Annotated in this window: 52 protein-coding genes (1 of these 52 cut by a window edge); 27 read left to right on the top strand and 25 right to left on the bottom strand. The window is 67.2% G+C overall.

Annotated elements, in window-relative coordinates; all coding sequences use genetic code 11:
- Window positions 1–89 precede the first annotated feature (89 nt).
- Window positions 90–1,178: a threonine aldolase family protein gene (locus tag ACZ2IA_RS02885; protein ID WP_470291061.1), complete on the bottom strand. Its 1,089-nt coding sequence runs from the start codon at window positions 1,176–1,178 to the stop codon at window positions 90–92.
- A gap of 345 nt (window positions 1,179–1,523) precedes the next feature.
- Window positions 1,524–2,750: an MFS transporter gene (locus ACZ2IA_RS02890; protein ID WP_470291062.1), complete on the bottom strand. Its 1,227-nt coding sequence runs from the start codon at window positions 2,748–2,750 to the stop codon at window positions 1,524–1,526.
- 102 nt (window positions 2,751–2,852) lie between these two features.
- Here ACZ2IA_RS02890 and ACZ2IA_RS02895 point away from each other — a divergent pair, with 102 nt between their 5' ends.
- The 10 genes from ACZ2IA_RS02895 (at window position 2,853) to ACZ2IA_RS02940 (ending at window position 14,951) form a co-directional block, all read left to right on the top strand.
- The gene (locus tag ACZ2IA_RS02895; protein ID WP_470291063.1) at window positions 2,853–4,700 is read left to right on the top strand and encodes an IucA/IucC family protein; all 1,848 of its coding nucleotides are present in this window, start codon (window positions 2,853–2,855) and stop codon (window positions 4,698–4,700) included.
- Window positions 4,697–5,713 carry a GNAT family N-acetyltransferase gene (locus ACZ2IA_RS02900; RefSeq protein WP_470291064.1) on the top strand — a complete coding sequence of 339 codons (1,017 nt, stop codon included), beginning with the start codon at window positions 4,697–4,699 and terminating at the stop codon, window positions 5,711–5,713. Before ACZ2IA_RS02895 ends, ACZ2IA_RS02900 begins: the two co-directional genes overlap by 4 nt.
- A 7-nt stretch (window positions 5,714–5,720) precedes the next feature.
- Entirely contained in the window at window positions 5,721–7,514 is a 1,794-nt protein-coding gene (locus ACZ2IA_RS02905) for an IucA/IucC family protein (RefSeq protein WP_470291065.1), read from the top strand.
- Window positions 7,515–7,526: 12 nt separating this feature from the next.
- The gene (locus ACZ2IA_RS02910; protein ID WP_470291066.1) at window positions 7,527–8,837 is read left to right on the top strand and encodes a lysine N(6)-hydroxylase/L-ornithine N(5)-oxygenase family protein; all 1,311 of its coding nucleotides are present in this window, start codon (window positions 7,527–7,529) and stop codon (window positions 8,835–8,837) included.
- Between the two features lie 89 nt (window positions 8,838–8,926).
- Window positions 8,927–9,751, top strand: a complete 825-nt coding sequence (locus ACZ2IA_RS02915; protein ID WP_470291067.1) for an ABC transporter ATP-binding protein — start codon at window positions 8,927–8,929, stop codon at window positions 9,749–9,751.
- Window positions 9,733–11,706 (top strand): iron chelate uptake ABC transporter family permease subunit, encoded by a 1,974-nt coding sequence (locus ACZ2IA_RS02920; protein WP_470291068.1) that lies wholly within the window; start codon window positions 9,733–9,735, stop codon window positions 11,704–11,706. The genes ACZ2IA_RS02915 and ACZ2IA_RS02920 overlap by 19 nt, the downstream gene beginning before the upstream one ends.
- Window positions 11,703–12,467 (top strand): siderophore-iron reductase FhuF, encoded by a 765-nt coding sequence (gene fhuF, locus ACZ2IA_RS02925; protein ID WP_470291069.1) that lies wholly within the window; start codon window positions 11,703–11,705, stop codon window positions 12,465–12,467. Before ACZ2IA_RS02920 ends, fhuF begins: the two co-directional genes overlap by 4 nt.
- The gene (locus ACZ2IA_RS02930; RefSeq protein WP_470291070.1) at window positions 12,430–13,320 is read left to right on the top strand and encodes an ABC transporter substrate-binding protein; all 891 of its coding nucleotides are present in this window, start codon (window positions 12,430–12,432) and stop codon (window positions 13,318–13,320) included. Before fhuF ends, ACZ2IA_RS02930 begins: the two co-directional genes overlap by 38 nt.
- Window positions 13,321–13,425: 105 nt before the next feature.
- Complete coding sequence (locus ACZ2IA_RS02935; protein WP_470291071.1) at window positions 13,426–13,959, top strand: DedA family protein; 534 nt, start codon at window positions 13,426–13,428, stop codon at window positions 13,957–13,959.
- A 176-nt stretch (window positions 13,960–14,135) separates the two neighbouring features.
- The gene (locus ACZ2IA_RS02940) at window positions 14,136–14,951 is read left to right on the top strand and encodes a ChaN family lipoprotein (RefSeq protein WP_470291072.1); all 816 of its coding nucleotides are present in this window, start codon (window positions 14,136–14,138) and stop codon (window positions 14,949–14,951) included.
- Window positions 14,952–15,045: 94 nt separating this feature from the next.
- Here ACZ2IA_RS02940 and ACZ2IA_RS02945 read toward each other — a convergent pair whose 3' ends face one another.
- On the bottom strand, window positions 15,046–16,041 hold the full coding sequence (locus ACZ2IA_RS02945) for a bile acid:sodium symporter family protein (RefSeq protein WP_470291073.1): 996 nt from the start codon (window positions 16,039–16,041) through the stop codon (window positions 15,046–15,048).
- A gap of 116 nt (window positions 16,042–16,157) precedes the next feature.
- Between ACZ2IA_RS02945 and ACZ2IA_RS02950 the strand changes: the two genes are divergently transcribed.
- The 4 genes from ACZ2IA_RS02950 (at window position 16,158) to ACZ2IA_RS02965 (ending at window position 19,780) form a co-directional block, all read left to right on the top strand.
- The gene (locus ACZ2IA_RS02950) at window positions 16,158–17,078 is read left to right on the top strand and encodes a LysR family transcriptional regulator (RefSeq protein ID WP_470291074.1); all 921 of its coding nucleotides are present in this window, start codon (window positions 16,158–16,160) and stop codon (window positions 17,076–17,078) included.
- Window positions 17,079–17,283: 205 nt separating this feature from the next.
- Complete coding sequence (locus ACZ2IA_RS02955) at window positions 17,284–17,889, top strand: helix-turn-helix transcriptional regulator (protein ID WP_470291075.1); 606 nt, start codon at window positions 17,284–17,286, stop codon at window positions 17,887–17,889.
- The gene (locus ACZ2IA_RS02960) at window positions 17,886–18,842 is read left to right on the top strand and encodes a threonine/serine dehydratase (protein WP_470291076.1); all 957 of its coding nucleotides are present in this window, start codon (window positions 17,886–17,888) and stop codon (window positions 18,840–18,842) included. The genes ACZ2IA_RS02955 and ACZ2IA_RS02960 overlap by 4 nt, the downstream gene beginning before the upstream one ends.
- The gene (locus ACZ2IA_RS02965) at window positions 18,839–19,780 is read left to right on the top strand and encodes an ornithine cyclodeaminase family protein (protein WP_470291077.1); all 942 of its coding nucleotides are present in this window, start codon (window positions 18,839–18,841) and stop codon (window positions 19,778–19,780) included. The genes ACZ2IA_RS02960 and ACZ2IA_RS02965 overlap by 4 nt, the downstream gene beginning before the upstream one ends.
- A gap of 239 nt (window positions 19,781–20,019) precedes the next feature.
- On the opposite strand, the gene ACZ2IA_RS02970 is transcribed toward ACZ2IA_RS02965, so the two are convergent.
- The 12 genes from ACZ2IA_RS02970 to ACZ2IA_RS03025 form a co-directional block, all read right to left on the bottom strand.
- A complete protein-coding gene (locus ACZ2IA_RS02970) occupies window positions 20,020–20,562 on the bottom strand; it encodes a DinB family protein (protein ID WP_470291078.1) in 543 nt (180 codons plus the stop codon).
- Window positions 20,563–20,864: 302 nt separating this feature from the next.
- Complete coding sequence (locus tag ACZ2IA_RS02975; protein ID WP_470291079.1) at window positions 20,865–21,836, bottom strand: PLP-dependent cysteine synthase family protein; 972 nt, start codon at window positions 21,834–21,836, stop codon at window positions 20,865–20,867.
- Window positions 21,811–22,977 (bottom strand): molybdopterin-synthase adenylyltransferase MoeB, encoded by a 1,167-nt coding sequence (gene moeB, locus ACZ2IA_RS02980; protein WP_470291080.1) that lies wholly within the window; start codon window positions 22,975–22,977, stop codon window positions 21,811–21,813. Before moeB ends, ACZ2IA_RS02975 begins: the two co-directional genes overlap by 26 nt.
- The gene (locus tag ACZ2IA_RS02985) at window positions 22,961–23,260 is read right to left on the bottom strand and encodes a MoaD/ThiS family protein (RefSeq protein ID WP_470291081.1); all 300 of its coding nucleotides are present in this window, start codon (window positions 23,258–23,260) and stop codon (window positions 22,961–22,963) included. The genes moeB and ACZ2IA_RS02985 overlap by 17 nt, the downstream gene beginning before the upstream one ends.
- Window positions 23,257–23,676 carry a M67 family metallopeptidase gene (locus ACZ2IA_RS02990; RefSeq protein ID WP_470291082.1) on the bottom strand — a complete coding sequence of 140 codons (420 nt, stop codon included), beginning with the start codon at window positions 23,674–23,676 and terminating at the stop codon, window positions 23,257–23,259. Before ACZ2IA_RS02990 ends, ACZ2IA_RS02985 begins: the two co-directional genes overlap by 4 nt.
- A gap of 132 nt (window positions 23,677–23,808) precedes the next feature.
- Complete coding sequence (gene tauD / locus ACZ2IA_RS02995) at window positions 23,809–24,642, bottom strand: taurine dioxygenase (protein WP_470291083.1); 834 nt, start codon at window positions 24,640–24,642, stop codon at window positions 23,809–23,811.
- A gap of 17 nt (window positions 24,643–24,659) precedes the next feature.
- Entirely contained in the window at window positions 24,660–25,502 is an 843-nt protein-coding gene (gene tauC / locus ACZ2IA_RS03000) for a taurine ABC transporter permease TauC (RefSeq protein ID WP_470291084.1), read from the bottom strand.
- Window positions 25,489–26,148 (bottom strand): ATP-binding cassette domain-containing protein, encoded by a 660-nt coding sequence (locus ACZ2IA_RS03005; protein ID WP_470291085.1) that lies wholly within the window; start codon window positions 26,146–26,148, stop codon window positions 25,489–25,491. The genes tauC and ACZ2IA_RS03005 overlap by 14 nt, the downstream gene beginning before the upstream one ends.
- A 12-nt stretch (window positions 26,149–26,160) precedes the next feature.
- Window positions 26,161–27,174: a taurine ABC transporter substrate-binding protein gene (tauA, locus tag ACZ2IA_RS03010; RefSeq protein WP_470291086.1), complete on the bottom strand. Its 1,014-nt coding sequence runs from the start codon at window positions 27,172–27,174 to the stop codon at window positions 26,161–26,163.
- A gap of 261 nt (window positions 27,175–27,435) precedes the next feature.
- A complete protein-coding gene (gene tldD, locus ACZ2IA_RS03015; protein ID WP_470291087.1) occupies window positions 27,436–28,881 on the bottom strand; it encodes a metalloprotease TldD in 1,446 nt (481 codons plus the stop codon).
- A 55-nt stretch (window positions 28,882–28,936) separates the two neighbouring features.
- Window positions 28,937–29,743: a carbon-nitrogen hydrolase family protein gene (locus ACZ2IA_RS03020; protein WP_470291088.1), complete on the bottom strand. Its 807-nt coding sequence runs from the start codon at window positions 29,741–29,743 to the stop codon at window positions 28,937–28,939.
- Window positions 29,740–33,603 carry a YhdP family protein gene (locus ACZ2IA_RS03025; protein WP_470291089.1) on the bottom strand — a complete coding sequence of 1,288 codons (3,864 nt, stop codon included), beginning with the start codon at window positions 33,601–33,603 and terminating at the stop codon, window positions 29,740–29,742. Before ACZ2IA_RS03025 ends, ACZ2IA_RS03020 begins: the two co-directional genes overlap by 4 nt.
- Before the next feature lie 87 nt (window positions 33,604–33,690).
- Here ACZ2IA_RS03025 and glnE point away from each other — a divergent pair, with 87 nt between their 5' ends.
- The 10 genes from glnE (at window position 33,691) to ACZ2IA_RS03075 (ending at window position 44,100) form a co-directional block, all read left to right on the top strand.
- Window positions 33,691–36,375, top strand: coding sequence for a bifunctional [glutamate--ammonia ligase]-adenylyl-L-tyrosine phosphorylase/[glutamate--ammonia-ligase] adenylyltransferase (glnE, locus tag ACZ2IA_RS03030; protein WP_470291090.1), 2,685 nt, complete (start codon window positions 33,691–33,693; stop codon window positions 36,373–36,375).
- A gap of 97 nt (window positions 36,376–36,472) precedes the next feature.
- A complete protein-coding gene (locus ACZ2IA_RS03035) occupies window positions 36,473–37,399 on the top strand; it encodes a branched-chain amino acid transaminase (protein WP_470291091.1) in 927 nt (308 codons plus the stop codon).
- A gap of 51 nt (window positions 37,400–37,450) precedes the next feature.
- Window positions 37,451–37,654 (top strand): zinc-finger domain-containing protein, encoded by a 204-nt coding sequence (locus ACZ2IA_RS03040; RefSeq protein ID WP_470291092.1) that lies wholly within the window; start codon window positions 37,451–37,453, stop codon window positions 37,652–37,654.
- A 60-nt stretch (window positions 37,655–37,714) separates the two neighbouring features.
- On the top strand, window positions 37,715–38,764 hold the full coding sequence (gene waaF, locus ACZ2IA_RS03045; protein ID WP_470291093.1) for a lipopolysaccharide heptosyltransferase II: 1,050 nt from the start codon (window positions 37,715–37,717) through the stop codon (window positions 38,762–38,764).
- The gene (locus ACZ2IA_RS03050) at window positions 38,761–39,348 is read left to right on the top strand and encodes a TetR/AcrR family transcriptional regulator (RefSeq protein ID WP_470291094.1); all 588 of its coding nucleotides are present in this window, start codon (window positions 38,761–38,763) and stop codon (window positions 39,346–39,348) included. Before waaF ends, ACZ2IA_RS03050 begins: the two co-directional genes overlap by 4 nt.
- 253 nt (window positions 39,349–39,601) lie before the next feature.
- Window positions 39,602–40,552, top strand: coding sequence for a thioredoxin-disulfide reductase (gene trxB, locus ACZ2IA_RS03055; protein WP_470291095.1), 951 nt, complete (start codon window positions 39,602–39,604; stop codon window positions 40,550–40,552).
- Between the two features lie 2 nt (window positions 40,553–40,554).
- A complete protein-coding gene (locus ACZ2IA_RS03060; protein ID WP_470291096.1) occupies window positions 40,555–41,196 on the top strand; it encodes a Smr/MutS family protein in 642 nt (213 codons plus the stop codon).
- Window positions 41,197–41,320: 124 nt separating this feature from the next.
- Window positions 41,321–41,773, top strand: a complete 453-nt coding sequence (locus ACZ2IA_RS03065) for a peroxiredoxin (protein ID WP_470291097.1) — start codon at window positions 41,321–41,323, stop codon at window positions 41,771–41,773.
- Window positions 41,774–41,842: 69 nt separating this feature from the next.
- Window positions 41,843–43,246 carry a PhoH family protein gene (locus ACZ2IA_RS03070; protein WP_470291166.1) on the top strand — a complete coding sequence of 468 codons (1,404 nt, stop codon included), beginning with the start codon at window positions 41,843–41,845 and terminating at the stop codon, window positions 43,244–43,246.
- Complete coding sequence (locus tag ACZ2IA_RS03075; protein ID WP_470291098.1) at window positions 43,246–44,100, top strand: alpha/beta hydrolase; 855 nt, start codon at window positions 43,246–43,248, stop codon at window positions 44,098–44,100. Before ACZ2IA_RS03070 ends, ACZ2IA_RS03075 begins: the two co-directional genes overlap by 1 nt.
- Before the next feature lie 67 nt (window positions 44,101–44,167).
- Here ACZ2IA_RS03075 and ACZ2IA_RS03080 read toward each other — a convergent pair whose 3' ends face one another.
- The 5 genes from ACZ2IA_RS03080 to ACZ2IA_RS03100 all read right to left on the bottom strand — a co-directional run bounded on the left by ACZ2IA_RS03080 (window position 44,168) and on the right by ACZ2IA_RS03100 (window position 48,577).
- A complete protein-coding gene (locus ACZ2IA_RS03080) occupies window positions 44,168–44,737 on the bottom strand; it encodes a thermonuclease family protein (protein ID WP_470291099.1) in 570 nt (189 codons plus the stop codon).
- Between the two features lie 100 nt (window positions 44,738–44,837).
- Window positions 44,838–45,407, bottom strand: a complete 570-nt coding sequence (locus ACZ2IA_RS03085) for a cob(I)yrinic acid a,c-diamide adenosyltransferase (protein WP_470291100.1) — start codon at window positions 45,405–45,407, stop codon at window positions 44,838–44,840.
- Window positions 45,407–46,600: a hypothetical protein gene (locus ACZ2IA_RS03090; protein ID WP_470291101.1), complete on the bottom strand. Its 1,194-nt coding sequence runs from the start codon at window positions 46,598–46,600 to the stop codon at window positions 45,407–45,409. Before ACZ2IA_RS03090 ends, ACZ2IA_RS03085 begins: the two co-directional genes overlap by 1 nt.
- Entirely contained in the window at window positions 46,597–47,025 is a 429-nt protein-coding gene (locus ACZ2IA_RS03095) for a DNA polymerase III subunit chi (RefSeq protein ID WP_470291102.1), read from the bottom strand. Before ACZ2IA_RS03095 ends, ACZ2IA_RS03090 begins: the two co-directional genes overlap by 4 nt.
- Entirely contained in the window at window positions 47,012–48,577 is a 1,566-nt protein-coding gene (locus ACZ2IA_RS03100; RefSeq protein WP_470291103.1) for a leucyl aminopeptidase, read from the bottom strand. Before ACZ2IA_RS03100 ends, ACZ2IA_RS03095 begins: the two co-directional genes overlap by 14 nt.
- Before the next feature lie 200 nt (window positions 48,578–48,777).
- On the opposite strand from ACZ2IA_RS03100, the gene lptF reads away from it, so the two are divergent.
- From lptF to ACZ2IA_RS03115, 3 genes are read left to right on the top strand one after another with little or no spacing between them, the layout of a single operon-like run.
- On the top strand, window positions 48,778–49,887 hold the full coding sequence (lptF, locus tag ACZ2IA_RS03105; protein ID WP_470291104.1) for an LPS export ABC transporter permease LptF: 1,110 nt from the start codon (window positions 48,778–48,780) through the stop codon (window positions 49,885–49,887).
- Window positions 49,884–50,957 (top strand): LPS export ABC transporter permease LptG, encoded by a 1,074-nt coding sequence (gene lptG / locus ACZ2IA_RS03110; RefSeq protein WP_470291105.1) that lies wholly within the window; start codon window positions 49,884–49,886, stop codon window positions 50,955–50,957. The genes lptF and lptG overlap by 4 nt, the downstream gene beginning before the upstream one ends.
- 1 nt (window position 50,958) lies before the next feature.
- The gene (locus tag ACZ2IA_RS03115; protein WP_470291106.1) at window positions 50,959–53,529 is read left to right on the top strand and encodes a [protein-PII] uridylyltransferase; all 2,571 of its coding nucleotides are present in this window, start codon (window positions 50,959–50,961) and stop codon (window positions 53,527–53,529) included.
- Window positions 53,530–53,593: 64 nt separating this feature from the next.
- Here the strand turns inward: ACZ2IA_RS03115 and ACZ2IA_RS03120 are convergent, their stop codons facing one another.
- From ACZ2IA_RS03120 to dnaX, 5 genes are all read right to left on the bottom strand, one after another.
- Entirely contained in the window at window positions 53,594–53,782 is a 189-nt protein-coding gene (locus ACZ2IA_RS03120; protein ID WP_470291107.1) for a hypothetical protein, read from the bottom strand.
- A gap of 293 nt (window positions 53,783–54,075) precedes the next feature.
- On the bottom strand, window positions 54,076–54,678 hold the full coding sequence (gene recR, locus ACZ2IA_RS03125; protein WP_470291108.1) for a recombination mediator RecR: 603 nt from the start codon (window positions 54,676–54,678) through the stop codon (window positions 54,076–54,078).
- Window positions 54,675–55,142, bottom strand: coding sequence for an Rv1443c family protein (locus ACZ2IA_RS03130; protein ID WP_470291109.1), 468 nt, complete (start codon window positions 55,140–55,142; stop codon window positions 54,675–54,677). Before ACZ2IA_RS03130 ends, recR begins: the two co-directional genes overlap by 4 nt.
- Before the next feature lie 5 nt (window positions 55,143–55,147).
- Window positions 55,148–55,486, bottom strand: a complete 339-nt coding sequence (locus ACZ2IA_RS03135) for a YbaB/EbfC family nucleoid-associated protein (RefSeq protein WP_470291110.1) — start codon at window positions 55,484–55,486, stop codon at window positions 55,148–55,150.
- A 5-nt stretch (window positions 55,487–55,491) separates the two neighbouring features.
- On the bottom strand, window positions 55,492–55,935 hold the end of the coding sequence (gene dnaX, locus ACZ2IA_RS03140; protein ID WP_470291111.1) for a DNA polymerase III subunit gamma/tau. 1,488 nt of this gene lie beyond the right edge of the window; the window shows 444 of its 1,932 coding nt (coding positions 1,489–1,932); its start codon lies off the right edge, out of view; its stop codon occupies window positions 55,492–55,494.

Here is a 55,935-nt window from a genome sequence, read left to right on the forward strand (position 1 = left end):
TCCGGCTCCGGACGTCATTTGACCGGCAGGTAACCCAGCAACGACAAAGCCCGCATCTGCGGGCTTTGCTCATGGGCACACGAGACAGCTCAGCCGCGCGCCAGTTCGGCGATGAACATCATCAGGATTTCGCGCAGCTTGCCGTCGGACAGCGCCAAGAGATTGTCGCCGACGTACCACTCGAAGTAACTCGATTCGGCCAACAGGCCCGGCTGCACGCCGCCGAACAGCCAGACGCCGTAGTCGTGCGCCAGCCGGTCGCGCGCCGCGGTGGCCGCCGCCTCGCTGACCTTCAGGTGGACATGGAACAGATTGCACTGCGGCGTGGCCGGGTTCACGGTCAGCTCGGGGAATTCGCCGAGGATTCGTGCCACCTGACGCGCCCGCTCGACGTAGCGCGGCATCGCCGCCAGCCGTTCGTCGAACTGCCGCGCCGCGGCGATCACGTACGGCGAACGCTGCCAGACGTTGCCGCCGAGCCGCTTCGCCCAGCTAGCCGCGCGGGCGATGAAGTCGGCACTGCCGAGCAGCATCGCGCCGCCCATGCCGCCGATACCCTTGTAGAACGACACGTAGACCGAATCGAAACCGGCACACACCTCGTCGAGCGGCCGGCCGTAGCCGGCGGCGGCTTCCCACAGCCGCGCGCCATCGAGATGCAGGTGGATGCGCTCGGTGCTGCAGTATTCCTTAATCGCCTTCAGCTCCTGCCAGTCGGGCAGCACGCCGCCGATCTCGCGCATCGGCAACTCATACAGCGCCGCGCCGAGCTTTTCCGGCCAGGCCTTCAGGTCGTCGACCGTCCAAGCGCGGTGCGGCCGGCCGAGCGGCAGCGTGTCGAAGTGGTCAAGCAACTGGTAGTTGCTGCGTTCATGCAACACGATGTGCGCCGTCGGGTGCATCGCCGCCAGCCGGCTGCCGCGCACCTCGCACGCCAGACGCAGCGCGATGGTCTGCGCCATCGTGCCGCTGACCATGAACACGCCGGCCTCGAAGCCGAGCAGTTCGGCGACCTTGCGCTCGAAGCCGTTGATCAGCTCGCCCTCACCGTACTGGTCGTGCTGGACGCCGTTGGCTTCGCACCAGGCTGCCATCGCGGCGAAATCCTCGGCGGGAGTATGCGGGCGATGGCCCGGGACGACGGTGTGGCAGCGTTGGCGCAGTTCAAGCGGCGGCATGGCGACTCTCCATGAAAACGGGTAAGCGGAGCCCGCGCGACGGGTAGCCGGCGGGGTCGCGGCCGGCCGGGGTTTGGCCTGGCCGCAAGCCGCTCATGGTAACGCAGAGCGCTCAACGCCGCTTCTCGCCCCCAGCAGTTTTTGCGACTCAACTGATCGGCGGCAAGACCCATCCGATCCTGCGCGCCGTCCCCGCCACCCACTGACATCCGCTCGCGACACCTTGAGGGCGGGTTTTGAAGCTTGGCCGAAAGAAGAAACCTCCCGCCTTGCGAACAAGGATGGGAGGCAAAACGGCTGACTGCATCCTGGTAAGGGACGGTAGCGTCCCGTCGGGAGAATCGTTCAGCTGGCAGCCTGGCCGGCCGTGCCCGGCGTCGCCACCGGTCGCCGGCCGAGCAGCACCAGTTGGACAGCCGCCAGCACGGCGCTCGCCACCGCCAGCCACAGCGGTAAGTCCGGCCCCAGCTCGAACAGCCAGCCGGCCAGCGCCGCACTGACCGTGTAACCGACCGTGTGCGCGGCGGCGATCGAGCCGCTCACCCTGCCCTGCTGCGCCGGCGGCACCGCCTTCGCCGCCTGGTGGCTGTACGCCGGCACCATGATCGCCAGCGCGATCGACATGCCGACGAAGCCGAGCCACGGCGCCGCAAGGTGATGCCAGAGCGGCAGCAGCGCAATCGAGCCGACCAGCAGCCCCCCGGCCATCGGCACCAGTCGCGGCGACAGTCGATAGCGCGGCAGCAGCCACAACTGCACCACCAGCGCCGCCACCCCGGCGGCGGTCAGCATGCCGCCGAGCGTCGCCGCCGCGCGAGTCGGACTCCAGCCGAACCGAGCAGACAGCCACACCCCTGCCACGTATTGCACCAGGCCCAGCGCGCATTGCGTGGCGAACGCCAGCGGCCAGAAGCGCCACAGCAGGCCCAGCAATTCGCTAAACGGCAGGGGCCGGACGGCCGCCTGCGCCGGGTGTAGCGGCGGTTCGGCCAGGCGTGCGGTGGCGAACAGCGCCGGCCAGGCGATCAGCGCCACCAGCCAGAGCGGCCCCAAGGGGTCGAGCGCCAGCGTCGCCGACGCCAGCACCGGGCCGATCAGCCGCCCGGCGGTCAGGCCGGCCGATAGCCGCGACAAGGCGCCGAGGCGCTCGTCGGTCGCCACCGATGCCCCCACCCACGCCTGGCCGGACGACACCAGCCCTGACACAGTCAAGCCGTACAGAATCCGGCTCGCCGTCAGCCACCACCAGGTGGCATCCGCCTCGATCAGACCGCGCTGCGCCAGCAGCGTCAGCGCCAATAGCGCGACATGGCTGGCGGCAAAACCCAATAGCGCGATCACCAGCACCGGTCGCCGGCCGATCCTATCGCCGACCAGCGCCCACAGCGGCGCGCCGATCAGGAACAGTGCGCTGCCGATCGCGAAGGCGCTGTTGATGCGCGCCAGGCTCAGCCCGGTGGCGGCGATCAACAGCGGCTGGAAGGTGAACAGCGCGGCCTGGCCCAGGCCCATCACCGCGCAGCCGGCGGCCAGGATGACGACGAAGGAACGGGTAACGGTGGGTGAGCTCATGGGTGGACAACGATTGAATCAAGGCCGCCATTTTAGCTTGCCATTGTGTTATTGCAAACGATTCTTGTTTATGTTTAGTATAAAAAGCACCAACCACCACCGATGGATACCCCCATCATGCCGCTGCACCCCACTCCCCCGAGATCCGGGCGGACGCCCGGCGAGCTGGCTTCGGCCAACGCCTTCCTCAACGCGCTGCTGCGCGAATGGCCGCACTGGGCCCTCCACCGTCGCGAACAACTGCCTGACGACCTCGGCGCAGAACAGGCCGGTGCCGCTGGCGGCGTGCTGCTGCCGCTGCCCGGCCATAACCTGAGCGCCTGGCTGCCGCTGGCGCACTGGTCGCCGGCCGGCCGCCATGCCTTCGCCTTGCCGCTATGGTTCGCCCGCGACAACGGCGCCTGGCAACCGGGCAGCTTTGCCGAACTGGCCGCGCTGATCGCCACCGAGCCGGCCATCGCCGGGCGCAACGCAACGCCGCAGAAGGCCTGGCTGTTCATCAAGCGCGTCGCCGACAGCGCGCTGAACCTCGCCGACGCCGAGGCGGCCCGGTTGACCGAGCTTGCCGCGCTCGCCTGGCCGGACGCCGGCTACCTCGCCGCCGAACAGGGGCTGATCTACGGCCACGCGGTGCACCCGACGCCGAAGAGCCGCGACGAGTTTTCCGCCGAGGACGTGCGCGCCTACAGCCCGGAATTCGCCTCGCGCTTCGCGCTGGAATGGCTGGCGCTGGCGCCCGAGGCGCTGTGGAGCGTCGATTGCGACGGCCTGCCCGCCTCGGCGCGGCTGGCCGACCTGATCGCCGACGATGCAGCGCTGGCACGCGTCGTCGCGCAGAGCCAGCTGCCGGAAGACTGGCTGCTGCTGCCGGTGCACCCGTGGCAGGCACGGGTGCTGAAAAGCCACCCGAGCTACGAGCACTGGCGCCGCGCCGGCAAGTTGAAAGAGCTCGGCGCGCTCGGTGCCGACTGGTACCCGACCTCATCGCTGCGCACGCTGTACGCGCCAGGCCAGCGCTACATGCTCAAGCATTCGCTAAGCGTGCGGCTGACCAACTCCAAGCGCGTGCTGCAGCCGGCCGAGGTGGCGCGCGGTGCGCTAGTGCACGGCGCGTTCATGAGCCCGCTCGGCCAGCAACTGGGCGAGCGCTGCCCGACGCTGTCGATCATGCACGAGCGCGCTGCGTTCGCGATCGCCAACCCGGACGGTACGCCGCTGGCGGAAAGTTTCGTACTGCTACGCGACAACCCGTTCGCCGAGCACGACACCGCCTACGTGATGGCGACGCTGTGCCAGGACGGCCCGGACGGCACGCCCGGCATGCTCGGCAAGCTGGTGACCACGTTGGCCGAACAGTCCGGACAAGCGGTGGCCGACGTGGCCGAGCACTGGTTCGACAGCTTCCTCGAAGTGGCGCTGCGCCCCTTCCTGATCGCGATGGCCGACTTCGGCTTCCTGTTCAGCGCCCACCAGCAAAACATGGTGCTGGGCCTGACCGACGGCTACCCGTCGCGGGTGTACTTCCGCGACTGCCAGGGCACCACCTTCAGCCAGGCGACCATCGCGCAGCTCAAACCGCACGTACCCGGCATCGAGGCCGCGCTCGAGCTGCAATTCACCCAGGAAGAGACCAACCGTCTGTGCGGTTACTACCTGATCGTCAACAACGTGTTCAACGTGATCAGCACGCTGGGCGTCGCCGGTGTCGCCGACGAGCTGCGGCTGGCGCGCCGCCTGCGCCACTTCCTATTGGTACTCAAGAACGATGGGCTCAGTGACCCCGCCTTCGTCGAATACCTGCTGACCTCGCCCGAGATCGAAGCCAAGGGCAACTTCATGATCTGCCTGCGCAACGTCAACGAGACCACCGAGCCGGACGGCTCGTTCCGCTCCTACGTGCCGCTGGCCAACCCGATTTACCACTGCACCGATTCCGAGAGCCGTCCATGACCACCCTGCCCCCAATCGATCTGTCCGGCGGCCGCAGCGCCGCCTGCCTCGCCGAGGCCGACACGCTGACCCTGCTGCTCGACGGCCGCAGCGCCGCCCGTTTCAGCGCACAACGCGCCGAGCGCCACCTGACGCTGACGCTAGAAGGCGGCGTCGACGCCGCGCTGCCGCCGGCCGCGCTGTACGCGCTGTTGGCCGAAACCTTCCGCAGCGACCGCGACACCCGTCGCGTCACGCTGGCACTCGGCGCGGTGCCGGACTTCGCCGCCGCCGCGCACCGGCTAGGCCTGGTGCAGACGCTGAGCGACGCCGGCAACGCCGACGCCTACCGCGACGCGTTCTGGCAGCTGCCGGGGCCGTGGCTGACCGCGCCGTCGTCCGGGCTGTTCCCGCTGCGCCATAACATGACTGGCAATACCCAGCACCCGCTGCGCCCGCCCAAGCCGCGCGGCGAGGTGTACCGCCGCTACCTGCCGGAGATCGGCGAGACGCTGTCGTTCCGCACCGTCGACCCGGACCGCGACCTCGACGTGTTCCATCAGTGGATGAACCAGCAGCGCGTCGATCACTTCTGGGAGATGGCCGGCAATCGCGAGGCGCACGCCGAATACCTGGCCAAGCTGCTGGCCGACCCGCACAGCCACCCGCTGATCGGCTGCTTCGACGACGTGCCGTTCGGCTATTTCGAGACCTACTGGGCCAAGGAAGACCGTATCGCACCGTTCTACGACGCCGACGACTACGACCGCGGCTGCCATGTGCTGGTCGGCGACAGCCGCTTCCGCGGGCCGCGCCGCTTCCCGCTATGGATACGCGCGATCGCCCACTACCTGTTCATCGACGAGCCGCGCTGCCACCGCTTCGTCGGCGAACCGCGCGTCGACAACAGCCGCTTCATCCAGCACCTGCAGGACCACGGCTTCGTCAAGCGCAAGGAATTCGACTTCCCGCACAAGCGCGCCGCCCTGGTGGTGATGGAGCGCGACGTGTTCTTCGACCAGTTCGGACTGTGAGGCGGCGATGAACCACGCGCATCACCCGATCACCGCCCAGGCCGACCCGGCGCTGTGGCGGCTGGCCAATCGCCGGCTACTGACCAAGCTGCTGTCCGAGTTCGCCTACGAGGGGCTGATCGAGCCGCTCGAAACCGCCCCCGGCCAATTCCGCGCCCGCGCCGGCAAGGCGTACTACGGCTGGCACGGCCGCATCAACGCCTGGGGCATGCCGGTGATTGCCGCCGACACTGTCTACCGCGATGTCGACGGCCAACGGGAACCGGCCTGGGACGCGCTGCAGGCGCTCGCCGACCTGGCGAGCGAGCTGCCGACCCCGGCGCTGACGCTGGCGCAGTACGCGAGCGAAATGCAGCAGACGCTGCTCGCCGACCTGCAGTTGCTCGCCATGCGACGCGGCCTGAGCGCCGCCGAGCTGCTGGCCTTGCCGGCCGACCGGCTCAACAGCCTGCTCGACGGCCACCCGAAGGCCGTGCCGAGCAAGGGCCGGGTCGGCTGGGGCCTGGCCGAGCACCACGCCTACGGCACCGAGAGCGCCCGGCCGTTCGCGCTGCACTGGCTGGCGGTGTCGCGCGAGCTCGCCCCGCTGTTCCTCGCCGAGGGGCTCTCCGAGCAGCAACTGCTGGCCGCCTCCTGCGACGGCGTCGAGCAGGCCCGGCTGCTGGCCAAGTTGACCGAACACGGCGCCAGCCGTGCCAGCCACTGGCTGTTGCCGGTCCACCCCTGGCAGTGGCAGACCCATATCGCCGGCCAGTTCGCCGGGCTGTTGGCCAGCGGCGAGCTGATCCACCTGGGCGAATTCGGCGATAGCTACGTGCCGCAGCCGTCGCTGCGCACCCTGTCCAACCACGACCGCCCCGACGCCTTGCACCTGAAGCTGACGCTGACCGTGCTCAACACCTCGAGCTACCGCGGCCTACCGGGCAAGTACCTGGCGATCGGCCCGGCGCTGTCGCGCTGGCTCAGCGACACGGTGGCGGGTGACGCAACGTTGGCTGAAGGCCGGGTGCTGGTGCTCGAGGAGCCGGCCGGCGGCCATGTGCCGCACCCGTTCTACAGCCGGCTCGACGGCGCGCCGTACCACCTGAACGAGCTATTGGGCGCGGTGTGGCGGGTCAGCCCCGAGTCGCTGCTCGACGACGGCGAGCGGGCGCTGATGTTCGCGGTGCTGCAGCAGTGCGACGACCAGGGCCGCCCGCTCGCCGCCGAGCTGATACGCCGGTCCGGCCTGACGCCCGCGGCTTGGCTGACCCGGCTGTTCGACCGCTGCGTGGTGCCGCTCTACCACCTGCAGTGCCGCTACGGCTTGGGCTTTATCGCGCACGGCCAGAACCTGACGCTGATTCTCGATGGCAGCGTGCCGGTCGGCGTGGCGCTGAAGGACTTCCAGGGCGACCTGTTCCTCGCCGACATCGCGCTGCCTGAGCACGCCAGCCTGCCCGCCACCGTCAAGGCGGCTCTGCCGACCATGCCGCCGCACTACCTGATCCACAATCTGTGGACGGCGCTGTTCGGCAGCGTGTTCCGCTTCATGGCGAGCGTACTGGCCGATGCCGACGTGATAGCCGAGCCGGTGTTCTACCACCTGCTGTCCACCCGGCTGCGCGCCTACCAGGCCGCCCACCCCGAGTTGGCCGAACGTTACGCGCTGTTCGACCCGTTCACCGCCGAGATGCCCCGCCTGTCATTGAACCGCGCCCGCTTCGTCGCCGGCTACGGCGACAGTGCCGAGCGGCCCATCCACGCCCTCGGCCCGACTCTGCTCAACCCGCTGGCCGCGCACGACGCGCGCCCCGTCTGAAAGGACCTCACCATGACTACCCGTCTGAATGTCGCCGGCATCGGCGTCGGCCCGTTCAACCTGAGCGTCGCCGCCCTGCTCGCCCCGCTCACTGAACTTAAAGCCGGCTTCTTCGAGCGCCACCCGCGCTTCGACTGGCACCCCGGCATGATGCTGCCCGGCACCCGGCTGCAGACCTCGTTCCTAAAGGACCTGGTCACCTCGGCCGACCCGACTAGCCGCTACTCGTTCCTGGCCTACCTGGTCGCGAATCAGCGCTTCTACCGCTTCATCAACGCCGAATTCCCGCGCATCGAGCGCCGCGAATTCGCCGACTACCTGCGCTGGGTCGCCCAGCAGCTGCCCAACCTGCACTTCGGCAGCGAGATCCGCGAGGTGCGCCATAACGGCGAGCGCTTCGTGCTCAGCTTCGCCGACCGCCAGGTCGAGGCTGAGCAGCTGGTGGTCGCGACCGGCTCGGTGCCGCACGTACCGGATTGGGGCGCGCCGCACCTGGGCGAGCAGACGCTGCACGCCAGCCAGTACATGACCACGCCGCTGAGCCTCGCCGGCAAGCGCGTGGTCGTGATCGGCGGCGGCCAGAGCGGCGCCGAGATCGTGCTCGACCTAATGGGCGGCGCGCGCGGCGAGCTCGCGTCGCTGACGCTGGTGAGCCGCCGCCCGACGCTGGAGCCGCTGGACGAGAGCCCGTTCACCAACGAGTTCTTCACCCCGGACTACGTCAGCGCCTTCCACCGCCTGCCCGAGGAGCGCAAGCCGGCTATCGTCGAGCGCCAGAAGCTCGCCAGCGACGGCATCTCGCCCGACACGCTGCGCGAACTGACCCAGGCGCTGTACGTCGCCGACTTCCTCGACGCCACGCAGAGCCGCCCGAGCCTGCTGCCGTTCCGCGAAGTGTGCGCAATGCGCCGCGACGGCAAGGCCTTGAGCCTGGCCATGCACAACGGTTTCAGCGGCGAGGACGAACAGCTTCTTGCCGACGTGGTGATCTTCGCCACCGGCTACCGCACCGCGCTGCCGTCGTGCCTGGCGCCGCTGTCCGAGCGCATCCGCCGCGACCGCCACGGCCGTCTCGCGCTGCGCGAGGACTTTTCGGCCGACTGGGACGGCCCGGCCGAACAGCGCATCTTCTTCCAGAACGCCGGCCGGCTCAGTCACGGCATCGCCGACCCACAGTTGTCGCTGGCGGCTTGGCGCAGCGCGGTGATCGCCAACAGCCTGCTGGGACGCCGTCACTACAACGACAGCGACGCGGCGGCGCCGCTCCATTGGACCACCCCGGACGAAGGACAACTGCCGGTGGTCGCCGCTCGCGCCGCCTGAAGCGATAGATAATCGTTCTCGTTTTTATTAGAATATTGGCATACCATTTCCCTTCGCGGGCCGCCTGGCAACCGGTGGCCCCTTCACTTATGAGCACAAGCAAGACTTCGCTGCTGCAAGCCGACGCACTGCGCGTAGCGCTTGGCGGCAGCACCATCATCGAATCGCTATCGGTCGGCTTCGACGCCGGTCGCGTCTATGCACTGTGCGGCCCGAACGGCTGCGGCAAGAGCACGCTGCTACGCACGCTGGCCGGCCTGATAGCACCGGCCGCCGGCACCGTGAAGCTCGCCGGCCGGCCGCTGTCCGCTCTGTCGGCCCGCGAGCGCGCCAAGCGCCTCGCGATGCTGGCGCAAGGCCACACCCCCCCTCCGGGACTGACGGTGCAAGAATTGGTCGCCTGCGGCCGCTTCGCCCACACCGGTTTCAGCCACCGGCTCGGTCGCGAAGACCGGCTCGCGATCGATCGCGCGATCGCGCTGACTTGCCTCGAGAACCTCGCCTGCCGCGACATCAGCACGCTGTCCGGCGGCCAGCGCCAGCGCGCCTGGCTCGCGATGGCGCTGGCGCAGGGCGGCGAGGTGTTGCTGCTCGACGAGCCGACCACTTATCTCGACGTCCACCACCAGATCGACGTGCTCGCGACCGTGCGCCGCCTCAATGAGGAGCACGGCCTGACCGTGATCTGGGTGCTGCACGACCTGAACCAGGCCGCCGCGTTCAGCGACGAGCTGCTGCTGATGAAGGCGGGCGAGCTGCGCGCCCGCGGCACGCCGCAGCAGATCATGCAGCCGACACTGTTGAAGGGCATCTTCGACGTCGACATGTGGCGGCTGCCGGATAGCAACCCGCCGGTGTGCCTGCCCCGCTACGTCAGCCAGCCCCAGGAGGCCGCATGGCTGCAATCCGCCTGAGCCAGCGCTCCGCCGTACCGCGCTGGGCGGCGCCGGCGGCCTTGCTCGCCATGCTGGCGCTGCTTTCGGCCAATCTGTTCCACGGCCAGCTGACCGACCCGGCCCTGGCCCGGGCGGTGCTGCTGGAATTGAAGCTGCCGCGCTTCGGCGCCACCCTACTGGCCGGAGCGGCACTGGGGCTCGCGGGGGCATTGCTGCAGCTGTCCACCCGCAACCCGCTCGCCGCGCCGAGCGTGCTCGGCGTGACCAGCGGCGCGCAGATCGGCCTGATGGTCAGCCTGCTGTTGCCCGCCTCGCTGAAATTCATCGGGGTACCGACGGTGTTCGCCGGCGCCCTGCTCGCCGCGCTGCTCACCTTCGCAGTGGCCGGCGGCTGGCGCGCCACGCCGTTGCGGCTGATCCTGGCCGGCACCGCCACCAGCCTGCTCTTGTCGGCGCTGGCCTCGCTGCTGCTGATCCTCAACGAGCAGCATATCGCGGGCCTCGCGCTGTGGAGCGCCGGCAGTCTGTTCCAGGACGGCTGGGGCGGGGTCACGCAGGCACTGCCGTGGTTCGTCTTCGCCGCCGCCGGCGCCTGGTGGCTGCGCCAGCCCCTAGCGGTACTCGGCCTCGGCGACGAGGCCGCCGCGACGCTGGGCCTGAAGATCGCCCCGCTGCGCCGCCGCGTGCTGCTGGTCGCCACCCTGCTCGCCGCCGTCGCGGTCAGCTTGGCCGGCCCGATCGCCTTCGTCGGGCTGATCGCGCCGAACCTGGCGCGCCTCGCCGGGCACTGGCACCCGCGCCGGCTGGTTCCGGCCGCCGCGCTGGCCGGCGCACTACTCTTGGCGCTAGCCGATTTGACGGTACAGCAGATCGGCGGCAGCGGCGGCCTGCCGCTCGGCGTCGCGACCGCGCTGGTCGGCACACCGCTGCTGGTCTGGTTGATCCAGCGTCAGAGCCGGCTGGTGCCGCCGAGCGCCGACGCTCTCGGCACGACCTCCCCGGCGCGCCGCTGGCCGGTGCTGCTGCTCGTCGCGCTGATTCCCATCCTGCTGGTGGTCGGCCTGCGCTACGGCAGCCTGCCGCTGCCGGCCTACGCCTTGTCCGACTGGCTGGCACGGATCCCGAGCGCCGGCGCGCTGCTGGTCGAATTGCGCCTGCCGCGGCTGCTGCTGGCGCTCGCCGCCGGTGCGCTCCTGGCGCTGTCCGGCGGACTTTTACAGCAAGTAGTACGCAACCCCTTGGCCGGGCCGGAGCTGATGGGCGTATCGCAGGGCGCCGGCCTGGCCGCGCTGGCGCTGGTGCTCGCCTGGCCGGCCGCGCCACTGCCCATGCAGTGGCTCGCCGCCCTAGCCGGCGCCGCGCTGGTGCTGGTGGTCTCGCTGACGGTCAACCGCCGGCACGACTACGAGCCGGTGCGCCTGGCGCTGACCGGCATCGCGCTGTCGGCGCTGCTCGGCGCGCTAGCGACGCTGCTGATCGTGTCGACCAAAGTGCAGGCGGCGCAGGCGGTGGTGTGGCTGGCCGGCAGCAGCTACGGCCGCAGCCTCGACAGCGCGCTGGCGCTCTTGCCGTGGTTGCTGCTGGCACTGCCGGGGCTGTGGCTCGCTCGCGCGCTCGGTTTTCTCGCCTTCGGCGACGAACAGGCCAAGGCGCTGGGCGTGCCGGTCGCCCGGCTGCGCCTCTCCGCCTTGTCGCTCGCTGCGCTCTCCGCGGCACTGGCGGTGGCCGCGGTCGGACCGGTCGGCTTCGTCGGCCTCGCCGCCCCGCACCTGGCGGGCCTCTTGGTCGGCCAGAGCCCGCGCTGGCGGCTCGGCTGCGCGATGCTGGTCGGTGCGGTGCTGACCGGCCTCGCCGACGTGCTCGGCCGCAGCCTACTCGCGCCGCTCGACATCCCGCTCGGCCTGATGACCGCGGTGCTCGGCGCGCCGTATCTGCTGATCCTGCTCGCGCGCCAGCGGCGTAACCGGCCATGACGCTGTCGGACCTGCTGACCGGCGAGCTGGCGCTGTATCGCGAGCAGTGGCACTGCGACCACAGCGATGCAGCGTTGCCGCTCGCTACGCTGGTCGACGGCTCGAGGTTGGCCGAAGCACTGGCGGCGATGACCCGCGATTACCCGGGCGCGCCGCGCCGCGCGCAGGTGTCGCAGTGGGCGAAGCACTATTTCCGCCTGCTGCTGCCGCCGGCGATCGCCGGCCTGCTCCTCGACCTGCGGCTGCCACTCGCACCCGACCGGGTCGGCCTGCGCCTCGATGCCGATGGCCTGCCCGCGGTGCTAGAGCTCGACCACCTCGGCAAGCCGCTGCCGGCCGACATCCCGCTGCAGGACCGTTATCAAGAGCTGCTGTGGCAGCACCTCAATCCGCTGATCGACAGCCTGGCGAGTCAGGGCAAGATCAGCCGCCGCGTGCTGTGGAACAGCGTCGGCAACCTGCTCGAGCACCTGCTGCGGCGCTTCGCCAGGAGCGGCGTCATCGCCGCGCCCGAGCACGCCGACGCGCTGTTCGGCCAACGTCGCCTCGCCGACGGTTCGGCCAACCCTCTGTGGCAACCGGTGCGCTACGTCGACTCGTTTATCCCGCTGGTACCGTCGCCGGTGCGGCTGCGCCGGCTGTGCTGCCTGCGCTACGAGCTGCCGGGCGAGGTGTGCTGCGCCACCTGCCCGCTGCTGCCCAACAAACCCGAGGAAGAACTGTATGCCCTGCTCGAATGCTGGCACGCCGCCAAGGCCTGACCGGCGCCGCTTCATCGCCGGCCTCGCGGCCATACTGGTAGCAGTCCCGGCGCTGGCCGCCGCCACCCGGCCGCTGCGCGTGGTCGCTCTCGAGTACAGCCTGGTCGAGATGCTGCTGGCGCTCGGCATCACACCGGTCGGTGCCGCCGATCTGAAGGGCTACAAGCGCTGGGTCGGCCTCGGCAAGGAGAGGCTGACCCAGATCGCCTCGGTCGGCACCCGCCAACAGCCCTCGCTGGAGACCATTGCCGCGCTCGATCCCGACCTGATTGTCGGCGTCGACTTCCGCCACGCGTCACTCCTGCCTTTGCTGCGGCGGGTCGCGCCGACCCGGCTGCTTATCAGCCAGCACCGCGGCGACGGCCTGGCGATCATGCGGGGCGACTTCGACCAGGTCGCCGACTGGACCGGCCGACAGACCGAAGCACGGCAGGTGCTGGCCCACCTCGACGCCACGCTCGCCGAAGGGCGCGGCCGGCTCGCCCCTCGAGCCGGCCGCCGCCTCGGCGTGCTGCAGGGTCTGGCCGGCTCGCCGTACTGCTGGGCATTCGCCGCCAACAGCCTGCCCGGCGGCGTGGTCCGCGCGCTCGGCATGGTCAACGCCTGGCCGGACAACGACGCGGCGCAGGGCATCCTGACCGTCGGCGTCGAGGATCTGCTCGCCCAGCAGGCCGACCTCGCCACCGTGGTCGACCCGCGCGCCGACTTCACCCGCGGCACGCTGTGGTCGCGGGTGCCGGCGCTCGCCCAGGGCCGCTTGGCGCGGCTGGCACCGGATACCTGGACCTTCGGCGGCCCGCTGTCGGCGCAAAGGTTGGCCGAACGGCTGAGCACGGCGCTACAGGCCGTCTAGGCACATGGAACACCCGGCCCGGGCGGCAGTCGTAGTAGACCATTGCCATACGGCGCGGCTGCCGCGACACTGTCGGCTCCCGCGCCCTCACGGAGAACCTCCGCCTTGACCCTGCAAGACCTGATCCCGCAAACGATCGCCTTCGTCCAGCAGCACGAGGCGTGGGCGGTGCCTATCGTCCTGATCCTGGCGTTCGGCGAGTCGCTCGCCTTTATCTCGCTACTGCTGCCCGCCACCGCGATCCTGCTCGGCGTCGGCGTGCTGATAGGTCAGAGCGGCATCGCGTTCTGGCCGATCTGGGCCGCTGCCGCCATCGGTGCGATCCTCGGCGACTGGCTGTCGTACTGGGTCGGGCTGAAGCTGAAACACCGAGTCGCCCACGTCTGGCCGCTGTCGCGCCAGCCTGAGCTGTTGCCGCGCGGCCACCGCTTCTTCGAGCGCTGGGGCGCGGCCGGCGTGTTCTTCGGCCGCTTCTTCGGCCCCTTGCGCGCGTCGGTGCCGCTGGCCGCCGGGGTGTGCGAGATGCCGGCCGCCACCTTCCAGCTGATGAACATCGCGTCGGGCCTCGTGTGGGCCACCGGTATCCTGGCGCCCGGCGCCTTCGGCGTGCAATGGCTGGACGGTTGGCAGGCAGGCTAATGGCGGCCAGAAGCGGCTACAATCGAAGCGCCCCGAATAAGGGCCGCTAACAAAACTCTCCTGGCGTTGTTGCACTGCCTTGCCGTACTACTTTTACTGTCTGCGGCAGCGCGACGAGCAAGATCGCTACGCTGGGTTTTGTTAGCGACACCAAGACCAACCAAGAAAAGCCAACGATGATCCGTCCTCTTTCCAGCCTACTCGCCGTCCTGACCCTGTCCGCCTGCGCCAGCAAGCCGGTGCCGCCGATTCCGCTCGAGCAGCAGTTCAGCCGCCAGCCGCTCGTGCTGCTCGGCGAAGTGCACGACAACGCCGAAGGCCATAAGCAGCGCTTCGCCCTGGTCAAGGAAGCCGTGTTCAACGGCTGGCGCCCGGCGATCGCGATGGAGCAGTTCGACCGCGACAACCAGGCCAAGCTCGACGAGGCGCTCAAGCGCTGCACCAACACCGACTGCGTGATCGAGGCCGCCGCGCCGGCCAAGGGCGGCTGGAACTGGGACTACTACAAGCCGCTGATCGAGATGGCGCAGCGCTACAAGCTGCCTATCATCGCCGCCAACGTATCGCGCGACGACGCTTCCAAGGTGATCCGCCAGGGCTTCGGCGCGGTGTTCGATGCGAAGACCGTGAAGTTCTTCCAGCTCGATAAGCCGCTGCCGGCGGATCTCGCCGCCGGCCAGACCCGCGAAGTCGACGCCGGCCACTGCGGCAAGCTACCCAAGGAAATGCTGCCGGGCATGGTGAACGCCCAGATCGCGCGCGACGTGTTCATGGCCAAGGTGATGTTCGACCACAAGGCGCGCGACGTGCTGCTGATCGCCGGCAACGGCCACGTGCGGCGCGACCTCGGCGTGCCTCGTTGGCTCGGCAAGGACGGCGCGCGAGCGTTGAGCGTCGGCTTTATCGAGGCTTCCCCGGCGCCCAAGGTGTTCGACCATGTGGTGACGATCCCGGCGGCCGAGCGCCCCGACCCGTGCGCGGCGCTGAAGTAAGTGTGCGCTGAAAGGTTGGCCGAACCGTTCAGCCAACGAAAAGCCCCCGGGTCGAGAGACCTTGGGGGCTTGTCATTTCGGGACAGCCGGGGAATCAGCCGGCGGTCTGGCCGGCTGCCACCGGTTCCTCTGGGCGGCGCCGATAGCGCTGCGCCAGCATCGCGCACGCCATCAGCTGCACCTGGTGGAACAGCATCAGCGGCAGCACGATCGCGCCGACCGCGTGACCGGCGAACAGCACGTTCGCCATCGGCACGCCGCTCGCCAGGCTCTTCTTCGAGCCGCAGAACACGATGGTGATCTCGTCCTCCCGGTTGAAGCCGAGCTTGCGTGCCGCGGTGCGGGTGGCCAGCAGCGCCAGCGCCAGCAGCACGCCGTTGACCACCAGCAGGCCGGCGAGCGCACTGACCGGGGTGTTGCGCCACAGGCCCTGGATCACCGCCTCGCTGAACGCGGTGTACACCACCAGCAGGATCGAGCCCTGGTCGACGAAGCGCAGCATCGCCTTGTTGCGCTCGACCCAGCCGCCGATCCAGCGCCGCGCCACCTGCCCAGCCAGGAACGGCAACAACAGCTGCACCATGATGTCGACGATCGAGTGCCACGAGGTGGTGCCGCCGCCGCGCGACACCACCAGCACGCTGACCAACAGCGGGGTCAGGAAGATGCCGATCAGGCTCGACGCCGACGCGCTGCACACCGCCGCCGGCACGTTGCCGCGCGCCATCGAGGTGAACGCGATCGACGACTGCACCGTCGCCGGCAAGGTGCACAGGAACAGCACGCCGAGGTACAGGTCCGGCGTCACCAGCGGCGACAGGATAGGTTTGAGCGCGAAACCCATCACCGGGAACAGCACGAAGGTGCAGGCGAACACCAGCAGGTGCAGCCGCCAGTGCGTCGCGCCGGCGATCACCGCCTCGCGCGACAGCTTGGCGCCGTGCAGGAAGAACAGCAGTGCGATCGCCGCGTAGGTCACCTTGCCGAACACGACGGCGGTCTCGCCCTCGCACGGCAGGAAGGTCGCCAACAGCACGGTAGTGACCAGCGCCAGCGTGAAGTTGTCGGGGAGGAAACGGGGTCTTGCCACGGGATTGCTCCTGATGATGATTCGACGGGCGCAGGCCCTAATAACGGTGCTTATTTTCGCGGCTAGCCAATATAGAATCCAAATGGATTTATTGAATAGATTCATTGATTATCTGCATGAATATCTCGCTGCGCCAATTACGCACCTTCCTCGCCGTCGCCCGGCACCGCAGCTTCAGCCGTGCAGGCGACGCGATCGGCCTGTCGCAACCGGCGGTCAGCCATTCGCTGCGCGAGCTGGAGAACGAGCTGGGCCTGAAGCTCTTCGACCGCACCACCCGCGAGGTCACACTGACCGACGCCGGCCAGACACTGGCCGGCTCGCTCGAGCGGCTGCTCGACGAGCTGGAAGGGTGTCTCGCCGAAACCCGCCAGCTCGGCGAGCTGCGTCAGGGCCGGGTGCGGGTCGCCGCCAGCCCGACCATTTCGGCCAACCTGATGCCCGCCTGCATCGCCCGCGCCGCCGAGCGCTACCCGAAACTGACCTTGATGCTGCGCGACCAGGTGCAGCAGCTGGTGCTCGCCAGCGTGCGCAGCGGCGAGGTCGACTTCGGCGTGATCATCGACCCGCTCGGCGCCGACGACCTCTACTGCGAGGCCATCCTGCAGGAGCCGTTCTGCCTGGTGTGCCGCGCCGACCACCGTTTTGCCGCGCGCGAGTCGGTGACCTGGCCGGAACTGGCCGGCGAGCCGCTGGTGCTGCTCGACTATGCGTCGGGCAGCCGGCCCCTGATCGACCGGGCTCTCGCCGAACAGCACGTTTCGGCCAACGTGGCGCAGGAACTCGGCCACTCGACCACGGTGTTCCGCATGGTCGAGGCCGGCATCGGCATCAGCGTGCTGCCCATCCTGGCGCTGCCGGTGCCGGAGGTGAGCGGCCTGGTGGTGCAGGCCCTCACCCCCACGATTGAGCGCACGCTGATGCTGGTGCGGCGCAAGAACCGCTCGCTGTCGCCGTTGGCCGAAACTATGTGGACGCTGATCCGCGAGGTAGCGGCCGAGTTTTCCGCCGCGCGCGCGTGGCCGAGCGGTTCCTAAATCCTGCTTGGCCGACGCACTCAGCCGGCGCGTCGGCCAAGCTTGTTATCCGGACCGCTTTCCCCTCCCTCTATCTCGTCGGCGATTGCTCCCATTAGCCCGTGCCTCAAAATAGACAAGCTATCCATATTGGACATTTTGTTTACAAAATAGATCAACGAGTCTACTATGGACTCGTTGATCCAAATTAAACACAGAGTCTCCGATGCTCGAACGCCACCAGCCGATCGCCGACGCGATCGCCACGCTGTTCTACCCCTACGCCGAAGTCGTGCTGCACGACATGGCGACGCAGTCGGTCGCCTATGTCGCCAACAACTTCTCCAAGCGCGAGCTCGGCGACGAGTCGGGGCTGGAAGAGCTCGAGGCCACGCCCGACGCCACCGTGATCGGCCCCTACGAGAAGCTCAATTGGGACGGCCGACGACTGCGCTCGATCAGCGTGGTGCTGCGCGACGAGCGCGGCGCGATCGAGGGGATGCTGTGCATCAACCTCGACATCTCGGTGTTCGAGGGCGCCCGCGCCGCACTCGAGCTGTTCCTGTCCGGCAGCAAGCTGATCGCGCAGCCCGACGTGCTGTTCCAGGACGACTGGCAGGAGCGCATCAACACCTTCATCCACGGCTGGCTGCAGGAGCGCCAGCTGAGCCTGTCCATCCTCGGCCGCGACCAGAAGCGCGAGCTGGTCGAGGCGCTGCATCTCGAGGGCGCGTTTCGCGGCAAGAACGCCGCCAACTACGTCGCCAACGTGCTCGGCATGGGCCGCGCCACCGTTTATAAGCACCTGAAAGAACTGAAGGAGAAGCCATGAGCAGTCTGTTCGCCGATATCGTCAAAGCACACCACAGCATCCGACCGCAGGTGCGCACCACCGCGCTCGACTACAGCCCGGCGCTGTCGAGACTGACCGGCTGCGAGGTGTACCTGAAGTGCGAGCACCTGCAACACACCGGCTCGTTCAAGTTCCGCGGTGCCAGCAACAAGCTGCGCATCCTCGGCGACGCCGCCAAGGCAAGCGGCGTGATCGCCGCCTCGACCGGCAACCACGGCCAGGCGGTGGCGCTGGCCGGCAAGATCGCCGGCGTGCCGGTGACGGTGTACGCGCCGGCCACCGCCTCGCCAACCAAGCTCGACGCAATCCGCGCGCTCGGCGGTGAAGTGGTGCTGGTCGACGGCGACGCGCTCGCCGCCGAGCTGGCCGCCGGTGAAGTGGCCAAACAACAAGGCAAACCGTTCATCTCGCCGTACAACGACCTCGACGTCATCGCTGGCCAGGGCACGGTGGGCATGGAGTTGGCCGAACAGTGCCCCGATCTCGACGCGGTATTCGTCGCGGTCGGTGGCGGCGGGCTGATCTCGGGCATCGGCACCGCACTCGAGGAGCTGGCCCCGCAGACGCAGATCGTCGGCTGCTGGCCCGCCAACGCCACCAGCCTGTACACCTGCCTTAAGACCGGCAGGATCATCGAGGTCGACGAGACCGACACCATCTCCGACGGCACCGCCGGCGGCGTCGAGCCGGGCGCGATCACCTTCCCGATCTGCCAGCAGGTGATCGACCAGCAGGTGCTGGTCAGCGAGGACGAGATCAAGGCGGCGATGAAGCTGATCGCGCAGACCGACAAGTGGCTGGTCGAAGGCGCGGCCGGCGTGGCGCTGGCCAGCCTGCTGCAACTGGCGCCGCACTACCAGGGCAAGAAGGTCGCCGTGGTGCTGTGCGGTAAAAACATCGTATTGAAGAAATTCATCGAGGCGGTGAAATGAAGACGCTGAACAAGGATGAGATCCTGGCGCGCTACGACGCCGACCGGGCGGCCGAGCTGATCCGTGCCGGCTTCATCGCCTACTCGGCGGGCAAGGTGCAGCTGCCGCCGGTGCAGCACTTCGGCTTTTCGCACGCCAACGGTGACTGCTGCGTGAAGTCGGGCTACCTCGACGGAGACGAGCTGTTCGCGGTGAAGGTGTCCTCCGGCTTCTATGACAACCCCAAGCGAGGACTCGCCAGCAACCAGGGCCTGGTGATGGCGTTCTCGGCCGACACCGGCGTGCCGCTGGCGCTGCTGCTCGACGAGGGCTGGCTGACCGCGTTGCGCACCGCGCTGGCCGGCCGGCTGGCGGCCGAAGCGCTGGCGTCGCAACGGATCGACGCGATCGGCATCGTCGGCACCGGCATGCAGGCCAGGCTACAGCTCAAGGCGCTGCAGGCGGTCACCCCGTGCCGCACCGTGCATGTGTGGGGACGCTCGACGAAGGAACTGGCCGCGTTCGCCGCCGAGTTCGAGCCGCAGGGCTACCGGGTCCATACCACGCAGGATGCCGAAACGCTGGCGAGCGCCTGCCGGCTGATCGTCACCTGCACGCCGTCGACCCGGCCCATCCTGCAGGCCAACTGGATCCAGCCCGGCACGCACATCACCGCGGTCGGTGCCGATACGGCCGGCAAGCAGGAGCTGGCCACCGAGCTGGTCGCTCGCGCCGACCTGATCGCGGTCGATTCGGTCGCGCAGTGCAGCGCCTACGGCGAGGTGTCGCACGCGTTCCAGGCTGGGCTGATCGACGCCGGGCAGTTGGTCGAGTTGGGGCAGCTCTTCGCCGGTGACAAGCCGGGGCGACAGCGCGAGGAGCAGATCACGATCGCCGACCTGACCGGCCTCGCGATCCAGGATGTGCAGATTGCCAAGGGCGTGCTCGCGGCGGGCTAATCACCTGCCCCGTTAGGATGGGTGGAGGCGTGTACACCGTAACCCATCGACGATAGCGACTCTGGATGATGGGTTACGCTATTGCTTCACCCATACTACGCACTTCATACCCATGCTCGGCAGAGGTTAGCAACAACGCCCGACCTTCCGGGCAGGGACGATGGCGTCCGCTTGGCGCTGTGCGATAGCCATCATGTCGGTGGCCTCAGTGCACGCAGCGAACGAGTTCGAACTTCTTGTCACGCTTCCTGGCAGTCGGGCACCAGCGAAACCAGATCCGTGATGCCCACGTCGATACCAGCCTGGCTGAGAAGCGTTGTGACCTGGCCCCGGTGGTGTGTCTGGTGATTGAAGAAATGCTGCACCAGGTACCCGAACTTCTTGACGAACTCCTGGCCCGCCCTGTTCTTATAGGCCAGCGGTTGCTCGTAGGCGTCTTCCGTTGCTTCCACGGAGAGTTCGACAATGACCTTGTCCATGGCCCTCCTGACGGTTCTCAGCTCCTCGAATTCAGCACGGATACCTTCCTTAAGCGTATAGGGGTGCGGCATCGGGCGAATACAATCCAATGAAGGGAATTTCGATGGGTGATCGGCAAATCTCTTCAGCCAAATGGTATCGGCCACAAGAAGATGATTGAGCGTGCCAAACACCGAGCCAAAGAACGCGCCCTTGTCCTCATACAGGGTGGAGACATCCAGTCGGGACGCCGCATCGTAGAGCTTTTCATTCATCCATTGATTGTATTTGGCCATTAACTCGAAATTGTTTTTGAGCGACATGATCTTTCCGTAAGTGTAAGGCTTCAGGTAAGCGAGCCGCGATACGGCTTCTGCTCGGACGAGTGGTCGAGTGCTCGCGGCGCCTGTCAAGCTGGCTACCGGTACTTGGCAGGAGATGGCTTACTCATGCGGCAAGCCTACCGGAGTTCGCGGAACCCCGCCGGTCCAGAGGCTTCTGCAACAGCGCCTTTTCTTTGGGCCCTTTCTTTTGGCGAAGTAAAAGAAAGGGCCTCGCCGGTCAGGCGAGACCGACAAACCCCCATGTCTCACCCAAATTAGATTCATGAACTGAAGCAGCACCTCTACGACGAATCAGCCCCCGCCCACATCCCCGTCGACACATAACGCTCGCCGGTATCGTTGAGAAACGTGACGATGCACCGATAGCGCCGCGTCGCCGCCACCCGCAGCGCCGCATGGACGAAGGCGCCGGAAGACGGGCCGACGAACACGCCCAGTTTCGCCAAGCGCACGCACATCGCGGCGGCCTCCTCCGAGCTGACGCCGATCCGCTCGCCGATCAGCGAAACATCGAGCAGCGCCGGCACGATGTCGTCGGGTGCGCCAAACGGTTTCAGTCCCTCGATGCCGGGAAAGGTTTCGGGAATCACCACCGCGATATGCGTGTTCGGATTGGCCAGCCGCAGCCGCCGACCGGTGCCTGTCAGCGTGCCGCCGGTGCCGATGCCGGCGACCAGCGCGTCCGGCGGCGGCAGGCCCCTCTCGTGCAGCTGCGCGAGGATCTCCTCGGCCGTGCCGGCGAAATGCGCCAGCCAGTTGTCGTTGTTGGCGTACTGGTCGCAATGCCAATAGCGCTGCGGCTCCTGTTCGGCCAAGCTATGCGCCTCGCGCAGCGCGAAGTCGTAGCCCTCGATCGGGTCGGTGATCATGAGCTCCGCCCCGTGCGCGCGCATCCGATCGAGCCGCTCGCGGCTGGCGTTGCCCGGCACCACGATGGTGACGCCGATGCCGAGCGCCGCACCCAGCATCGCGTACGAGATGCCGGCGTTGCCCGACGACGAATCGAGCAGGCGACGGCCGCCGGCGAAGGTGCCGGCGCGCCACGCCTCGACCAGCATCCGCGCCACCGGCCTGTCCTTGATCGAGCCGCCGGGGTTGACGCTTTCCAGCTTGGCGAACAGCCGCGTGTCCGGCGCCACCTCGGCGACGAAGGGGATTTCCAGCAGTGGGGTTTGGCCGACGGCGGCGAGCAGCGCCTCGGCGGCGGCGGGCAGTTCCGCCGCCGCATCAGGCGGCGTGGCAGAACTGCTCATAGTCGATGTAGCCGGGGAACTCGTGCCCCTCGGCGCAGTAGGCGCAATCGGGATTGGGCTGCAGTTCCAGCTCGCGGAATTCGGCCTTCAGCGCGTCGTAGCACAGCAGCCGCCCGACCAGCGGGTCGCCCACGCCCAACAGCAGCTTGAGCGTCTCGACCGCCTCGAGCAGGCCGATCACGCCCGGTAGAACGCCGAGCACGCCGGCCTCCATGCACGACGGCGCGAACTCGGCCGGCGGCGGTTCCGGATAGACGCAGCGGTAGCAAGGCCCGCGCCGCTTGCCGTAGCCGGGCCAGAACACGCTGGCCTGCCCCTCGAAGCGGTACACCGAGCCGTGCACATTCGGGATGTTGAGCTTCACGCACGCGTCGTTGACCAGGTAGCGGGTCGGGAAATTGTCCGAACCGTCGACCACCACGTCGTAGCCGCTGAAGATCTCCTCGACGTTCGCGCTGGAGAGCCGGGTCTCGTAGGTGTTGACCTTGATCGTCGGGTTCAGCGCCTCGATCGCCTGGCGGGCCGAGCGCACCTTGGCCATGCCGAGCTTGGCCTCGCTGTGCAGGATCTGACGTTGCAGATTGCTGCGGTCGACCACGTCGTCGTCGACGAAACCGAGCGTGCCGACCCCGGCCGCACCGAGGTAGAACGCGGCCGGGCAGCCTAGGCCGCCGGCGCCGATCAGCAGCACCTTGGACGCCAGCAGCCGCGCCTGCCCTTCCTCGCCCACTTCCGGGATGGCGAGATGGCGCGCGTAGCGTTCGCGCGCCAGCCTGTCCAGCTGCGACGGTTGTTCGAACGGCAGCCCCTCCGCCTTCCAGCGTGAAAAGCCGCCCGCCATCGAATAGAGTGCGCGGTAGCCGAGCCGCGCCAGGCTGTCGGCGGCAAACAGCGAGCGCGTGCCGCCGTTGCACATCAGCACCACCGGCTGATCGAAGTCCGGGATCGCATCTTCGACACGCAGCTCCAGGAAGCCGCGCCCCAGGCGATGCGCGCCGGGCGGGCTGCCCTGAGATATCTCTTCGGCCTCGCGCACGTCGACCAGCGCGGCGCCCTGCTGCTGCAGCTGCCACGCCTGGCTCGGGCTGATCTCGGCGATCCGGGACTTCAGCCCGGCGAGCTCTCTATCCTTCGCCTTCATCGCGGCCTCCCGCTACAGCCGGCACGATCGCAATCACGTCCCCCTCCTTGAGCGGGGTGCCCAGGCCTTGCTGAGTGCGCACATCGTCCTTGCCGACAAAGATATTCACAAACTGGCGCGGCCTGCCGTCCTCGTCGAGGATGCGCTCGCCGAGGCCCTCGTGCAGCAGCGCCAGCGTGGTCAACGCCTGCCCCACCGTATCGGCTTCCAGCGCGATCTCGTCGGCGCCGTTGGTATAGCTGCGTAACGGCGTGGGTATCCGAATCACCACCAGCCCGCTCATGATGCAATCTCCTCTTCCTCGAACACCTCTCCGCTCAGCCGCCAGGACGTGACTGCCTGCACGCCGTCACTGTTCACCGACAGGATCAGGTACGACCAGCCTTCCCAGGCGGCCGCGCGATCGGTTTCGCTCGGCCGGGCCGGATGATCCGGGTGGGTGTGCCAGACGCCGACGATCTCCTGCCCCGCGTCCCGCGCTGCCAGTTCGGCCGTTAGGTAGTCGGTGGGGTCCAGTTCATAGCGGTCGCGGGCCCGCTCCCGGTTGAGGTTGCGCGCCTGGTGCATCGAAACGACCTGGCCGCTCTGAGGCTCGCGGCGCCCGATCAGCAGCCCGCAGGTCTCGTTCGGATAACCATGGTGCGCGGCTTCGCGTAGCGCCTGAAGAATGGGTGTCGGGATGTGCAGAACCGCGGCCATGGTGCGCCTCCGGCAGCGAGTCGAGCGGCGAACGCTACTCCATTAGCCAGTATAGGAAGTGACCGGGGTTTCGGAGGGTAGGCAACAGAACGAGGCCCGCAGAATGCCTGCAAGCCCGTTGGAGGCCTTAGATTAGAACGGCTTGTCGCCGAGGATAGTCGCGCGGTGCATGATCCGCCGCGCCGGCAGGTAGTCGGCCACCGCGTAGTGCTGGGTGATGCGGTTGTCCCAGAACGCCAGGTCGTACTGCTTCCAGCGCCAGCGGACGGTGAACTCCGGCCGCGCCGCGTGCGCGAACAGGAAGGCCAAGAGCGCGTCGCTCTCCTTCTGCGACAGCTCGCGGATCCGCGAGGTGAAGCCCTCGTTGACGAACAGCCCCTTGCGGCCGCTGACCGGGTGGGTGCGGATCACCGGATGCACCACGGTCGGGTGGTCGTCGCGCGCCTTCTTCCATCGCTGGTACTGGTCGGTGCCCTTGAAGCGCCACTCGGGGAAGGAGCGGGTGAATTCGTGTTCGGCGGTCAGGCCGTCAAGCAAGGCCTTGAACGCCGACGACAGCGTGTCATAGGCGGCCGCGCTGCTGCTCCACAGCGTATCGCCGCCGACCGGCGGCAGCTCGCGCGCCGACAACACTGCACCGAGCGGCGGGGTGTCGATGAAGGTGACGTCGGTGTGCCAGTTGTCGTTGTCCGGCAGGTTGTCGGCGTGGGTGTCGAGCACCATGATTTCCGGCTGCTCGGCCACGCTCGGATAGACCGGGTGCACGTGCAGGTCGCCGAAGCGGGCGGCAAAGTCGCGCTGCTGGCGCGGCGTGAGCGGCTGGTTCTCGAAGAACAGGATCTGGTAGTCGAGCAGCGCCTGTTGCAGTTGGCCGAAGGCGGCGCTGTCGAGTTTCCCGGTCAGGTCGATGCCCTGCACCAAGGCGCCTAACGCCGGGCTGATGGGGTTGATGTGCAGTTGTGCCACGGGTATTCCTTTTCGGTTCAATGCGCCCAGCCGGCGTAGCGGCGTTCCAGGTAGCGGATCGACAGCTCCAACACCAGCGCGATCGCCGCGATCACCAGGATGCCGGCGATCACCACGTCGGTGACCAGGAACTGCGACGCCGACTGCACCATGAAGCCCAAGCCGCGCTGCGCCGCGATCAGCTCGGCGGCGACCAGCGTCGACCAGCCGACCCCGAGCGCGATGCGCAGCCCGGTCAGGATGTCCGGCAAGGCGCTCGGCAGGATCACGTAGCGCACCAGCTGCCAGCGGCTGGCGCCGAGGCTGCGCGCGGCGAGTACGCGAGTCTTGTCGACGCGGCGCACGCCGCTGCCGGTGGCGAGCACCAAGGGCGCGAAGATCGCGAGATAAATCAGCAGCACCTTGGACACCTCGCCGATGCCAAACCAGATCACGATCAGCGGTAGGTAGGCCAGCGGCGGCACCGGCCGGTAGAACTCGATCAAGGGGTCGAACGCGGAGCTTGCGGTGCGGTTGAGGCCGATCAGCACGCCGAGTGGTACCGCGGTCACGAGGGCGGCGAGCAAGGCGGCGCCGACCCGGACCAGGCTCGCCTCGGTGTGCTGCCACAAGGTCGCATCCATGAAACCGGTGGTGGCGACCTCAATCAGCTTCTTCAACACCTGCTGCGGTGCCGGCAGGAACAAGGCCGGCACCCAGCCGAGGCCGGTGACCAACTCCCACAGCGCAAACAGCGTCAGCACCGTCGCCAGCATCGGCAAGCGTGCCCGCCAGGCGGACGGCTTGCGGTAGACAACCGGTTCGGGCCGGCTCGCCTGCAGCGCCACCTCTTCGGCGGCGGTCAGTTCAAACGGTGGCATCGTTCACCTCCTCGTCGTGCGCAAAATACTCGTTCAGGATCGCCTCGCGGGTACGGATGAAGTCCGGGTCGGACTTGATCGCCCGGGCGCTTTCGCCGGCGGCATAGCGACGGGCGAAGCCCGGCTGCAGTCGGCGCACGATCCGCCCCGGCCGCGGCGACAGGATCACCAGCTCGGTGGCGAGGAACAGTGCCTCCTCGATGCTGTGCGTGATCAGGAAGATGCCGGTACCGGTGTCGCGCCACAGATCCAGGATCAGGCTCTGAATCCGCTCTCGGGTCAGCGCGTCGAGCGCGCCGAGCGGCTCGTCCATCAAGAGAAAGTCCGGGCTGTTGGCCAGCGCCCGCGCGAGGCCGAGCCGCTGGCGCATGCCACCGGACAGCTCGGCGACGCGGTGTTCCTCGAAGCCGGCCAGGCCGACCCGGCGCATCAGCGCCTGTGCCCGCTCGCGCCGTTCGTTTCGGCCAACCTTCTGCAGCTTCAGGCCGAAGGCGACGTTCTCCACGGCGGTCAGCCACGGCATCAGCGCGTCGTCCTGGAACACCACGCCGCTGTCGATGTTCAGCGAGACGTTTTCCAGCGCGTGCACCACCCCACGCGGGGTCGGGTAGCGCACCGAGACCGATTCGACGCTCAAGCGGGCCATGGTCGCCTCCCCTTACTTGCTGCCGTTCGCCTGGCGCACGTAGCTCGCCTCGACGAAGTTCGAGTAGCTCGGCAGCACGCTGTCGACCTTCTTCTGTTCCTTCAGGAATTCCGCGGTGTTCTGCAGCGCCTTGGCGGTGCCGCCGCCGAGCAGGTTGGCCGAAAGCTGCTCCTGGCTCACCGGGAAGCGGCTGCCGGCCAGGAGGCCCGGAATTTCCTTCGAGTCGGCACCGGTCAGGCGGGCGATCTTGGCCACTTGCGGCGACTGGGCATTCCAGGCCGACGGGTTCTTGCGATAGTCGGCGAACGACTGCAGCGTCACCTGGGCGAACTTGGCGACCACGTCCGGGTGCTTGGCGGCGAAGTCCTTATTCACTACCCAGGCTTCGAAGGTCGGCGCGCCCCACTTGCCCACCTCGGTCGAGGTGACCAGGGTCTTGCCGCTCTCCTTGGCCTTGCTCAGCGCCGGATCCCAGACATAGGCGGCGTCGATGTCGCCGCGCAGCCAGGCGGCGGTGATCTCGCTCGGGCGCAGGTTGACGATGTTGACCTTCGCCGGGTCGATCTTCCAGTGCTTCAGCGCAGCCAACAGGCTGTAGTGGGTAGTCGACACGAAGGGCACGGCCACCTTCTTGCCGACCAGGTCCTGCGGAGTTTTGATGCCGCTGCCGTTGCGCGCCACCAGCGCCTCGGAGCTGCCGATCTCGGCGACGATCAGGAAGGTCTGGATCGGCAGCTGGCGGGTGGTGGCCGCAGCGAGCGGGCTGGAGCCGAGGTCGGCAATCTGGATGCCGCCGGACGCCAGCGCGGCGATCACCTCGGCGCCGCTCTCGAATTTTTTCCACTGCAGCGGTTTGCCGATCGCCTTCTCGTACAGGCCGTCGGCCTGCGCCACCTTGGACGGGTCGACCCCGGTCTGGTAGCCGATCACGATCGGCGAGTCGGCGGCGTGGGCAAGCGTCGGTACCACCCAACCGGTGGCGCTGGCAATGGCGATGGCAATCAGATGGCGGCGGGTGGTCAGCATGGTCGGCTCCTGGAGCAGTGAAGGGTTGCCACTGACTATACCCATACGACCTAATTACCAAAAGGAATGAAAAACGATTTTTTATTAACCAATCAGTATTTCAACATCAAGCCAGTAAGCCCTGCCCCTGCGGCGGTCGGACTGCACTTGATCTGGTACCGTGGTCGCAATCGGCTTCTGTCTAACCAGCCGGCTCCGACCGGCCGAACGGGCGCAAAAAAGCCGGGAACGCGTCCCGGCCCTTTTCCTCTCCCGAGCGGATCAACCGCCGGTGCCGCCGACGGTCAACCCGCCATCGATGCGCAGCGTCGGCTGGCCGACGCCGACCGGCACGCTCTGGCCTTCCTTGCCGCAGACGCCGATACCAGAGTCCAGCGCCAGGTCGTTGCCGATCATCGACACGTAGTTGAGCACGTCCGGGCCGTTGCCGACCAAGGTCGCGCCCTTCACCGGGTAGGTCAGCTTGCCGTCCTCGATGCGCCACGCCTCCGACGCCGAGAACACGAACTTGCCGTTGGTGATGTCGACCTGGCCGCCGGCGAAGTTGACCGCGTACAGGCCGTCCTTCACCGAGGCGATGATCTCCTGCGGGTCACGCTGGCCAGCCAGCATATAGGTGTTGGTCATCCGCGGCATCGGGATGTGCGCGTACGACTCGCGCCGGCCGTTGCCGGTCGGCGCCACGCCCATCAGCCGGGCGTTCATCGCGTCCTGCATATAGCCCTTCAGGATGCCGTCTTCGATCAGCACGGTGCGCTGCGTCAGGTTGCCCTCGTCGTCGACCGACAAGGAACCGCGCCGGTCGGCGATGGTGCCGTCGTCGACCACGGTGACGCCCGGTGCGGCGACGCGCTGGCCGATCTTGCCCGAGAACGCCGAGGTGCCCTTGCGGTTGAAGTCGCCCTCCAGGCCGTGTCCGATCGCCTCGTGCAGCAGCACGCCCGGCCAGCCCGGGCCGAGCACCACGGTCATCTGGCCGGCCGGCGCCGGGCGCGATTCCAGATTGGTCAGCGCCTGCTGCACCGCCTGGTGCACGTAGCCGTCGACTATCTCGTCGCGGAAGTAGGCGAAGTCGACCCGGCCGCCGCCGCCGCTCGAGCCCTGCTCGCGCCGGCCGTTCTGCTCGGCGATCACGTGCACCGATAACCGGGTCAACGGACGCACGTCGGCCGAACGCACACCGTCGTGGCGCGCTACATAGACCACGTCGTACTCGGCGGCCAGGCTCGCCATCACCTGGATCACCCGTGGGTCGATTGCGCGCGCGAGCTTCTCGACGCGTTCGAGCAGCGCCACCTTGGCGGCGGCGTCGAGGCTGTGGATCGGGTCGATCGCGGGGTACAGACCGCGGCCGCTCACGGTTCGGCCAACCCCGGTGCGGCCGCTGCCGCCGTGCGCACCGATCGCCCGCACCGCGTCGGCGGCGCGGGTCAGCGCGTCGGCGTTGATCTCGTCCGAGTAGGCAAACGCGGTCTTCTCGCCACTGACGGCACGCACGCCGACGCCCTGGTCGATATTGAAGCTGCCCGACTTGACGATGCCCTCTTCCAGGCTCCAGCCCTCGTTGCGGGTGTGCTGGAAATACAGGTCGGCGTCGTCGACGCCGTGTTCGGCGATGCGGGCCAGCGTCGCCTCGACCGCGCCCTCGTCGAGCCCGAACGGCGTCAACAGGTGCGATTGGGCGATGGCCAGCGTGTCGTTTTGCATGGTGTGTCCTTTAGCGCCCGGCGACGCACAAGCGCGCCGGACGACGGTATGGTGGTTACAGCACCCGGTGCGCCAGCGACGGCAGACGGGTGCGAACCGAATTGAGTAGCGACGGGTCGATCTCGGCGAGGATCACGCCCTCGCCCTTCGGCAGTTCGGCCAGAATCCGGCCCCACGGGTCGATGATCATCGAGTGGCCGTGGGTCTTGCGGCCGTTCTCGTGTTCGCCGCCCTGCGCCGAGGCGATCACGTAGGCCTGGCTCTCGATCGCGCGCGCGCGCAGCAGCGGCTCCCAGTGCGCCTCGCCGGTGGTGGCGGTAAACGCCGCCGGCAGCACGAACAGGTCGAACGGCGCCAGCGCCCTAAATAGCTCCGGGAAGCGCAGGTCGTAGCAGATGCCGAAGGCGATCTCGGCGAGCGGCGTGCTGATCTTCAGCGGTGCCTGGCCCGGACGGATGGTGTTGGATTCACAGTAGCTCTCGCCGAGGCCCGAGAAGCCGAACAGGTGGATCTTGTCGTAGCGCGCCAGCTGCTCGCCGTCTGGGGAAAACACCAGCGTGCTGTTGAACACCCGCCCAGGCTCCGAGCACTCCAGCGGCACCGTGCCGCCGACCAGCCACACATCGTTGTCGCGCGCCATCTCGGCGAGCGCCGCCTGCATCGGCCCGTCGCCCGGCGTTTCGCGCAAGCCCACCTTGTCGGTTTCGTGGCGGCCCATCAGCACGAAGTACTCGGGCAGCACCACCAACTTGGCGCCCCCCTCGGCCGCTTCGCGCACCAGCCGCGCGGCGGTTTCCAGGTTGCGGGTCACGTCGGTGCCGGACACCATCTGCACGGCGGCGGCGATAAAGCGTTGGTTCATGGCTTGGTGTCTTTCGGCGGGGTGCTGACGCCCCCGCCCAGTTTGGTCACTTTCGGGTCGGTCAGCGACCCGCTGATGTCATAGTCTAACGAGAAAATCTTGCTGACGGGGTCCTGCAGCACTTTCTGCGCCGCCAGCGCCGCCACCCCGACCACCGGGTTGAGCAGCGCCACCCCGGCCGCGATCGCCACGCCTTCGGATAGGTGCGGCGTCACGTGTACTTTCAGTTTCTGCTGTTCTGCCGCCAGGTCAACCTCCCCGGCGATCGCCACGTCGGCGCCCGGCCCCTTCATCATCAGGTTATTGGAGTGGAACACGCCATGGTTGACCTGCGCGGTGCCGGTGATGCTGTCGAAGGCGAAGCCGCTACTGAACACGTCGGTGAAATCGAGTTTGATGCGGCGCGGCAGCGATTGCAGGCTGATCACGCCCAGGAGCCGCGCCACCCCCGGTTCCAGCTTGGCAAAGCGGCCGTCGTGAGCATCGACCGTCATCGTGCCGCTGAGCTGTTCCATCGAGAAATCGGCCACCCGGCCCGGCCAGTTGAGCTTGGCGTTGAGCGAGCCGCGCCCTTTCATCACTGCGCTCGCCTCGCCGAAGCGGGCCAGCAGTTGGCCGAGGTTGTCGGACGTGACCGTCACCGAGCTGTCGACCCGGCTCGACACGCCACCGCTGCCGGCGCCGTGCGCCAGCAGCGAGCCCTCGAGCCTGCCGTCCGGGTTCGCCACGCTCAACTTACTGACCCGCCAGTCGCTGCCGTCAGAACGCGCCTGCATCATCAGCGTACCGAGCTCGCCACCGCGAAAGCGCAGCCGCTGCACTTCGACGTCGAGCGCCGGCAGAGTATCGAGCGATTCGATGCCCGACGCGGTCGCCGCCGGCTTGCTGGCGGTCGTCGGCAGCAGGCTGGCCGGCAGCGGCAGATCGAGCCGCGGCAGGCGGGCGCGTACCGTGCCGTCACCGGCCGACAGATAGTCGAGCTGGCCGCTCAGCTCGCGCGACGCCAGGTCGACGTGCCAGCCGTCGCCGCCCGGCAGCGACGCCACCCGGGCCTTCACCGCGTTGATCCGGTGCTCGCCGAGCGACAGCGTGTCGGTGGCCAGGTCCAGCGCCAGCGGCAGCGACTCCGCGTTGCTGGCGGGCACGGCCGTCGACGGTTTGCCGGATTTGGCCAGGTCCAGCCACGGGCTCAGGTCGAGCGTCGGCGCCGCCACCCGGATCGCCAGGCCGCGCGCCGGCGCCGGGCCAGGACTGGTGCCGATCGCCACCGCACCGGAGGTCAATTCGCCCTTGTCCGAAACCTTTAGCGTGCCGCTGGAGCGGCCGGTCAGCGCATAGCCGATAGTCCAGGCGGTGGCGTCGCGGCTGTCCGGCCTTACCGCGACGCTGAGCGGCAGCTGGCTGTCGCCCGGCTTGTCGGCCGGCGCCGGGCCGATGAGCCGGGTACCTTGCAGGTTGGAGTTGACGGTGAGATTTTCCAGCCCCTGGTGCACCGCGAAGCGCACCTGGTAGGCGGAGCGGCCGTCGGCGAAACGCGCAAGCGGCGGCACGTACTGGTTGAACACCGCCCGGGTATCGGCCACGCCGTCGAGCGCGAAGCGCATCCGCGACTCGGCGTCGGTGTTCGCGATCAGCCGGAAGCGGCCGCCCAGCGTGTTGAACGTCAGCCCACGGCTGTCCACGCCGTGCTCGGTAAAGGTCAGCACGCCGGAGAGCCTATCAGCCTCTGGGATCGGGAACCGGCCGAAGCCGAGCCGGTTGTCGGCAAGCTGTATGTCGCCGCGCACCTTGACCGGCTCCGGGCCGTGCAGCGGGATCTCCAACTGCAGCGCCAGACCCGCGTTGCCGGCGCCCTTCAACTGGCCGGTGAAACCGCCGAGCCAGCCGTCGACCGGGCTCTGCGTGGTGAAGCCGAGCATCTGCTGCAGTGGCCCCTTCGCCTTGCCGGTCAGCGTCAGCACCGGCGTGTCGGCGCCAAGGTCGGCGATGGTCGCGACCACGTCGTTGACCGGCACGCCGACGGTGCTGCCCTCTTTGCCGTCGACCACCATCTGTTCGTTGTGAAAGCGCAGGCTGCCGTTGATGGCCTTCACCTCCGGCCAGCCGGTTTCGTAGTGCAGCGTCACGTCGTCGAGATCGGCGTCGACGCCGAATTCGCCGCCCTGCCCGCCGCGGAACGGGAAACGCTCGAGGTCGCCCTTCAGCACAAAACGCGCGTTGCGCGCCTGGCCGGCCAACAGCGCGCCGCGCAGCCAGGTCAGCGTCTTCTCGCCGACCTGGTACGGCAGGTAGTCGACCACCTTCGCCGCCGCTACCCGGTCGATGCCGCCGCTCAGATTGATCAGGCCGGCGCCCCCGCCGGTATAGCGATACTGTCCGCTGACCGAGCCGGCCAGCACGGCGTCGGCAAACTGTAACTGGCGGATGTTGAACGTCGCGCCACGGGCGTCACGCGTCCAGTCAAGGTTGGCCGAAAGCCTCTCGAAATGCAGCGGCTTGGCGAACAAGTGCGACAGCGTCACCTCGCTCTTGCCGTTGTCGAGCGTGAGCTGCCCCCCCTGCTCGCTTAGCGTCACCTTGCCGCTGGCGCCGACCACGCCGGGCACGCGGCCGACCTCGTCCCAGCCGAGGTCCTTGAACGCCGTCGAGAGCTTGTAGCGGTGCGGCGCATCGAACGGCCCTTCCCAGCTCGCCGCCAGCCCGGTCAGCGTGCCCTGCGGGTCGAGCCTTCGTACCAACGGGTTGCGATCGGCCTGCAGCGCGTGCAACAGCGGCGCCAGCGCCGCCAGATGCGCATTGTCGAGCGCCAGCTCGCCGATGCCCTGCGCACCGCCGCGGATGCGGCCCTTCAGGTTGGCCTTCTGCACCGCAATACCGGCGGTGGTCACCAGAGTCAGGTCCTCGCCGTCGACCTGATAGGCGCCGTCCGACTGGCGCTTCAGCGTCAGCTTGCCGCTCATGTCCGGCACCACCATCTGGCCGGCGCCGGCCGGAGTGAAGGTAGCGTTGAGGATGCGCACGTCGGCCGACAGCGCGGTGATGTTACCGGCGTCAAAACCCAGCGTGACCTTGCCCTGGCCCTGACCGCTGGTGAGGCTGCCGAGCTCGGCGAGATAACGGCTCCACGGCCCGGCCTGCGCAGCGCTCAGCTCCAACGACATCTGGCCCGACCACTGCCGCCATTCGCGGATGTCGCTGCCGTGCCAGCCGGCGCTGAAGTCCATGTTCTGGCCGAGACCGCGCGCGGTTTCACCGCTAATCGTCAGCTGATGGCCAAATAGGCCATGGCTCAGCACCAGTTGGCCGCCGGACAGTTCCATCGGCGGCAACGCCAGCCAGTTGTCGCGCCACACCAGTTGGGCATGATCGACGCGCACCTCGCCCTGATGCAGCAGCCAGTTGATCAGATGGCCGTCGGACGGCGTGTCGGACAGCTGCACACCGTTTACCGACAGGTGGCGCTGCGGGTCGCGGACGATCTCGATGCGCGGCGTGTCGAGTTCCACCCGCGAAAAGCGTGGCTCCAGCGCGGCCAGGCTCCACCACGATGGTTTCAGCGACATGCCGGCCAGCGTCAGCGACGCCCCGCCCTTCGGGTCGAGCAGCGCCAGTTTCTTAAGCTGCAGCACCGGCGCGACGCCGGACCAGTGACCGGACAGGGAGCCGACCCGGACGGTGCGGCCGGTCGCCTGCGACAGCATGGATTCGAGATCGGGGCGGTACACATCGAGACGCGGCAGGAACCAGAAGGTGAAAACGGCAAAGGCCACCATCAACAACACGACCAGACTGCCCAGCAGCCAGCCGGTCAACCGCAGCAGAAGCTTGAGCACCCGCAGCACCGGCAGGCTGCCCAGCATGACGAGGAGCTTTTCCAAAGAAGCCAAACCGTTACACAATGGGGAAATTGATCAGGGACAATGCCTACGCAGGCACGAGCGACCATTATGCCAGTAAACCCGCCCGACACCATCGACCGCGCACGCGGCTTTTCACTCTATCTGGACCGCTTGCTGACCGCCCGTCCGGCCTTGGCCGAGCAGCTCGCTGCCGAGCTCGACCAGCCGCTGCGCCGCGCCCTGATGGAGCGCTTCGCCAATTGGACCACGGTCGACACCCCCGACGCGCTGATTCCGCTGTTGCGCCAGCTGCGCCAGGCGGTGATGGCACGGCTGATCAGTCGCGACCTCGGCGGCCTCGCCGACCTCGACGAGGTGGTCGGCACCATCAGCGAGCTAGCCGACTTCGCGATCGAACAGGCGATCCGGGTTGGTCGAAACCAGCTTGCCCACTACGGCGAGCCGATCGGCGACGAAACCGGCGAAGTGCAGGAGCTGATCGTGATCGCGATGGGCAAGCTCGGCGGCTTCGAGCTCAACGTCTCGTCCGATATCGACCTGATCTTCATCTACCCGGAAAGCGGCGAGACCAACGGCGGCCGCAAGCTGTCCAATCACGAGTACTTCACCAAACTCGGCAAGGAAATCATCCGCATCATCAGCGAGCCGACCGGCGACGGCCTGGTGTTCCGCGTCGACATGCGGCTGCGCCCCTACGGCGACTCCGGCCCGCTGGTGATGGGCTTCGCCGCGCTGGAAAACTACCTGATCACCCAGGGCCGCGAGTGGGAACGCTACGCCTGGATCAAGGCACGCGCCGTCACCGGCGACGCCGACGGCCTCGCCCAATTGGCGCGCCCCTTCGTCTACCGCAAGTACCTTGATTATGGCGCCTACGGCGCGATGCGCGAGCTGCACAGCCAGATCCGCCGCGAGGTGGCGCGCCGCGACATGGCCGACAACATCAAGCTCGGCCCGGGCGGCATCCGCGAGGTGGAGTTCATCGCCCAGGTGTTCCAGCTGATCCGCGGCGGCCGCGAGAAACGGCTGCAGCTGAAGAGCACCCGCGAGACGCTGGCGCTGGTCGCCGAATTGCGCCTGTTGGAGCCGGAAGCGGTACAGGAGCTGACCGAGGCGTACGCTTTCCTGCGCAACCTAGAGCACCGCCTGCAGTACCTCGACGACCAGCAGACGCAGACGCTGCCGGCCGATGCCGCCAACCAGGCGAAGATCGCCGAGAGCATGGGCTTTGCCGACTGGCCGACCTTCCTCGACGGCCTCAACCGCCACCGTCGCCACGTCACCCGCCACTTCGAACAGGTATTCCTGCTGCCGACCGAAGGCGCCGCCGACCATCCGTTAACCCCGCTGTGGCGCGACATCCTCGACTACGAACCGAGCGAGGCACTGGCCGGCCTCGGCTTCGCCGACCCCCAAGCGGTCGCCCGTCAGCTCAAGGGCCTGGCGCAGAGCGCCCGCTACCAGCAGCTGCCGGTCGGCAACCGCAAGAAGTTCGACACGCTGATCGGCCCGCTGATCGAGGTCGCCGCCAACACCGCCAACCCGGACGCGACGCTGTCGCGCATCCTCTCGCTCTTGGAAGCGATCAGCCGGCGCTCGGCCTACCTGGCGCTGCTGTCCGAATACCCGCAGACGCTGCACCGGCTGGCGTCGATCTACTCGGCGAGCAGCTGGGTGTCGGGCTACCTGACCCGCCACCCGATCCTGCTCGACGAGCTCCTGGACGCCCGCATGCTGTACGCCACGCCGGACTGGCCGCAGCTAACGGCGGAGCTGGAGCAGCAGCTCGTCGACTGCGACCGCGACGTCGAGGCGAAGATGGACGTGCTACGCCACTTCCAGCACGCCCAGACCTTCCGCCTGGTGTCGCAGGACCTGGCCGGGATGTGGACGGTCGAGGCGCTGTCCGACGAGCTGTCGCAGCTGGCCGACATCGTGCTCGACGCCGCGCTGCGCCACGCCTGGCAGGACGTGCCGGGCCGCCACCGCGAGGTGCCGAAGTTCGCCATCGCCGGTTACGGCCGGCTCGGCGGCAAGGAGCTCGGCTACGCGTCCGACCTCGACATCATCTTCCTCTACGACGACGACCATCCGGACGCGCCGGAGCTGTACGCTCGCCTGGCCCGCCGGCTGTCGACCTGGCTGACCACCGCCACCGCCGCCGGCGGGCTGTACGAGATCGACCTGCGGTTGCGTCCGAACGGCTCGAGCGGCCTCTTGGTCAGCACCGTCGCCGCGTTCGAAAACTACCAGCGCAAGGAGGCGTGGATCTGGGAACACCAGGCGCTGACCCGCGCCCGCTTCGTCGCCGGCGACGCGCCGATCGGCGAAGCGTTCGAGCGGATCCGCCACGCCGTGCTGACGCTGGAGCGCGACAAGGACAAGCTGAGCGACGAAGTGACCGGCATGCGCGAGAAGATGTTCGAAACCCACCCACCGCTCGACGAGGACGTGAAATACGCGCGCGGCGGTGTAGTCGACGTCGAGTTCATCGTCCAGTACCTGATCCTCGAACACGCCCACCGCCTGCCCGAGCTGACCCGCAACAGCGGCAATATCGCGCTATTGGCTGTCGCCGCCGACGCCGGCCTGATCGACCCGGCACTCGCCAATGGCGCGCGCGAGGCGTACCGTCACTACCGCCGCCTGCAACACACGGTGCGCTTGCGCGACGTGCCGCTGACCGAGCCGAGCGACGGGCTGGTCGCGCACTACCAGCTGGTGCGCACGCTGTGGCAGCAGGTGTTCGGCCAGGCGGTGCGCTTTTCCTGATAGCGGAAGTGCTACAGCGCGTTACAGTTCACAAGCGGGAGCGCAGCGGTATAATCGGCTGCTGACTTGGTAAACACAAAACAACGGAGAGATGACTATGTCGATGGCAGACCGCGACGGTTTTATCTGGTACGACGGCAAGCTGGTGGACTGGCGCAGCGCCACCACCCACGTGCTGACCCATACCCTGCACTATGGCATGGGCGTCTTCGAAGGGGTACGCGCGTACGAAACACCGAAGGGCCCGGCCATCTTCCGTCTGCAGGATCACACCGACCGGCTGTTCCGCTCGGCGCACATCCTCGGCATCAACCTGCCGTTCAGCAAGGAAGAGATCAACGCCGCCCACCTGGCGGTGGTGAAGGAAAACGCGCTCAAGTCGTGTTACTTCCGCCCGATGGCGTTCTACGGCTCGGGCAAGCTCGGCGTGGCGCCACCGACCAACGACGTGCACGTGATCGTCGCCGCCTGGCCGTGGGGTGCCTACCTCGGTGAGGAAGGCATGGAAAAAGGCATCCGGGTGAAGACCAGCTCGTTCACCCGCCACCATGTCAACATCACCATGTGCAAGGCCAAGGCCAACGGCAACTACATGAACTCGATCCTCGCCAACACCGAAGCGACCCGCGACGGCTACGACGAGGCGCTGCTGTTGGACGTCGACGGCTTCGTCGCCGAAGGCTCGGGCGAGAACATCTTCCTGGTCCGCCGCGGCAAGCTCTACACGCCGGACCTGACCAGCGCGCTCGAGGGCATCACCCGCGACACCGTGGTCGAGATCGCCAAGGAGATGGGCCTCGAGCTGATCGAGAAGCGCATCACCCGCGACGAGGTGTACTGCGCCGACGAGGCGTTCTTCACCGGCACCGCCGCCGAAGTCACCCCGATCCGCGAGCTCGACAACCGCGCCATCGGCGCGGGCAAACGCGGCCCGATCACCGCCGAGATCCAGCGTCGCTACTTTGACATCGTCAAGGGCGAGAGCGCCGAGCACGAGCGCTGGCTCACCTACGTCAACCAGTAATCACTCACGGGCTCCCGCTCGCCGGGAGCCCAGGTTTCAGGAATTACCAGCATGGCCGAACTCAAAGAAAACACCCAGCGCGTGATCGAGGTCACCGAAAAGGACCTGCCGCTGCACTGCCCGACCCCGGACCAGGTGAAGTGGAACTCGCACCCGCGCGTGTTCCTGCCGGTCGCCAAGACCGGCGAGGCGCTCTGCCCGTACTGCGGCACGCTGTACAAGCTGGTCGGCCCGGTGAGCGGCCATCATCACTGAGCGATCGTTGTCACCCGTAACTGCAAGGTGTGGCCTGTGCCGCACCTTTTTTGCTTGTCTATGATCAAGAAAATCCTGGTGATCGGCCCGTCCTGGGTCGGCGACAGCGTGATGGCGCAACCGCTCTACCGACGCCTGCACGAACGCCACCCCGGTCTGGAACTGCATGTATTCGCCCCGGCCTGGACGCTGCCACTATTGGCACGGATGCCGGAGGTGGCACGCGCCCACCTCAACCCGTTCGGTCACGGCCAGCTGCGCCTGCTCGAGCGGTGGCGCGTGGCGCGCCAGCTGGCGCGCGAGAAGTTCGATCAGGTGATCGTGCTGCCCAACTCGCTCAAGTCCGCGCTGGTGCCATTCCTCGCCGGCGTGCCCTTGCGTACCGGCTTCATCGGCGAGTCGCGCTACGGCCTGCTCAACGACAGCCGCGAGCTCGACGAGAAGGCACTGCCGATGATGGTCGAGCGCTTCTGCGCCTTGGCCGAATCGCGCCAGCACGCGCTCAGCCGGCCGATTCCGCACCCGCAGCTGCAGGTGCAACCGGCGAGCCAAGAGGCCGCGCTCGCCCGCCTTGCGCTCGTCACCGACCGCCCGATCGCCGCGTTCTGTCCGGGCGCCGAATACGGCCCGGCCAAGCGCTGGCCGGCCCGCCACTTCGCCGAGCTGGCGCGTCGCTTCGACGCCGCCGGCTACGCGGTGTGGCTGTTCGGCTCGGGCAAGGACCGCGAGATCAGCGAGGAAATCGTCCAGCTGTCCGGCGGCCTGGCGGTGAATCTCGCTGGCAATACCGGCCTCGACGAGGCGATCGACCTGATGGGTCTGGTCGACATCGCCGTCTGCAACGATTCGGGGCTGATGCACGTCGCCGCCGCGCTCGGCAAGCCGCTGGTCGCACTGTACGGCTCGTCGAGCCCGGACTTCACCCCGCCACTGTCGGACGACGCGGCCATCGTCAGCCTGAACCTCGACTGCAGCCCCTGTTTCGAGCGCGTCTGCCCGCTCGGCCACACCGACTGCCTCGAGAAGCTGCTGCCCGAACGGGTCTGGAGCTCCGCGCAGAAGCTGCTGGCCGCCGATCCCAGCAAAACCATCATTCCAATCCATTCATGAGTCGACACACCACCAACACCGCCGACGATGGCAGCCGCCGCATGGAGCTGGTGCGCGCCGCCGCGCGCCTGTTCCGCGACCAGGGTTACGAGCGCACCACGGTGCGCGACCTCGGTAACGCGGTCGGCCTGCAGTCCGGCAGCCTGTTCTACCACTTCCGCACCAAGGAAGAGATGCTGGTCGCCGTGATGGCGCTGGGCATCAGCAGCACCACCGAGCAGCTCGAGGCCGCGCTGAAGGCGGCCAAGGGCACCCGCGCGCGCCTCGCCGCACTGTTCCACGTCCACCTCAACTCGTTGCTCGGCGACAACCAGGCGGCACTCGAAGTGATGCTGTACGAGTGGCACAGCCTATCCGATGCCGTCCGCCCGGGTCTGATCGTGCTGCGCGACCGCTACGAGGCACTCTGGCAGCAGGTGCTCGAGGAGGCCGCCGCCGAAGGCCTGGTCAAGCCGGACACCGGCCTCTTGCGCCGCTCGCTGCTGGGCAGCCTGCACTGGACCGTGCAGTGGTACAAGCGCGACGGCGAACTGTCGGTCAGCGCGCTGGCCGACCGCCTGCTGGCGCTGGCACTGACCCGCTGAGCAACACCAGCTGCCCGGCCAGCTTCGGCCAGCTTCGGCCAACCTTAGCAGCGATAGCCAGCAGCAATCCCGGCATAAACAGGATGAATTGGACAAGCCAGCCGGCTTTCCCGATACTCGCAGCCGCACAACCCGCGGCGCCCGCGGCTTGATGAACCGGCCGGCCGCCACCATGTCTGACCATGAGACATGGCCGCTTCGCCGGCCGTAGCCGAGTCAATAGCTTGCGCCCATCAACGAAACAGGAATCCCTATGAGCACATCCCGTCACAGCCGTCTTCTGATTCTGGGTTCCGGCCCGGCCGGTTACACCGCCGCCGTGTACGCCGCGCGTGCCAACCTCGACCCGGTACTGGTGACCGGCATGGCCCAGGGCGGTCAGCTGATGACCACCACCGACGTCGACAACTGGCCGGCCGACGCAGGCGGCGTGCAGGGTCCGGAACTGATGCAGCGCTTCTTGGAGCACTCCGAGCGCTTCGGCACCGAGATGATCTTCGACCACATCCACACCGCCAGGGTCACCGAGAAGCCGATCCGTCTGATCGGCGATTCGGGCGAGTACACCTGCGACGCGCTGATCATCGCGACCGGCGCGTCGGCCCAGTACCTCGGCCTGCCGTCCGAAGAAGCGTTCTCCGGCAAGGGCGTGTCGGCGTGCGCCACCTGCGACGGTTTCTTCTACCGCAAGCAGGACGTCGCCGTGGTCGGCGGCGGCAACACCGCGGTCGAAGAGGCGCTGTACCTCGCCAACATCGCCAAGCATGTCACCCTGATCCACCGCCGCGACACCTTCCGCGCCGAGAAGATCCTGATCGACAAGCTGATGAGCCGCGTCGAAGAAGGCAAGATCACGCTGAAGCTGAACGCCACGCTCGACGAAGTGCTCGGTGACAAGTCGGGCGTGACCGGCGCACGGATCAAGTTCAAGGACGGCAACACCGAGAACCTGGAACTGACCGGCGTGTTCATCGCGATCGGCCACAAGCCGAATACCGACCTGTTCAGGGGCCAGCTGGAGATCGACAGCAACGGTTACCTGATCACCCAGGGCGGCCGCGACGGCAATGCCACCCAGACCAGCATCAAGGGCGTGTTCGCCGCCGGCGACGTGCAGGACCACATCTACCGCCAGGCGGTGACCAGCGCCTCTTCCGGCTGCCAGGCCGCCCTCGACGCCGAGCGCTTCCTCGACGGTCTGTAAGCTTGAAGAAGTCCCTCAAGGACCAGCTCAAGCCGATCAAAGCACAGGCAAGGCCCAGCGCCTTGCCTGTGCTGCGTTCGGCCACCCCGCCGCCACCCGAACCCGAGCCGGACTTCCGCCGGCTGTTCGCCGACGTCGTGCCGCTCAAGCGCGCCCCGCGCCATACCCCTACCCCGCCACGGCCCAGCGTCAAGCCACGCCGCCCCCCGCAGGAAACGCCGATCAGCGCCGCGCTGCACGCCGAACTGATGCGCCATGCGGTCGGCTGGTTTGAGCCGGCCGAGGCCGACCAGAGCTTCGCCAAACCCGGCCAGACAAGCGCCACGCTGCGCCGGCTACGCGCCGGCCACTGGCCGGTGGCCGCCGAGCTCGACCTGCACGGGCTCGACCGCTTCGCCGCGCAGGAACGCCTCGCGCTGTTCCTCTACAAGGCGCGCCACTTGGGCGTGTGCGTACGGGTGATCCACGGCAAGGGCTTCGGTTCGGTCGACGGCGAGCCGGTGCTGAAACGGATGGTGCGCGGCTGGCTCAAACACCATCCGGACGTGCTAGCCTATTGTGAGGCGGACGAACGCTGCGGTGGCCACGGCGCGCTGTTGGTGCTGCTACGCACGCTGCGTCCGCACGAACGCGATACCGACTGAGCCGCGATACAAGGGCGATGTCATTGAAGGTCAAATCCGCTAAGCTTGAGGCATAACACCAGCAAAATTGGCCGCGCGGGGCGCCTCACCCGCTGCCGCCGACAAAAACAAACGGAGTCACCTAATGGAAGGCCAACGCTGCCCCGACTTCACACTGCCCGCCACCTCGGGCCAGAGTTTCACCCTCACTACGGCCAAGAAGCCGCTGGTCATCTACTTTTACCCCAAAGACAACACCCCCGGCTGCACCACCGAAGGCGTGGCCTTCCGCGACCTGTACGGCGATTTCCAGGCCGCCGGCGCCGAGGTGGTCGGCGTCTCGCGCGACAGCCTGAAGTCGCATGAGAACTTCAAGGCCAAGTTTGCCCTGCCGTTCGAACTCTTGTCCGACAGCGACGAGACGGTGTGCAATTTGTTCGCTGTCATGAAGCTGAAAAATATGTACGGCAAACAGGTAAGAGGCGTCGAACGCAGTACCTTCGTGATCGACGCCGACGGCACCCTGGCCCGCGCCTGGCGCGGCGTAAAGGTGCCGGGTCATGCAGAGGAGGTGCTGGCGTACGTCAAGACGCTGTAACACCGCTTCCATACCGCCCGGCCCGTGGCCGGGCACTTCTCGAAAAGGGGATGCATTATGGTCAGCCACATGGTCAGCCACAGCAAAAGCAAGGTCAGCAAGCTTTTTGTCCTGGACACCAACGTTCTCCTGCACGACCCCAGCTGCCTGTTCCGCTTCGAGGAACACGATATCTTCATCCCCATCATCACCCTCGAAGAACTCGACACCCACAAGAAAGGCATGACCGAGGTCGCGCGCAACGCCCGCCAGGCCAGCCGCTTCCTCGACGAAATCGTCAGCCACAGCGAAGCCAAGATCGAAGCCGGCATCCCGCTGAAAACCGCCAGCGCTTCCGCCGACGGCAAATTGATCCTGCAGACCCAGGCGATCCACAGTGTGCTGCCCGGCTCGATGCCAGTCGGCAAGGCCGACAACCAGATCCTCGGCATCGTGATGGCGTTGAAGGAGATCCACCCTGACCGCGCGGTAATCCTCGTCTCCAAAGACATCAATATGCGCATCAAGGCGCGGGCGCTGGCGCTGGATGCCGAGGATTACTTCAACGACAAGGTGCTGGAAGACACCGACCTGCTCTATACCGGCGCACGCGAGATCAACGGCGAGTTCTGGGACCGCAACGGCCAGGACCTGCGCTCCTGGCAGGAACACGGCCGCAGCTACTACCAGCTACAGGGACCGGACGTGCAGTCCTTGCACCTGAACCAGCTGCTCTGGCAGAGCGATGAACAGAGCACGCTGGCCGCTCGGGTGGTAGGCATCAACGGCAAAAGCGCACAGCTGGAAACGCTCAAGGACTACTCGCACCAGAAGAACAACGTCTGGGGCATCGTGGCGCGCAACCGCGAGCAGAACTTCGCGCTCAACCTGCTGATGGACCCCGAGATCGACTTCGTCACCCTGCTCGGCCAAGCCGGCACCGGCAAGACGCTGCTGACGCTGGCGGCGGGCCTGGCGATGACGCTGGAACAGAAACAGTACAGCGAGATCATCATGACCCGCGTCACCGTGCCGGTCGGCGAGGACATCGGCTTTCTGCCCGGCACCGAAGAGGAAAAGATGGCACCGTGGATGGGCGCGCTCGAGGACAACCTCGACGTGCTCAACAAGAGCGACGACGACGGCGGCGACTGGGGCCGTGCCGCCACCCGCGAGCTGGTACGGTCGCGGATCAAGATCAAGTCGCTCAACTTTATGCGCGGCCGCACCTTCCTCAACAAGTACCTGATCATCGACGAGGCGCAGAACCTGACACCGAAGCAAATGAAGACGCTGATCACCCGCGCCGGCCCCGGCACCAAGGTGGTCTGCCTCGGCAACATCGCGCAGATCGACACGCCGTACTTGACCGAGGGCAGTTCCGGCATCACCTACGTGGTCGACCGCTTCAAGGGCTGGCAGCACTCCGGCCACATCACGCTGCAACGCGGCGAGCGCTCGCGACTGGCCGATCACGCCGCCGAGATTCTGTAATGTCGATCCGCCTCGAACTGATCCACGAGGCGGCAAGAGGGGCGCGGCGCGAGCTGCCGCCCCTTTTGTTCGTGCACGGCGCCTTCTGCGGCGCCTGGTGCTGGCAGGCCCGCTTCACACCCTGGCTGGCCGAACGCGGCGTCGACTGCTGGGCACTCAGCCTCGCCGGCCACGGCGAAAGCTCCGGCCACGAGCGACGCAACACGCTGAGCGTCGACGACTACGTCGACAACGTCGAGAGTGTCCTATCTCGGCTGCCGGCACCGCCGGTGCTGGTCGCGCACTCGATGGGCGGCTTCGTCGCCCAGCAGTTGCTCAGGCGCACCAGCCTGCCGGGGCTCGCACTGCTGGCGCCGGTACCGACCTACGGCCTGGCCGGCTCGACCGCGCAGCTGCTGATCCAGGCACCGGCGCTGCTGTTCAAGCTCAACCTCTACCAGCACGGCCTCTACCGACCTAACTTCGACGAATTGCGCCGGCTACTGTTTTCGGCCGACACCGACGACGAGTCCATCCTGCCCCTGGCCGAACAGGCCCAGCCGGAGAGCCTGCGCGCGATCATGGACATGACGCTGGCCGGGCTGTTACCGCCCGGCCCGCTCAATCCGCCGCCGGCGCTGGTGCTGGGCGCCGGTGACGACGCGCTGATCCCTCGCCACGACGTCGAGGCCACCGCGCGCCGACTCGGCCGGCAGGCCGAGTTCCTGCCCGGCCTCGGCCACATGATGATGCTCGACGCGCACTGGGAGGCCGTCGTACAACGCCTGTTCGACTGGCTGGTCAACGAGCTCGACCAACGCACCACAGAGGACCGTGTCCGGCTTCGGCCAACCGCGATGGCCGGCGTCGACTGAGCAGCACCCCACAAGCAAACAGGCCGCTGATGCGGCCTATGTTTTTATCGGCGTTTCCTATCGCGGCTCACTGGCTACGGTTCGCCCGCCGATACGCCCACGGCGGCGTCGGCGCCGCATCCTGCCACAGCCCGCGCTGCGCCTGCCGCGCTTCGGCCTGCGCCGCCTCGTAGCGCTCGAAGTCGCGACCCAGCTGGCTCCTCTCGGCGTACTGCCGGTAGTGCCAGGCATAGCCGTCGGCCAGCTGCGCGAGGTTCACGTCTCTGTCACCCTGCCACACCCGACCGACGCTGCGGCCATAACGGTCCCGCTCGATCACGTCGACCCGCACCTCGCGCCCGTACACGCGCTCGGCCAACACCGCCTTGGCACGTTGGCCGAACGGCTGCGCCTTCTCCGGCGCGTCGATGAAGGCGAAGCGCACCTTGTGCTCGACCTGCACCGCGTCGAGCACGGTGATGGTATCGCCGTCGGCCACCGCCACCACCCGGCCGCTGATCTCGTCCGCTTGCCCCGCCGGCGCAAAATAGGCCAAGAGCGCGAGCAGCAACACCAGAGCCGCGGCGAGCTTGCGCGTCAGGCTCGCGGTCGAGAACAAGGTCAACACGGCATTGAGCTGGCGTCGGGAAACGCGCATGAAGCCTCCGGAGATAGGACAAAGAAAATCGGGAACGACGCGGCCATGAAAAAAGGCAGCCGGCTGGAATTCAGCGGACTGCCTCGTCTGGCGCTTGCGATCAGCCTTCGGCCGACTCGGCCGGGCGACGCTTCGGCTGCCAGAGCACGTCGGGTACACCCAGCTCGCGGTTGAGCCAGCGCGCCAGCACGAACAGCCCGTCAGACAGCCGGTTGAGGTACTGACGCGACGCCTCGGACACGGTCTCGAAACGGGCCAGCGCCACCACACTGCGCTCGGCGCGTCGACACACCGAACGCGCCTGGTGCGCCAGCGCCGCGGGGCGCGAACCGCCGGGCAGGATGAACTCCTTGAGCATCGGCAGATCGGCGTTAAGCTTGCCGAGCTGCTCCTCCAGCGCCAGTACATGCACCGCAGCCAGCGCACTGTAGCCGGGCACCGCCAGTTCGGAACCGAGGTCAAACAGATCGTGCTGCACTTCGGACAGCCAGTCGGCGATCTCCTGCGGCAACGGCTCGGTCAGCAACAGGCCGACTACCGAGTTGAGCTCGTCGACCTCGCCGAGCGCGGCTATCCGCGCCGAATCCTTGTCGACCCGGCTGCCGTCGCCGAGACCGGTCGTGCCATCGTCGCCGGTGCGGGTGACGATGCGTGACAAACGGTGGCCCATCAGCCGTTCTCCTTGTGACTGGCACGGCTGACGTCGGCGACGGCCTGGCGCAGGCTTTCGCGCAGCGTCTCGCCGAACATCATGTCGTAGTCGGTCTTGAGCTGACGCATCACGCCCTCCAGCAGCTGCTCGTTCTGCATCTTGATCGCGTCCTGCAGCCACAGCGACAGTTCGGCCTTCATCCGCGGCATGATCATCTGGTAGAGCGACTCGATCAGCACCGATTCGCCGACCACCGCCACCGACTTGCCGGCGGTCTCGGCCGGGCTCGCCGCCACTAGCGGGGCCACGGCCGGGAGCGGTTCGACCGCCTCCGCAACCGCCGGCGCCGGTTGAGTCACAGCATCTAGTGCCGGGGCTTCGTGCTGCACCACCGATGCCGTCGCCCAGTCACTCAGCGGAACGACCGCGGCTTCGGCGGCGGGCACGGTCGACTCGAACGGCAGCGCGACGTCGAGCGATGCGACGGCTGGCTCGGGCGATTCGGGCTCGTCCTCGACCGCCGGCAGCGCAACTTCCTCGGTGATCGACGGCGCAGCCACCGTTTCGACCTCCAGCGCATCGGCCAACGGCGACGCCGTCACGGCCACATCGGCGACCGACTCAGCCGCTTCGGCCGCGGGCGGATTGAGTTCGACGCCCCCGGGCCCGATGCCGGTCGCCGCACGCAAGGCGGCCAGCCGCTTCTCGATCGACGCCAGCATATCGCTGTTATCGAGCGCGGCCATGCCGCCGCCCAGCACGCCGCGCGGCAGCGCGTCGAGCGGGATCGCCTTCACCTCATTGGCCGGCTCGGCGGTCGGCCGCTCACTCTGCTCCACGCCGGAAGCCGTGGACAGCCGATCGAAGTGCGGCTCGAACGGTACTGCCGGCTCGACCTCGGCAAGCGAAGCCACCGGCGGCACGTCGGCTTCGGCCAACGTGGCCGGCTCGTCGCCGAGCAGCGGCAGGTCGTCGAACGGCAGCGGCGTCGCGGCTCGCGCCGGGTCGTCTTCTCCGTAGAGCTGGAAGTCGAGCGGGATGTCGAGTTCGAGCAGCGGCAACTCGTCCATCACCAGCGGTGGTGCCGGGTCGATGTGACGGTTGGTCGAAGCGGCCGGGGTGGCGCTGGCGACAGGCTCGGGAGCAAGGTCGGTCAGCACCGGGACGTCGATGCCGTCCCAGTTTTCCGCGTGAGAAAGAGGCGCAGTCATGATGACAATTGGCTCATGTCATGGTGTTCGATGGTAAACCCCAGCTCGCGGTAGCGGCGGAAGCGTTCGCGTGCCACCGCCAGTGCGGGCGCGTCCCGCCCGACGATTTCCAGTATCCGGCCAAAACGGTCGGGCGGTTCGGGGCAACTCGGGCCGAGGTTCAACAGCACCTCGGGCAGTTCTCCGGCCGGCAGTCGACTGCTCAGCCAAATCGGCGTTTCGGCCGCTTCGTCGGCCCCGGCTCGGCAGTGCGGCACGAACAAGGTGTCGCCCAGGCACCAGAGCCGGGTACTGAACGCGTCGACGGCGGCCTCGTCGGTCAGCCAGATGAACAGCCGTTCGCGCTTCTTGTAAACGGTCTGCACCAACCGGCAGGCGAAGGCCTGCGGGTCGGCGACATTGGTATAAAAATCAATCCGCGTCATCGTCGGCCAGTTCGCTCGCCTCACGACGCGGGCGGCCACGGCGTACGACGTTACCCAGGGCGATATCGGCACGATCCTGCAGGAACTGAACCAGCATCGGTACCGGACGGCCGGTGGCGCCCTTGTCCTTGCCGCTCCTCCAGGCAGTGCCGGCGATGTCGAGGTGCGCCCAGTCGAAGGCCTTGGCAAAGCGCGACAGGAAGCAGGCCGCGGTGATGCTGCCACCCGGACGTCCGCCGATGTTCTGCATGTCGGCGAACGGGCTCTTCAGCTGTTCCTGGTACTCGTCCCACAGCGGCATGTGCCAGGCCCGGTCGCCCACTTCTTCGCCGGCGGCGGACAACTCGCGCGCCAGGCTGTCCTGGTTGGCATAGAGGCCGGTGGCGATATGACCCAGCGCGATGATGCAGGCACCGGTCAGCGTCGCCACGTCGATCACCGTGACCGGGTTGAAGCGCTCGGCGTAGGTCAGCGCGTCGCACAGCACCATGCGGCCTTCGGCGTCGGTATTGAGGATTTCGATGGTCTGGCCGGACAGCGTGGTGACGATGTCGCCCGGCTTGTTGGCCCGACCGTTCGGCATGTTCTCGCAGGCCGGCACCAGCGCGATCAGGTTGAGCGGCAGCTTCATCTCGACCGCGGCGCGGAACGAGCCGAGCACGGTGGCGGCGCCGCACATATCGTACTTCATCTCGTCCATGCCCTCGCCCGGCTTCAGCGAGATGCCGCCCGAGTCGAAGGTGATGCCCTTGCCGACCAGTACCACCGGCCGCTCGTTCTTGTCCTTCGCGCCCCAGTACTTCAGTTCGATGAAGCGCGGCGGCTCGTCCGAGCCCTTCGACACCGACAGGAACGAGTCCATCTTGAGTTCGGCGATCGCTGCCTCGTCGAGCACGGTCGCCTCGGCGCCGAGCGCCAGCGCCATGTCCTTCGCCTGGTCGGCCAGGTAGCTCGGGGTGCAAACATTGCCCGGCAGATTGCCCAGATCCTTGGCGAACGCCATGCCGTGCCCGATCGCCAGGCCGCGCGCCAGGCCCGTCTCGCCGTCGGCCAGGTCGCTGCGGCGCGGTACCGCCAAGGTCAGCTTGCGCGGCTCCTTGGCCGGCTCCTTGCCCTGGGTCTTGAACTGGTCGAAGCGGTACATCGTGTCGAGCGTCACCACGGTGGCCTGCTCAATCATCCACTCGACGTCGTGCTTCTTGACGGTCAGCTCGGTCAGGTAGCTGACCGCTTCGTTGGCCGACGTCAGCGTCAGCGCCTTGATCGACGCGCGAATCGCCTCGCGGTATTCCTTAGCGCGGAACTCTCGCTCCTTGCCGAGGCCTACCAGCAGCACGCGGTCACACAGGCTGTGCGGCAGCGAATGCAAGAGCAGCGTGCTGCCGAGCTTGCCTTCCATATCACCGCGACGCAGCACGTCGCTGATGAAGCCATTGGCGGTCCGATCGAGCAAATCGGCCGCGAAAGACAGCTTGCGCGATTCGTAAACGCCCACAATAACGCAGGCAACGCGCTGCTTTTCCGGGCTACCGCTTTTTATGTTAAATTCCATCGTGAACTCCCGTGGGTGACGAGTGCCAGCTGCCTTCTGTCCAGACAGTTACATCGAGGCGCGGGTGGCGTTCGACGTCACGCCCTTCCGGTCAAGACAATCACGCCCTTACCGAGTTTTTTGCGTAAGGCGCTTCTGAAAATATATCAATTTCAATTATCACAACGCTTCCGCTAAAAAGTCAAAAAAGGCCCTGATTTATGGTTTTTCGCAAAAGCCTAAACCGCGAGCTCACGATGACCGCCATCGGCGTCTTCGTGGTCCTGCTGGCGATTTTGGTGACCACGCAGGCAATCAACCTGCTCGGCCGCGCCGCTCAGGGCAGCGTGGCCATCGAGGCGGTGGCAGCGCTGATCGGCTTCTGGTCGCTGGGGCTGTTTCCGTTGCTGCTGATCCTGACCGTTTTCATCAGCGTGCTGACCGTACTGACGCGCTATTGGCGCGAACACGAAATGTCGGTCTGGCTCTCGTCCGGTGTAGCGCTGACCGACTGGGTCTGGCCGGTGCTGCGCTTCACCATCCCGTTCGCTATCCTGATCGGCATCCTGTCGAGCCAGATCGGCCCGTGGGCCACCCAGCGCAGCAAGGAATATGCCGAGACGCTGAAACAGCGTGAAGAGCTGTCGGCGATCGCGCCGGGCGTGTTCAAGGAGTCGTCGTCCGCTAACCGGGTGTATTTCGTCGAGAGCTTTTCCGGCACCAGCGGTGCCGCCACCAACATCTTCGTGCAGGACACCGCCGAGGGCAAAGTCGCCACGGTGTTCGCCAAAACCGGCCATCTGGCGACCAACGGGCGCGGCGAACGGCTGCTGGTGCTGGAAAATGGCCGCCGCTACGCGGGCGAGCCAGGCCAGGCCAATTTCGAGGTGGCCGACTTCGAGCGGGTCACCGTGATCATCGGCGTCGCGCCGAAACTGATCGCACCGGTGACCGACTCGCAGACCCGGTCGATGCTGCAGCTCTTCCATAGCGCCGACCCGCACGACAAAGCCGAGCTGATGTGGCGGCTGTCGCTGCCGATCAGCGCGCTGATCCTGGCGCTGCTGGCGATCCCATTGTCCTACTTCAACCCGCGCAGCGGCCACACCTACAACCTGATGTTCGCGCTGGTCGCCTACCTGATCTACCAGAACGGCCTGACCCTCAGCCGCAACTGGATCGAGGACGGCCGGCTTGGCGCCTGGGGCCTGCTGCCGATGCACTTCTTCATGCTGCTAGCCGCGATCGCCCTGCTGCGCTACCGCAACCAGCCGGCCGGGCCGTTCTGGAGCACCCTCACCTCAGCCCTGAAAAGGACTGAACGTCCATGAAACTGATTCGTCGTTATCTGATCGCCCAACTTTCTTCGGCCACCCTGTTTGCGCTGATGGCGCTGTTGGGCTTGTACGCTTTCTTTGACGTGATCAAGGAAGTCGGCTCCCTCGGCAAGGGCAATTACGGCTTCGGCTCGATGCTCAGCTATGTGGCGCTATTGATGCCGGGTCACGCCTATGAGCTGATGCCGCTGGCGGTGCTGATCGGCGGCATGGTCGCCATGACCCAGCTCGCCACCCACAGCGAATACACCATCATCCGCACCAGCGGCATCTCGCTCGCCCAGATCGCCAACACCTTGGCGATCTTCGGGCTGATCTTTGCGGCGCTGACCGTGGTGATGGGCGAGTTCATCTCGCCGTTGGCCGAACAGAAGGCCGAGCGGATGCGTCTGCAGGCGACCCGGTCAATGGTGGCGCAGGACTTCCGCTCCGGCATCTGGGTGAAGGACAACAACCACCTGATCAACGTCGGCGAGATGTTGCCGGACAACACCCTGCTGTCGGTGCGCATCTACCAGTACGACGACAACTACCGGCTGGTGAAGAGCCAGCAGGCCGAGCGCGGCCACTACAACGGCAACGGCCACTGGACGTTGAGCAATCTGCGCGAGACCACCATCGAGCCCGATCGCACCATCGCCAAGCTCTATCCGAGCTTCGACTGGCGCTCGGTGATCCAGCCGGACATCCTCAACGTGCTGTTGGTGGTGCCGGAACAGATGTCGGCGCTTAACCTGGTGAAATACATCCAGCACCTGGAGGCGAACAAGCAGAAGACCCAGCGCTACGACATCGCGCTGTGGAGCAAGCTGTTCTACCCGCTCGCCTGCCTGTCGATGGCGCTGGTCGCGCTGGCCTTCACGCCGCGCCAGCGCCGCCACGGCCAGCTCGGGGTAAGGCTGTTCCTCGGCATCTGCCTGGGGATCGGTTTTCACTTCACCAACCGCCTGTTCGGCTTCCTCGGCCTGTTGTACGACTGGAATCCGATCATGTCCGCCACCTTGCCGACACTGACCTTCCTGTTGGCCGGCGTCGCGCTGATTGCCAAGCAGGAGCGCCGCTAGCATGAACCATGCCGCACCGTTCGACCTGACCCGCCAGTGGCGTACCCAGTTGGCCGAACGGCGCGCTGCGCTGTTCACCGCCTACGCCGAGCAACGCGACTCGCGCGCGCTGCTGCGCCAGCTCAGCCAGCTGGTCGACCAGACGCTGCGCTCGGTCTGGCAGAGCCTGCCGCTCGGCCAGCAGGCGGCGCTGATCGCGGTCGGTGGCTACGGCCGCGGCGAGCTGTTTCCGCATTCCGACATCGATCTGTTGATCCTGCTGCCCGAGCCGCTGCCGGCCGGGCTCGGCCCGACCATCGAGCAGTTCATCGGCCTGCTCTGGGACATCGGCCTGGAGGTCGGCCACAGCGTGCGCACCGTCGCCGACTGCCTGCGCGAGGCCGGCGCCGACATCACGGTCGAGACCACGTTGCTGGAAAACCGCCTGCTCGCCGGCAATGTCCCGCTGCACGAGGTGCTCAACCGAGAGTTATCGCTGCGCCGCGATGCGTTTTCCTTTCTCGAGGCCAAGCAGCTCGAACAGCAGCAGCGCCACAACCGCTACTTCGGCGTCGCCAACAATCTGGAGCCGAACGTCAAGGAAAGCCCGGGCGGCCTGCGCGACCTGCACACCATCCTGTGGATCAGCAAGGCGATCGGCCTGGGTGACAACTGGGACGCGCTAGTGCGGCGCGGCATCCTGACCGCCGCCGAGAGCCGGCTATTGCAGCACAGCGTGCGCCAGCTCGAGCGGCTGCGCATCGACCTGCACCTGGCCGCGCACCGCCGCGAAGACCGGCTGATCTTCGACCTGCAGCAGTCGGTCGCCGCGGTCTGGGGTCTCGTCGATGAGCCCGGCAAGCGCGCCAGCGAGCAGCTGATGCAGCTCTATTTCCGCGCCGCACGCACGGTGATCCAGCTCAACGGCATCCTGCTGCCCAATCTGCGCGGCCGGCTCTATTCGCCGGTGCCGCGCATCACGCAGACGCTTAACGAGCGCTTCTACAGCGTCAACGACATGCTGGCGATCAGCACGCCGGACACCTTCGAGCGCGAGCCGTCGGCGATCTTCGAGGCGTTCCTGCTGCTGCAGCGCCACCCCGAACTGACCGGCATCGCGCCGCGCGCGCTGCGGGCGCTGTGGCACGCTAGGAGCCGGATCAACGAACGGTTCCGCCGCAACCCGAAGAACCACGCGCTGTTCCTGCAAATGTTCCGCGAGCCGGGGCTGACCCGCAGCCTGCGCCGGATGAACCTGTACGGCGTGCTCGGCAAGTACCTGCCGGCGTTCGGCCGCATCGTCGGCCAGATGCAGCACGACCTGTTCCATGTCTACACCGTCGACGAACACATCCTGATGGTGGTGCGCAACCTGCGCCGCTTCGCGGTGCCGGCGTTCAACCACGAGTACCCGTTCCTCTCCAGGCTGATCAACGACTTCGATAAGCCGGAGCTGCTCTACTTCGCCGGCCTGTTCCACGACATCGCCAAGGGCCGCGGCGGCAACCATTCCGAGCTCGGCTGCGCCGACGCACGGCAGTTCTGCGAAAGTCACGGCCTGCCCGAGGAAGACACCGCGCTGGTCGAATGGCTGGTCGGCGAGCACCTGACCATGTCCGGCATCGCCCAAAAGGAAGACATCTACGACCCCGAGGTGGTACAGCGCTTCGCCGAGATCGTCGCGACGCCGCGCCGCCTGACCGCGCTGTATCTGTTGACCGTCGCCGACATCCGCGGCACCAGCCCGAAGGTGTGGAACGCCTGGAAGGGCAAGCTGCTCGAGGACCTCTACCACGCGACCCAGCGGGTGCTGCAACGTGGCGGCATCGATGTGGAGTCCGAACTGGAAGAGCGCAAGGCGCAGGCGCGCGCGATCCTGCGGCTGTTTGCGGTACCGGAAGGCGCCGAGGAAAAGCTCTGGAAAGAGCTCGACACGGTGTACTTCCTGCGCCACGAAGCCAAGGAGATCGCCTGGCACGCCCGGCTACTCAACCGCTTCGTCCATGTCGACGAGCCGATGGTGCGCGCCCGATTGGCCGAAGGCCACGAGGGCATTCAGGTACTGGTGTACGCGCACGACCGCCCCGAGCTGTTCGCGCGGATCTGCGCCTTCTTCGGCCGCACCCGCTACAGCATCGTCGACGCCAAGGTCTACACCAGCCGGCACGGCTACGCGCTCGACACCTTCCACGTGTTCATCCCCGAACATCACGACGGCGACTACCGCGACCTGATCAACTTCATCGAGTTCGAACTGAGCGCCGCGATCGAGGGCACCGGCCCGATCGCCCTGCCGCCGCCGGGCCGGATCAGCCGCCACCTGAAGCACTTCCCGATCCGCCCGCAGGTGCAGATCCGCCCCGACGACCGCGAAGACTTCTTCGTGCTGTCGATCGTTGCCGGCGACCAGCCGGGCCTGTTGGCGCAACTGACCAAGCTGCTGTCCGACTACCGGCTCAACGTCCATTCGGCCAAGATCATGACGCTCGGCGGCCGGGTGGAGGACTCGTTCCTGCTCTCCGGCGCCGGTCTGAAAGAGTCGAAAACGGTGTTGGCGCTCGAATCCGACCTGTTGCAGGTGCTGTCGGTCTGACCCTGTCCCGGCCACGAAAAAGCCCCGCACTCGCGGGGCTTGTCGTTTCGGCCGAGCGGATCGTTTACTGACCGAACAGACCGCTGATGGCGTCGATCTTGGCGACCAGCGCCGCGCCGCCCGGCAGCTGCTGCACTTCGGCGCGCAGGCTGACCAGTTGCGACTTGGCTGCATCGACACGCTCGAGCAGTTCGGTGAGATCCGTGGTGTGCTTCAGGTTGAAGGTGTCGGCTAGCGACAGATTTTCTGACATGGCAATTCCTCCCTGGTGGTTACAGCTTGGTTGTACCGGGCGCCGCTCCGGCCACGATTCCAGCAAGAAAGCGCGGCGGCGACGCCCGACAATGTCTTGACATAAAGATATGACAAAGCCCCGCTGTTGCGAAGCCCAGAGCGCGATTTTCCTGCCATTTCACCCAGATCTGGCACTGTCCACACACGCAAAAACCACACTGCCGACGATAGCTCGACCAAGCCTGCAAAAGCCCGGCAGTTCAGACACTAAAAAACCGGCCAACGGCCGGTTTGTTCACAGGGTTTGCGGACTCAACGCGCCAGGCTGCGCCGCTCGTACACCGCCTGTGCCAGGGTACCGAGGTCGACGTATTCCAGCTCGCCGCCGACCGGCAGACCGCGCGCGATCCGGGTCAGCTTGACGCCCTTGTCCTTCAACAATTCGCTGATCACGTGCGCGGTCGCCTCGCCTTCGGCGGTGAAGTTGGTGGCGATGATCACCTCTTCCACCGTACCGTCGAGCGCCCGGGTGATCAGCTTGGCGAGCGCCACATCGTTGGGGCCGATCCCCTCCATCGGCGAGATCCGTCCCATCAGCACGAAGTACAGCCCGTCGTAGCACTGCGATTGCTCGAGGTTGGCGAGGTCCGCCGGCATCTCGACCACCATCAGCACGTCCTGCTTGCGCTTCTCGTCGGCGCAGACATTGCACAGCGGCGTCTCGCTGAAGGTATTGCAGCGCTCGCAGTGGGTCAGGTTACTGAGCGCGCGATCGAGCGCGCGCGCCAGCTTCTCGGCCCCTGCCTTGTCGCGCTGCAGCAGGTGGTAGGCCATCCGTTGCGCCGATTTGGGGCCGACACCGGGCAGCACCTTGAGCGCAGAAATCAGTTGGTCGAGCGAGGGCGGGTTTTTCATGGGGAATCGGCGAAAGCGGAAAAATGGCGGCGCAGGCGGGCGTGGCGCCAGCGAAACACCGCCACGATCAACGGCCGGTAGACGCCGGCAAGCCAGGGCAAGCGCGGCACGAAACCGATCCGGTCGACCAGCTCAGTGCCGCCGTTCAGCGCCCGGACACGGCGTCGGTGCAACCAATGACGCTGCGTCAGCATGTTGGAGCGCTCGTCGAAGGCAAACGGCACGAGGCGGGCGATGAACAGGTCGTCATATTCGACCGGCACCACGCCGAACAGGCGCAGCCAGCAACGCCCGACCGCCAGATTGGCCGAAGCGCCAGCCGGCAAGGTCGCGGCCGGCAGCGACATGCTGATCCACGGGAGCAGCTCGTCGTTGATGCCGGCCGGTGTGGTGACCCGGGCCCAGACCACCTCGGGCGGTGCGGGCAGCCACAGCCGCAGCGTGAAGTGGCGGAACCGGGGCATCCGGATCAGAACGGCAGTTTCATGCCCGGCGGCAGGTTCAGGCCCTGGCTGAAGCCGGCCATTTTTTCCTGCGTGGTGGCCTCCACCTTGCGTACCGCGTCGTTCAGCGCGGCGGCGATCAGGTCTTCGAGCATTTCCTTGTCTTCGCCGGCGTCGGCGAGCAGGCTATCGTCGATGCTGACGCGCTTCACCGCGTGCTGGCAGTTCATCACCACCTTGACCATGCCGGCACCGGCCTGGCCTTCGACTTCGATGTTGCCCAGCTCTTCCTGGGCTTTCTTCATGTTTTCCTGCATTTGCTGGGCCTGCTTCATCAGGCCGGCGATGCCATTTTTGCCAAACATCGGTGTTACTCCTGGATAGGTTGAATGGTATCGGTCAACAACGTGGCGCCGAACTCGCGCTCCATCGCCTTGACCACGGGGTCCTGACGCAGCGAGGCCTCGGCGGCCACCAGCTGTTCTTCTTTATAACGTGCGCGCTGCATCGCCGGGGTGTCGCCGGCGTCGTCCTGCACCACCAGCTCGACCTGGATCTCGTCACCGAGGTGCTCGGACAGCACGCTACGCAGCTTCTCGACCCGGTCGCGGTTGGTCGCCGGGGTATTGGCGAAGCTCTTCGACACCGCGAAGGTCCAGTTCGCGCCGTCGCGTTGCAGCAGCACGGCGTTGAGCGCCAGCATCTGCGCGGCGCCCAACTGTGGTGCCAACTCCAGCGCCAGCGCGCCCCAGTCGTCGAACCCAGCGTCGGCCGGCGGGCGGCGGCGGGCGGCAACTTCAGCCGGCGCGGCCGA

Source organism: Crenobacter sp. CS_VA4, from assembly GCF_055597485.1.

Bases quoted from the DNA above. Each gene is read 5' to 3' on its own strand.
- ACZ2IA_RS02885 (WP_470291061.1), bottom strand. From the start codon at position 1,178: ATGCCGCCGCTTGAACTGCGCCAACGCTGCCACACCGTCGTCCCGGGC.
- ACZ2IA_RS02890 (WP_470291062.1), bottom strand. From the start codon at position 2,750: ATGAGCTCACCCACCGTTACCCGTTCCTTCGTCGTCATCCTGGCCGCC.
- ACZ2IA_RS02895 (WP_470291063.1), top strand. From the start codon at position 2,853: ATGGATACCCCCATCATGCCGCTGCACCCCACTCCCCCGAGATCCGGG.
- ACZ2IA_RS02900 (WP_470291064.1), top strand. From the start codon at position 4,697: ATGACCACCCTGCCCCCAATCGATCTGTCCGGCGGCCGCAGCGCCGCC.
- ACZ2IA_RS02905 (WP_470291065.1), top strand. From the start codon at position 5,721: ATGAACCACGCGCATCACCCGATCACCGCCCAGGCCGACCCGGCGCTG.
- ACZ2IA_RS02910 (WP_470291066.1), top strand. From the start codon at position 7,527: ATGACTACCCGTCTGAATGTCGCCGGCATCGGCGTCGGCCCGTTCAAC.
- ACZ2IA_RS02915 (WP_470291067.1), top strand. From the start codon at position 8,927: ATGAGCACAAGCAAGACTTCGCTGCTGCAAGCCGACGCACTGCGCGTA.
- ACZ2IA_RS02920 (WP_470291068.1), top strand. From the start codon at position 9,733: ATGGCTGCAATCCGCCTGAGCCAGCGCTCCGCCGTACCGCGCTGGGCG.
- fhuF (WP_470291069.1), top strand. From the start codon at position 11,703: ATGACGCTGTCGGACCTGCTGACCGGCGAGCTGGCGCTGTATCGCGAG.
- ACZ2IA_RS02930 (WP_470291070.1), top strand. From the start codon at position 12,430: ATGCCCTGCTCGAATGCTGGCACGCCGCCAAGGCCTGACCGGCGCCGC.
- ACZ2IA_RS02940 (WP_470291072.1), top strand. From the start codon at position 14,136: ATGATCCGTCCTCTTTCCAGCCTACTCGCCGTCCTGACCCTGTCCGCC.
- ACZ2IA_RS02950 (WP_470291074.1), top strand. From the start codon at position 16,158: ATGAATATCTCGCTGCGCCAATTACGCACCTTCCTCGCCGTCGCCCGG.
- ACZ2IA_RS02955 (WP_470291075.1), top strand. From the start codon at position 17,284: ATGCTCGAACGCCACCAGCCGATCGCCGACGCGATCGCCACGCTGTTC.
- ACZ2IA_RS02960 (WP_470291076.1), top strand. From the start codon at position 17,886: ATGAGCAGTCTGTTCGCCGATATCGTCAAAGCACACCACAGCATCCGA.
- ACZ2IA_RS02965 (WP_470291077.1), top strand. From the start codon at position 18,839: ATGAAGACGCTGAACAAGGATGAGATCCTGGCGCGCTACGACGCCGAC.
- ACZ2IA_RS02970 (WP_470291078.1), bottom strand. From the start codon at position 20,562: ATGTCGCTCAAAAACAATTTCGAGTTAATGGCCAAATACAATCAATGG.
- ACZ2IA_RS02975 (WP_470291079.1), bottom strand. From the start codon at position 21,836: ATGAGCAGTTCTGCCACGCCGCCTGATGCGGCGGCGGAACTGCCCGCC.
- moeB (WP_470291080.1), bottom strand. From the start codon at position 22,977: ATGAAGGCGAAGGATAGAGAGCTCGCCGGGCTGAAGTCCCGGATCGCC.
- ACZ2IA_RS02985 (WP_470291081.1), bottom strand. From the start codon at position 23,260: ATGAGCGGGCTGGTGGTGATTCGGATACCCACGCCGTTACGCAGCTAT.
- ACZ2IA_RS02990 (WP_470291082.1), bottom strand. From the start codon at position 23,676: ATGGCCGCGGTTCTGCACATCCCGACACCCATTCTTCAGGCGCTACGC.
- tauC (WP_470291084.1), bottom strand. From the start codon at position 25,502: ATGCCACCGTTTGAACTGACCGCCGCCGAAGAGGTGGCGCTGCAGGCG.
- ACZ2IA_RS03005 (WP_470291085.1), bottom strand. From the start codon at position 26,148: ATGGCCCGCTTGAGCGTCGAATCGGTCTCGGTGCGCTACCCGACCCCG.
- tauA (WP_470291086.1), bottom strand. From the start codon at position 27,174: ATGCTGACCACCCGCCGCCATCTGATTGCCATCGCCATTGCCAGCGCC.
- tldD (WP_470291087.1), bottom strand. From the start codon at position 28,881: ATGCAAAACGACACGCTGGCCATCGCCCAATCGCACCTGTTGACGCCG.
- ACZ2IA_RS03020 (WP_470291088.1), bottom strand. From the start codon at position 29,743: ATGAACCAACGCTTTATCGCCGCCGCCGTGCAGATGGTGTCCGGCACC.
- ACZ2IA_RS03025 (WP_470291089.1), bottom strand. From the start codon at position 33,603: ATGCTGGGCAGCCTGCCGGTGCTGCGGGTGCTCAAGCTTCTGCTGCGG.
- glnE (WP_470291090.1), top strand. From the start codon at position 33,691: ATGCCAGTAAACCCGCCCGACACCATCGACCGCGCACGCGGCTTTTCA.
- ACZ2IA_RS03035 (WP_470291091.1), top strand. From the start codon at position 36,473: ATGTCGATGGCAGACCGCGACGGTTTTATCTGGTACGACGGCAAGCTG.
- ACZ2IA_RS03040 (WP_470291092.1), top strand. From the start codon at position 37,451: ATGGCCGAACTCAAAGAAAACACCCAGCGCGTGATCGAGGTCACCGAA.
- waaF (WP_470291093.1), top strand. From the start codon at position 37,715: ATGATCAAGAAAATCCTGGTGATCGGCCCGTCCTGGGTCGGCGACAGC.
- ACZ2IA_RS03050 (WP_470291094.1), top strand. From the start codon at position 38,761: ATGAGTCGACACACCACCAACACCGCCGACGATGGCAGCCGCCGCATG.
- trxB (WP_470291095.1), top strand. From the start codon at position 39,602: ATGAGCACATCCCGTCACAGCCGTCTTCTGATTCTGGGTTCCGGCCCG.
- ACZ2IA_RS03065 (WP_470291097.1), top strand. From the start codon at position 41,321: ATGGAAGGCCAACGCTGCCCCGACTTCACACTGCCCGCCACCTCGGGC.
- ACZ2IA_RS03070 (WP_470291166.1), top strand. From the start codon at position 41,843: ATGGTCAGCCACAGCAAAAGCAAGGTCAGCAAGCTTTTTGTCCTGGAC.
- ACZ2IA_RS03075 (WP_470291098.1), top strand. From the start codon at position 43,246: ATGTCGATCCGCCTCGAACTGATCCACGAGGCGGCAAGAGGGGCGCGG.
- ACZ2IA_RS03080 (WP_470291099.1), bottom strand. From the start codon at position 44,737: ATGCGCGTTTCCCGACGCCAGCTCAATGCCGTGTTGACCTTGTTCTCG.
- ACZ2IA_RS03085 (WP_470291100.1), bottom strand. From the start codon at position 45,407: ATGGGCCACCGTTTGTCACGCATCGTCACCCGCACCGGCGACGATGGC.
- ACZ2IA_RS03090 (WP_470291101.1), bottom strand. From the start codon at position 46,600: ATGACTGCGCCTCTTTCTCACGCGGAAAACTGGGACGGCATCGACGTC.
- ACZ2IA_RS03095 (WP_470291102.1), bottom strand. From the start codon at position 47,025: ATGACGCGGATTGATTTTTATACCAATGTCGCCGACCCGCAGGCCTTC.
- ACZ2IA_RS03100 (WP_470291103.1), bottom strand. From the start codon at position 48,577: ATGGAATTTAACATAAAAAGCGGTAGCCCGGAAAAGCAGCGCGTTGCC.
- lptF (WP_470291104.1), top strand. From the start codon at position 48,778: ATGGTTTTTCGCAAAAGCCTAAACCGCGAGCTCACGATGACCGCCATC.
- lptG (WP_470291105.1), top strand. From the start codon at position 49,884: ATGAAACTGATTCGTCGTTATCTGATCGCCCAACTTTCTTCGGCCACC.
- ACZ2IA_RS03115 (WP_470291106.1), top strand. From the start codon at position 50,959: ATGAACCATGCCGCACCGTTCGACCTGACCCGCCAGTGGCGTACCCAG.
- ACZ2IA_RS03120 (WP_470291107.1), bottom strand. From the start codon at position 53,782: ATGTCAGAAAATCTGTCGCTAGCCGACACCTTCAACCTGAAGCACACC.
- recR (WP_470291108.1), bottom strand. From the start codon at position 54,678: ATGAAAAACCCGCCCTCGCTCGACCAACTGATTTCTGCGCTCAAGGTG.
- ACZ2IA_RS03130 (WP_470291109.1), bottom strand. From the start codon at position 55,142: ATGCCCCGGTTCCGCCACTTCACGCTGCGGCTGTGGCTGCCCGCACCG.
- ACZ2IA_RS03135 (WP_470291110.1), bottom strand. From the start codon at position 55,486: ATGTTTGGCAAAAATGGCATCGCCGGCCTGATGAAGCAGGCCCAGCAA.